This window comes from Finegoldia magna, from assembly GCF_002243175.1.
Taxonomy (GTDB): Bacteria; Bacillota; Clostridia; order Tissierellales; family Peptoniphilaceae; genus Finegoldia; species Finegoldia magna_J.
This window is the reverse complement of sequence record NZ_NDYF01000010.1, coordinates 230,687-288,357: the sequence shown is the minus strand read 5'-3', so window position 1 is coordinate 288,357 and position 57,671 is coordinate 230,687. Positions and strand designations below refer to the sequence as shown.

Genomic DNA, 57,671 nt, shown 5'->3' with positions numbered 1-57,671 from the left:
GACAATGTCCGCTAGGTCTTTTTTTGTGCGTTCTTTTAACTATACTAAGATAGAAAATGGTTTATAGAATTCGCTATACAACAGTTGTAAGACACATGTAGGTCAAAAATCTGAGCAAACATCTCGCACGAATATCTAGACTACGAAAATAAATAAATTCAAAGCTTGTGAACCTAAAATTGTGAACTCGTGCTAAGCACTCAGACAGCACAATTTTTTAACGGTTCCCTTCGCTTGAATTTATGATTATTTTCTCCGTATGATATTCTTTGCTTCGATTGTTTGCTTGAAGGTTTCGCAGTGTTGGGGATTGCAGAGAGAGGATAGAAAATGATAAAAAATTTTTCACAAGACAACAGTTGCAGGACACACAGAGGTCATAAATCAGAGCAAACATCTTGCACGAATATCTAGACTACGAAAATAAATAAATTCAAAGCTTGTGAACCTAAAATTGTGAACTCGTGCTACGCACTCAAACAGCACAATTTTTTAACGGTTCACTTCACTTGAATTTAGGGTTATTTTCTCCGTATGATATTCTTTGCTTCGATTGTTTGCTTTAAAGTTTCGCTAGATTGGGGAATGCAAAACAAGGATAAAAATCTTCCAGGGATTTTTTATACAAGGGGTAGGATACGGAAAGATCAAATTAACAATAAATATCTATTGCCAATATTTGATATTTATGGATAAAATTGCAAGTGTGATTACTAAGGTGTAAATAAAAGTACAAGTTTGATATAATAATATAGCAAATCAATAGTAATTTGAATATGTAATAGGTTAAAAGTAAAGAAAGGAAATGATTATGAAGAGTAATAAATCAAAATCTATTTTAGTTATTGCATTTATTGCGGTAGCTGTTTTGATTATGTTTTTTATAAAGAATAAACCAGTTATGCCAATTAATAATGATAATAGTGCTAAGCAAACTGAGACTGATGGAAATGTTAAAGAAGATAGTAGTTCTAGTAGTGAGAATAAAAGTTCATCAGATTTGAATAATTTCAAGGAAGCTTACAAGGAAGTAGACAAGGAAGATGTTTTATTTGCTGGAAAGGATGCTGGTTTTGAGAAGTTTTTTTCATATGATAAGCCTGTTTTTGTAAACTTTACTTGGATTGAATGTGCTCCTTGTAAGGAAATGGCTCCATATATAGACAATACTTTCAATAAGTTCAAGGGGAAAGCTGTTGTTAAGGATGTTGAAGTTAATGTAAACAATGATTTTGCATCACAAGCTGGTATTAGAGTTACTCCTACACAAATTTTTATTCCTTTAAAAGAAGATTTTAAATTTTCTGAAAAAGGTCAAAGCGTGATGGATGAGTATTTCCAAGAGGTTACTGTTAATGGTAAAAAGGGATATATTCACGAAGGTTTGTTGAAGGAAAATGAATTAGAAATATTGATTTCGGATATGATCAATGGATAGTTTATTAGAATTTTTGTCAAAATTAGTCAAGGATTATGTTTATTTGGCTCCTATTATTTCTTTGGTTGCGGGGATTTTGACTAGTTTTCTCCCCTGCTCATTGCCGATGATTCCAATTATAATTGGGTATTTGTCAGGGAATAATTACGATAAGAAAAAATCGTTCAAAGTGGCTTTTGTTTTTAGTTTAGGTAGTATTTTAGTTTTTACAATTTTCGGATTGACGGCTGCCTTAGTAGGAAAAATTTTAAATCAATTTAGTAGAGTTTTTTATATTGTTATTGGAATACTTTTAATTCTTATGGCGTTTCAAAATTGGCATGTTATTAAGATTATTAGCTTAAATAAGTCTAGCAAAATTACAAAAACTGGACTTTTGGGAGCTTTTCTAGCTGGCGTTATTCAAGCGGTGTTTGCATCTCCATGTTCAACACCTGTTTTGGTTTCATTGATGGCTATAGCGGCTAATACTAGAAATATTTTATTTTCTATTATTTTGTTCGTATTTTATGGTATTGGGAATTGCTTTTTGGTATTTATGTCTGCTTTATTGATGGGTAAAGTCGAAGAGATTATTCAAAATGATTCATATACTAAGATTTCTAAAATTATAGAAATAGTTCTTGGTGCAGTATTGATGTTATTTGGATTGTATTTCTTGTACCAAGGTATTTAGGAGGAAATTTATTGGAAAAAGACATATTAGAATCAAAAAAATTACAAGATTTGAAGATTATTGCTAAGGCTGTAGGTGTTGCAGGTATTAGCAAATACAATAAACAAGATTTGATAAAAGAGATTATAAGTCAGGTTAATATTAACGAGAGAAATAATTCTGAGGAAGATTACGATGATACTTCTAATGATGAAAAAGATGTGAAGGATCCATTGAAAGTGGAAGGAATCTTAGATTTGCACGAAAATGGATATGGATTTTTGCGATCGGAAGGATATGATTCAGGAGATGATGATATTTATGTTCCACCTGTTCAAGTTAGAAGATTTAAACTAAAGACAGGAGATTTCGTAGAAGGATTATGTCGTGAAAAAAAAGATAAAGAAAAATTCAATGCATTGATTTATGTGAATCGTGTAAATGGAGATACGGTTGAAAATCTGAGAAATAGACCTGATTTTGAAAATTTGACACCTATTTATCCAAGAGAAAGATTGACTTTAGAAAGAGATTCTAAGAATGTTTCAATGAGAATTATGGATTTAATAAGTCCTGTTGGAAAGGGACAAAGAGGATTGATAGTGGCATCTCCTAAAACTGGTAAGACGACTTTGCTTAAAAATATTGCAAATTCAATAAGAAAAAATTATCCGGAAATTCATGTTATTGTTTTGTTGATTGACGAAAGACCGGAAGAAGTTACAGATATGAAGCGTTCTGTTTTAGGAGCGGATGTAGTAGCATCTACTTTTGATGAGATGCCTCAGAATCATATTAGGGTTGCTGAAATCGTGATTGAAAGAGCCAAGAGGCTTGTAGAACACAAAAAGGATGTTGTAATATTGGTTGATTCAATTACTAGATTATCTCGTGCATATAATGTTACTAGTCCTTATTCGGGTAAGACATTGTCTGGAGGACTTGATCCTCTAGCATTGAATGGTCCTAAAAGATTTTTCGGTGCTGCAAGAAATATTGAAGAAGGCGGTTCATTGACTATATTGGCGACAGCTTTGATTGAAACGGGTTCCAGAATGGATGATGTTATTTTCGAAGAATTCAAGGGAACTGGAAATATGGAAATCAAATTGGATAGGAATTTGTCGGAACAAAGAGTATTCCCTGCGATTGATTTGAACAAATCTGGAACTAGAAAAGATGAATTGCTTCTTACAAAAGAAGAATTATCTGCAATTAATAAAATCAGAAAACAATTGAATTCACAGGAAAATAAAGATATTGCGAATCAAATTATCAAAATGATTAAAAACACAAAATCAAACCAAGAATTTGTAAAATCAATAAATAATTTGCAAAGTTTGTAAAGAAAATTATAATGAAATATTCAAATTTTGTAGACAAGTTCATACTCATGTGTTATAATAGGTAAGTCGAAAATAATTTTGAGAAAAACGAGGTGATAATATGAAAAAAGATTTACATCCAGAATACCACGAAGCTACAGTAACTTGCGCTTCTTGTGGCAATACTTTTAAAGTAGGATCTACTAAAGAAAACATAAACGTCGAAGTTTGTAGTCAATGTCACCCATTTTATACAGGACGTCAAAGATTTGTAGAACATGGTGGTAGAGTAGAAAAATTCAAGAAAAAATACAACATGGATTAGCATTTTTGCCAGTACCTTTTTGGTGCTGGTATTTTTGTGTTAAAAAATAGATAATGAACAATGAAAAGGTAAATTGAAATGAAGAAAACGACAATAGGAGGACAAGCTTTAATCGAGGGAATTTTGATGAGAGGTCCTTCGAAGTATTCAATAGCGGTCAGAAAACCTGATCAAGAAATTGATTTGGTTGTAAAAGACTTAGAAAACAATATAATAAATTTGATGAAGATTCCTTTCATAAGAGGAATTGTTAGTTTGTTTGATTCGATGAAGTTGGGAATGGATGCTTTGATGTATTCTGCAAGTTTTTATGAAGATGATAGCGAAAACTTCTTCGACAAACATTTAAAAAACAATGCCAGAAAAGTAGAAAATGTGTTTTCAATAATTGCATCAGTGGCATTGGCACTATTGTTTTTCTTCTTCATTCCAACATTTCTTACATCATTTGTTAAGCTTAATGATTCATCTTTTAGTTTCAATTTAATCGAAGGATTGATACGAATTATAATATTTTTCACATATCTTTTTATAGTTTCACATTCAAAAGATATGAAAAGAGTGTTTGAATATCATGGTGCTGAACACAAAAGTATTTATTGTTATGAACAAGGGCTGGATTTGACGGTTGAAAATGTTAGAAAACAAAGCAGACTTCATCCAAGATGTGGTACTAGTTTTTTGTTTACGGTTATGATAATTTCCATTTTGGTGTTGAGCTTAGTTGGATGGCCAAATCCACTGATGAGAATGATGTATCGTATCATATTACTTCCTGTGATTGTGTCAATCTCTTATGAAATTAATAGATTAATCGGAAAATATGACAATACAATAACGGCACTACTTGTGAAGCCAGGATTATGGGTTCAAAAGTTTTTTACAGTGAGAGAACCTGATGACAAGATGATAGAAGTTGCTATATTGGCACTTAAAAGTGTAATTCCAGAAAAAGAAGATGAAGATTTATGGTAATAAATGATATTTATAATTTGTTCGACAAATCTGATTGTCTGATGATTTTGGAAAAATTATACAACTATAGTTTCTCTGATTCTATTATTCATTCGAATGATGAGATAAGTGAGGATGATGAGAAAACAATATTAGAATATAAAAAACTTTACGATGAAGATATTCCGATTGAATATATACTTGGATTCAAGTACTTTTACAATAGAAAGTTTTATACGGATCCTAATGTTTTGATTCCTAGATTTGATACTGAAATTTTAGTAGATGAAATAATCAAGACTAATCGTAAGTTTGACAATATACTTGAAATCGGAATTGGCTCGGGGATAATATCAATCACTTTGAATTTGGAATTGGATTCAAAAGTTTTAGGAGTGGATATAAACGAAAAAGCTATTGAACTTTCCAAGAAAAATGCAGAGAGTTTGAATGCAACTGACGTTGAATTTATTTATTCTGATTTGTATGAGAATGTGAATTCTAAGTATGATTTGATAGTTTCCAATCCGCCTTATATAGACAAAAAAGATTTCAATTTACTTGAAACAAAGATTTTAAAAGAACCACGCTCTGCACTTTTTGGTGGAGATGATGGACTTTATTTTTATAGAAAGATAATAAATAAAGCTAGTGATTATTTAAATGAAGATGGTATGATTGCTTTTGAAATAGGATATAATCAAAGAGAGAGTATATTTCAAATTTTAGATGAAAATGGATTCAAAAATCACTACTGCATAAAAGACTTTAACGGTTTTGATAGAGTAATAATTGCGAGGAGGTAATTATGTTTGAAAATTTAGATAGTGTTGTAGATAAATTCAAAGACTTAGAAGTAAAAGTCGCAGATCCTGAAGTTATCGCTGACATGGAAAATTGGACGAAATTAATGAAAGAACACGCTGATTTAGAACCAGTTGTTAATAAATATTTGTCTTACAAAGACAATTTGAAAAATTTGGAAGAAGACAAGGAGATGTTGGGAACTACTGGAGATAGTGAAATGGAAGAACTATTGAAAGACGAAATCTCAACATTGGAAGAACAAATCGAAAATGATCAAGAAGAGTTGAAGATTTTGTTGTTGCCAAAAGATCCTAACGACGAAAAGAACGTGTTTATTGAAATAAGAGCAGGTGCCGGTGGAGATGAGGCAGGATTATTTGCTGGTGAACTTTTGAGAATGTACCAAATGTATTCAGACAAGAAACGCTGGACAACAGAAGTTATGGATATTCAACAACAAGGTGTTGGTGGAATCAAAGAAGTTGTAATGATGGTAAAAGGAAAAGGCGCTTATTCTAGATTAAAATACGAATCTGGAGTTCACAGGGTACAAAGAGTTCCTCAAACTGAAAGTTCAGGAAGAATTCACACTTCTACTGCAACTGTTGCGGTATTGCCAGAAGCAGAAGATGTCGATGTTAAAATCGAACAAAAAGATTTGAGAATTGACGTGTTCAGAGCAAGTGGTAATGGTGGTCAATGCGTAAACACTACTGACTCTGCTGTTAGAATCACACACATTCCAACAGGGCTTGTAGTAACATGTCAAGATGAAAAATCACAAATCAAGAACAAAGACAAAGCTATGAAAGTTTTGAAATCTAGATTGTACGATTTGATGGAAGAAGAAAAGAATAAAGACAGAGCAGATGCGCGTAAATCCCAAGTAGGTACAGGAGATCGTTCTGAAAGAATTAGAACTTACAACTTCCCACAAGGAAGAATAACTGATCACAGAATCAACAAAACAATATTCCAATTACAAAATTTCTTAGATGGAGATATCGAAGAAATGATTGACGATTTGACAAGCTATGATCAAGCTGAAAAATTAAAAATGATGAATTAAAAATTAACTCGAGTTTAAACGCTCGAGTTTTTTATATTATAGCAAGTAATGATATAATTAGATATATATTTAAATTTAGGAGAAAAAAATGAATAGCGAATTAATTTATGAATATTTGGACAAAATCGGAAGAGATGGTTACAAGTTGGGACTTGACAGAATGCAAAAAACTTTGAAAATTCTAGGCAATCCCGAAAAAAGTTTTAAAATAATTCACGTTGCAGGAACCAACGGTAAAGGTTCCACATCAACTTTTATATACCAAACACTTAAAGAACACGGATATAAAACTGGACTTTTTACATCACCTCACATAATTAATTTTTACGATAGAATAAAAATCGACAAAGAAATTTCAGAAGAAGATTTCATGAGAATTTTCGAAATTATCAAGGACACTATTGAAGAAAATGATATAAAAGTGTCTACATTCGAATTTATAACTTTGTGTGCGATTTACTATTTTGCAGAACAAAAATGTGAATATGTTGTTCTTGAAGTTGGAATGGGTGGAAGATTGGATGCTACTAACGCTACAGATGAAACTTTGTTATCTGTAATTACAAAAATTGGATTGGATCATCAAGAGTATTTGGGAAATACTTTAGAAGAAATCGCATACGAAAAAGCTTGTATTATGAAACAAAATGGAAGATGTGTTGTTTATGATCAACAAGAAAGTGTATTAGATGTATTCAGAGAAGTTGCAGAAGAAAGAAACAACAAGCTATACATTTGCGATTTTGACGAAGCAAAAAACATCGAAATCAACGCAACCCATAACTCTTTTGATTGGAAAAATTTGCACATCGAAACTAGATTAGTTGGAAGATATCAATTATACAACGCCCAATTGGCATTGAGTGCTATTGATGTTTTAAGAGATGAACTTGATTTGTCGGATGAAGATATAATAAAAGGTTTCAAAAACGCATACATTCCGGCAAGATTTGATGTAATTAGACACAATCCTACAGTGATTTACGATGGTGGACACAATGCAGATGGTGTAAAAGCTTTGAAATCATCAATAGAATCTGTGTTTGGCGATAAAAAAATCGTGTTTGTTTACGGAGTTTTGAAGGACAAGGACTACAACGACGAAATCAAACTAATTCACGAAAATGCCAAGGCATTTGTGACATTTACGCCAGACTCACCAAGAGCATTAAAAGCAGAAGATTTGAAGAAGCAAATCGAAGCCTACAGTGATAATGTTGTTGCAAAATCAAATGTAAATGACGCTGTGGATTATGCTATTGAACATTTCAAAGATGATGTAATTATAATTTTCGGAACATTGTACAGTGCGGAGCAAGCTTATGAACATTTATAAACAAGTTTTTGATGGGAAAAACATCGGAGAAATTTTGTACGATGAACCAATGAAAAATCACACTACCTTCAAAATTGGAGGTAGTTGTGATGTTATGATATTTCCTCAAACCGAAGAACAAATAATAAATGCCATTCAATTAATAAAGCAAAACGACTTTGCTTACAGAATTATAGGTAACGGATCAAATTTGTTAGTTAGCGATGAAGGTTTGAGGGAAGTTGTAATTAAACTACACGATAATTTCAATGACATGAAAATTGATGGGGACACTTTAACGGCAAGATCAGGGGCATTATTGAGCGCTGTCAGTAAATTAGCTATTAACAACTCATACGCTGGTTTTGAAGCTGTTAGCGGCATACCTGGAGACATTGGAGGGGCTATTACAATGAATGCAGGTGCCTATGGAACAGAAATGAAAGATATTGTTCACAGAGTTAAGGTGATTGATTCAAATTTGAATGTAAAATATTATAGCTGTGATGAGATGGATTTTTCATACAGACATTCAAGAGTTCAAGATGAAAAATTAGTCGTTTTGGAAGTTGAATTTTTGCTAAAAAAAGGTGACCAACAAGAAATCCTCAATAATTTTCACGATTACACAGAAAGACGAACATCAAAGCAACCATTGGAACTTCCTTCTTGCGGCTCAGTTTTCAAAAGACCAGAAGGACACTTTGCGGGACAATTGATTGATCAAGCAGGTCTTAGAGGCTACAGATACAATGATGCGATGGTTAGCGAAAAACATTGCGGTTTCATAGTAAATGTTGGAGATGCAAAATGCTCTGATGTTGTAGCGGTTATAGAACATGTGCAAGAAGTCGTGTTTGAAAAATTCAATGTAAAGTTAGAACCAGAAGTGAGAATTATCGGTGGAAAATAAGATAAAATTAACCAGAGAATATCACGTGCATTCGGTTTACAGTCGTAACAATCACGGCAAAAGTACAATCGAAGAAATAGTGCAAGAAGCCAGATCAAAAAAGTTGAAGACTATAAGCATAACTGATCACGGTCCAGGACACATAATGTATGGGATAAAAAGAAAATTAATTCCTGTGCAACGTGAAGAAATTGATAGGCTCAAAGAAAAATACGATGATATCGAAATTTTGATGGGAGTTGAAGCTAACGTAATTGGCTACGACGGAGAGATAGATATTAGAGAAGAAGAAAAAAAGTATTTTGATTTTATCAATCTTGGATTTCACGATGGAGTTAGATTTGTAGACAAAAAATCTTTTTATAATTATCATGTTTTAAAAAGAATGAGCTGGATGGGACAATCCGTCAGAGAAAAAATGATTGAATTGAATACAAATACAATGGTAAAAGCATTGGAGAACAACGATATTTTTATAATAACGCATCCTGGGGATAAAATAGATGTGGATATAGACAGAATCGCACAAACATGCGAAAAAACAAACACGGTTATGGAGATTAATAATCATCATCCACATTTATCAGTAGAAGAAATCAAAATTTCTTCACATTATAATGTTAAATTTAGTTTAGGGAGTGATGCTCATCACAGAAAAAATATTGCAAATGTGAATGATAGCATCAAAAGAGTAATTGAATCAGGGTTGGATATTAGTAGAATTATAAACATCGATTAGGAGAATTCATGGAAGTTGTAATTATCACAGGAATGAGTGGAGCTGGTAAAAGTGCCAGCAGCGATATTTTTGAAGATTTGGGATATTATACATTGGATAATATGCCGCCATCTCTTTTATTGAGTTTTATCGATTTGACTACAAAAAGCAAGAAAAAAATCAACAAAATCGCATGCGTAGTAGATATTAGAGGTGGGGAATTCTTCGCTGATTTGATGAAATCCATAACACTTTTGAAAAATCAAAGTATTGATGTCAAAATTTTGTATTTGGATGCATCAGATGAAATTCTAATCAGAAGATACAAAGAACATAGAAGACCACATCCATTGGCAGTCAATGGAAATATTTCAGAAGGTATAGCTAATGAAAGAGAACTTCTAACTGAAGTCAGAAATTCAGCAGATTCAATCATCAACACTTCTAATTTGACACTGGGAGAATTGAGAAGAAAAATATTATCTGCATTTTCACTTAAAGATGTAGACACAAAACTAGCGATATCTGTAGTATCATTTGGATTTAAGCATGGAATTTTGCTGGATGCAGATTTGATATTTGATGTCAGGTTTCTTCCGAATCCCTACTATATAGAAAAATTAAAAAAATCTTCTGGACTAAATACAGATATAAAAGAGTATGTATTTGGATTTGAAGAAGCAAATGAATTCATGGATAAATTGGTGGATATGTTGGAATTTTTGATTCCTAAATATTCAAAAGAAGGAAAGACAAACTTGGTTATAGGAATAGGATGCACCGGCGGAAAGCACAGGTCCGTTGCAATAGCACAAGCTTTGACAGCAAGGCTTGAAGGAAATGGAGAAAAAGTTTATGTATCCCACAGAGACCAAAAATTTTGGTAAAAAGATAGTAACTATCGGTGGAGGAACAGGCAATTCTATATTGTTAAGAGGCGTCAAGAATTTCACATCAAACATAACTACGATTGTAACGGTAGCTGATGATGGTGGAGGAAGTGGAGTTCTTAGAGAAGATTTGGGAATGTTACCTCCTGGTGACATTAGAAATTGTCTTGTGGCACTTGCTAATACTGAACCGATAATGGAAAAATTAATTAATTATAGATTTTCAAATGGTCAATTAAAAGGGCAGAGCTTAGGCAATTTATTGATAGCTGCGATGAATGATATTTGTGGTGATTTCAACGAAGCTATAAGAGAAATAAGCAATGTTTTGGCGATTACGGGAAAAGTGTTGCCAATGACTTTGGATAATGTCAAATTATTTGCAGAATTGGAAGATGGTTCGACTATTGAAGGTGAATCGAACATCACGTTTTTGAATAGAAAAAACGGAGGTAAAATAAAAAGAGTATACACATCACCTAAACTTCTTTTGCCATTAAAAGAATCCATAGATAGTATAATGGATGCTGACATTGTACTTTTAGGTCCAGGGTCTTTGTACACATCAATAATTCCCAATCTTTTAGTAACAGACATATCACAAGCGCTAAAAGAAACAAAGGCAGAAGTTGTGTACATATTGAACATAATGACTCAACCTGGTGAAACTAATGGTTACAGTGTTACAGATCATGTAGTTGCCATTATTGATCACGCAAATTCAAACATTATCGACAAAATCGTCGTTAATTCCAAAGAAGTAGACAAATACGCGAAGTACAGATACAAATCAATTGAGAATTCTACGCCGATTTATATTACAGATGAAGATCGTGAAAATATGGAAAAATTAGGCATAGAAATCATAGAAGCCGATATATGTGATATCAGCTATGATTACATCGTGCATGATTCGAATAAATTGATGAAAACTATATTAGAAAGATATTAGTATGAATACGATTATTGAAAAATTAGACGGACAAAACAAAATACACGCACTTGAAAAAGCTGCAGATTTAATAAAAAATGGAAGTGTAGTTGCATTTCCAACAGAAACAGTATACGGATTAGGTGCAAATGGATTAGACGAAGATGCTTGTAAGAAGATATTCGATGTCAAGAGAAGAAAAAGAGACAATCCACTAATTCTACACGTAACTAACGAGGAAATGGTCAGAAATTTATCGTCAGAAATCACTGAAGATCAGAAAAAATTGATGGATAATTTGTGGCCAGGTCCATTGACTATAATTTTCAAAAAAAGTGACAAAGTTAATGACGTTGTAAGTTGTGGAGGGAATACCGTAGCAATTAGAAACCCGTCAGATGAAATCGCAAGATTTTTGATAGATAAATCTAATTGTCCGATAGCAGCACCCTCTGCGAACAAATCAGGAAGACCATCACCAACTAACGCACAAGATGTGTACAGTGATATGCAAGGTGAGATTGAAATGATTTTGGATGGAGGAAGTTGCAACATCGGAATAGAATCCACGGTTGTCGATTTGACAGAAAAACCATACACCATACTTAGACCGGGGTTTTACACAAAAGAAGATTTGGAAGAGTATTTGGATGAGGTTGTATACGATAAATCATTAATCGATTCTAAGACTATTCCGAAATCACCAGGACAAAAATACAAGCACTACGCACCTAAAACAAAACTCATAGTAATCAAAGGAAACATGGATAACATACAAAATTATGTTGATAGCTTAGAAATAAATACCGATGAAATTGGATTTATACTCACAGAAGAAACAGCGCAGAATGTAAACTTCAAAAATGTAAAAATTATTTCAAAACGAAATGATTATTTGAACTTTGCGCATAATATCTTCGCTTACCTCAGAGAATTAGACAAATTAAATTACAAATTATTAATTTGTGAAGGGGTAAATGAACAAAAAATGGGTATAAGTATAATGAACAGGCTTAAAAAATCTTGTGCTAATAACATAAAAATAATTTAGTATGTTATAATAAAGAGTATAAAGATTATTTTATAGGAGGAATTATGAGTAAAGTAACTGTATTTGATCATCCGTTGATTAAACACAAATTAACAATTTTACGTGATAAAAACACAGGAAGCAATCAATTTAGACAGTTAGTTTCTGAAATAGCAACTTTAATGTGCTATGAAGTTACTAGAGACTTTAAATTAGAAGATTGCGAAGTAGAAACTCCGATAGGAACAACTACCGGCCAAACTCTTAGTGGGAAAAAGTTGGGAGTAGTTCCAATTTTAAGAGCAGGTTTGGGAATGGTTGAAGGATTCTTAAGTGTATTACCAGCAGCAAAGGTGGGACACATTGGATTGTACAGAGATCCTGAAACATTAAAACCTGTTGAATATTATTGTAAATTGCCAAAAGATGTCGAAGAAAGAGATATTATCGTTGTGGACCCAATGCTTGCAACAGGTGGTTCTGCAGAAGCAGCGATTACTTTCTTAAAAGAACATGGATGTAAAAACATCAAATTGGTTAATATTATAGCAGCTCCAGAAGGAATCAAAATGGTTCAAGAAAAGCATCCAGATGTAGATATATACGTGGCAGGTCTTGATGAAAAATTAAACGAACACGGTTATATTGTACCTGGTTTAGGGGATGCAGGAGATAGATTATTTGGTACTAAATAGCTTTAAAGCTTTTAGTTATATACTTATGGTTTTAGAGTATTTTTCATATTCTAAAACCATCTCTAATTAGGAGGTGAAACAATGTCAGATACTGCTATATCAAAAATTAAAGAAGCTGAAGAGAAGGCTAAGCTTATTGTCGATGAAGCTAATGAAAAAAGAAAAAGCATTTTAGAAGATGCAAAATCAGAAGCTGCGCAAAAATACGATGAAATTATCAACGAAGCACAAAAAGTTCGAAATGAAAAACTAGAATCTTCAAAGAATAAAGCAATTGAAGAATCAAAAGATTTGGAACAAAAAGCCAAGATGAATAATGAAAGTATTAAAAACATCGACACTGATACAGTTGAAGGACTTGTAGACAAAATCGTTGAAAGGATAGTGAGTTAATGGCTATTGTAAAAATGAGCAAATTTGATTTGTATTCATTTGATTATGATAGGGAAAAATTACTCGAAGATCTTCAAAAGTTTAATTATGTTCATATTGATGAAAAGAAAGTAGAAGACGAAAATCAAGGTGTAAGGAATTTAGATAATTCTGAACAAATTGTTAGCACTAGTGAAAAGCTTACCAAAGTAAAATGGTCTATAGATTTGCTTGAAAAGTATTCAGAAAAGCACAATAAGATAGACGAATTAAAGCAAGGTAAGAAAACATTTAGACTAGATGAGCTTACTAAAAAAGCACTTGATTTTGACTTTGATGAACACTACAAAGAACTTTCATCTTTGGATAAACAACTAACTGAACTTGATCAGAACAATCAAACTTTGAACCAAAAAAAATCTGAATTAACTCCATGGGAGGAGTTAGATTTGGATATTTCAAAGATTGATGATTTTGAAAGAGTTAAGGTGGTTACTGGAACTGTAAGTGATAAATTCATCGATCAGTTGAAATTAAACACAAAAGACATTGAAGATATTTATATCGAAGAAATTTCTCGTAATTCAGGCTTTGTTTACTTGCTTGTTATCGCTAAGGATTATGAAAAGGCGCAAGATATCCTAAGAGACAATGGATTTGTCAACATTAATATTAAAGCACATGGACTTGTAAAAGATGAAATTAAGAATATTGACGAACAAATCATTGCAAACAAAAAGCATTACAAAGAAATTGAAGATCAAATTAAATCAAAAACAGATTTGACTGAACAATTTAAGATTTATCATGATTATCTTGAAAACAACAGCTTAAAAGAAGAAGCTACAAGTAAAATTAAGAAGACGGATAAGATTGATATAATCGAAGGATATATTCCTACAGATAAGGAAAAAGATTTTGAAAATCTACTACAAAACTCATTGAATAATAAGTATTATTTGGAAATGAATCCAGCAGATAAAAACGATCCAAATGTACCGATTATTTTGAAAAACAGAGGATTTGCAAAAGCTTTTGAAAGTATAACGGGAATGTATTCATTGCCAAAATACAACGAAGTTGATCCAACACCATTATTGGCACCTTTCTATTGTTTCTTCTCAGGAATGATGATTGGTGATTTGGGATACGGATTGATTGTATTTTTAGCAATAATAGTAGCTCTCAAGGTTTTTAATCTTGATGAAAAGAAAAAGCAATTCTTGAAATTCTTTATGTTCATATCAATTGCCTCAATGTTCTGGGGATACATTTATGGATCATTCTTTGGTGGAATAATACCGATGACACCTATAATTGACACAAGCAAAAACGCAATGACTTTAATAGTTTTATGCTTAATCTTTGGTTTTATACATTTATTCTTTGCATTGGGAATCAAGGCTTACATGTTGATTAGAGATCACAAGCCTTTAGATGCATTTTATGATGTTGGACTATGGTATTTAATTATTATTAGTATATTAGTTTTACTAATTGGTAAGACTTTAGCATTGCCAGCTGTGGCATTGACAATTGCAAAATGGATTGCTATAGCATCAGCTGTTGGAATTATTCTTACAGCAGGAAGAGATGCAAAAAGCATCGGTGGTAAGCTTGGTTCAGGATTGTATTCATTGTACGGAATATCTGGCTGGATTGGAGATTTCGTATCTTATATGAGACTTATGGCATTGGGCTTATCAGGAGCATATATTGCAGTAGCAATTAATATGATTGTAAAAATGATGGCTGAATCAAGTATCATAGGATTTATATTTGGACTTATCGTATTCGTGGTATTCCAAGCATTCAACGCATTCTTATCTTACTTGTCAGCATACGTTCACTCTGCAAGATTGATTTTCGTAGAAATGTTTAACAAATTCTACGAAGGTGGCGGAGTACCATTCAAGAAACTTATAACAGAATCAGAATATTTTAATATAACAAACAAATAGGAGGATATTATGGAAAAATTCTTTTTAGAAAACGGTGGATTAGTTTTAGGAGTATTATCAGTAGTAATAGCAGTTTTGTTCTCAGGTATGGGATCTGCTAAAGGTGTAGGTAGAGCAGGGGAAGCTGCAGCTGGAGTAGTTATTGAAGAACCAGAAAAATTTGGTAAATCATTAGTACTTCAATTATTACCAGGTACACAAGGTTTGTACGGTTTCGTAATTGGTATCTTAATTCTATTCAAACTTGTAGGTGGAAATATTTCTCTAGCACAAGGATATGTTTACATTGCAGCAGCATTACCAGTAGGTGTTGTAGGATATTTCTCAGCAATTGCTCAAAGTAAAGTAGCAGTTAGTGGTATCAATATCTTAGCAAAGAATGAACCTCAACAAGCAAAAGGTATTATCTATGCCGTAATGGTTGAGTTATATGCCATCTTAGCATTCGCTATTTCATTCTTATTAATGAACCAAATCCAAGCTTAATGGTGATTTAGATGTCTAATTTAGATAATATAATTAATGAAATTCTTGAAGATGCAAAAAAAGAATCTGAACAAATTCTGAATAATGCAAACCAAGAAAAAGAAAAAATCATTGAAACTAAAATAGACCAGGCTAATCAAGAAAAAGATACAATATTAAAAAAAGCAGAATCTGAGGCAAAAGGCGTATATGATAGACATTTATCTCAAGTTGTTTTAAAGTCAAGAGATAATGCACTTTTTGCAAAGCAAGAAGTAATCGATAGTGTTTTACAAAAAATTAAAGATAAATTAAAGAATATGTCACTTGAAGATTATAAAAAATACTTAACAAACAGTTTATCAAAAATGGATTTGAATAGTGATGATTTGTTAGTATTACAATCTGATAAGTACGACAGTTTGAAGAATGAAAACTTTAATGTAAAAGTATCAGATGAAACAGTTGAAAGCGGATTTTGTATTAAAAGAGGTAATGTATTAATCAATAATAATTTTTCTTCACTGGTCGATTCAATGAAAGATGAATTGGAAGTAGAAATTGCAAAAACTCTTTTTAAGAAGTAGGTGATAATATGAAAAAAGAAGATTTCATACATCAATCTGCTATAACTCGTGTCAAAGAAAAGGAATTGTTGAGTAAGAATGATTATGAAAGACTGATAGATGCAAGTAATTTAGAAGAAACTGTAAGATTACTTTCGGATTCAGTGTATCAATCAGAATTTGCAAAGCTTGATAATTATAAGAATTACGATGTTGCTTTGAAAAATGAGTTAAAAAAGACTTATAAATACATGTATGATATGAGTAGTTTCCAATTTCCTGTCGATTTAATGGCATTAAAATACGATTATCATAATTTAAAAGTTTTGATTAAAGAATATCTAAAAAATGAAGATTTTTCTTCAATGTTAAGCGATATAACTAGAATTGAATTCAAGAGCATGAGAGATTCAATTAGAGAAAATACTGAAATTGAAATGGAACATTTTGATAAAGTTATTAAAGAATCAATCGCTGACTATGAAGAGAACAAAGATCCTCAAATGGTAGATATTTATGCTGACAGAGAATATTTTGTGGAAACTTCAGAAATTGCAAAACAAATTGACTCAGATTTGATAAATGAATACGTTGAAGATTTGATAGATTTTACTAATATTAAAACTTTACTTAGAGTTCAAAATCAAAAGAAAAGCTTAGAATTTTTGAAAAAAGTCATTATTCCTAATGGAAGTATTGAATCTGAAAAGTTTGAAAGTGAATTGCATTCTGAAATTACTGAAGATAGTCCATTATTCAAACAAGCTAGAATTTACTACTATGTAAAGGAAGCTATCAGCGAGTATAAGAAATCAAATAGTTTATCTGTCTTTGAAAAGGCAATGGATGATTATTTGATGGAAAAAATCAAAGAAATCAAAAAGGTTACTTATGGACCTGAGGTTTTATTTGGATATTTATTTGCAAAAGAAACTGAAATTAAGAATTTGAGGATTATTTTTGTAGGAAAGATTAACTCATTGAAACCTGATTATATCAGGAGTAAGTTGAGGTTAAGTTATGCGTAAAAAAGTAGCTGTAGTAGGTGATAGAGATTCTGTGTTGGTCTTCAAAGCTTTGGGAGTAGATGTTTTTGAATCTATTGAAAGCACTGATGCTAGAAAAACAGTTGATAGATTAGCAAAAGAAGACTACGGAGTGATTTTTATTACTGAACAAATAGCAGAAAAAATCAAAGAAACAATAGATAGATATAATGATAAAGTTTCACCAGCTATTATCTTGATACCTTCTAATCAAGGTAGCTTGAACATTGGAATGAACAGAATCAATACCAATGTCGAAAAAGCTGTTGGAGCGAACATTTTGTAAAGGAGAGCTTATATTGAAAGAAGGTAAAGTATTAAAAGTATCCGGACCTTTAGTAGTTGCTGAAGGAATGGAAAACGCAAGCGTATATGACGTTGTTGAGGTTTCAGACGATAAGCTCATTGGAGAGATTATTGAAATGAGAGGCGATAAAGCCTCAATTCAAGTATATGAAGAAACAACAGGAATCGGCCCTGGAGATAAAGTCGTATCTACAGGACACCCACTTTCAATTGAATTGGGACCTGGTATATTAGAGCAAATGTTTGATGGTATTCAAAGACCATTAAAATCATTGCAAGAAAAAGCTGGAGACTTCTTGTTAAGAGGAGTTAGCGCTCCATCATTAAACAGAGAAAAGAAATGGGAATTCAAACCTGTTAAATCTGTTGGTGATGAAGTAGAAGCAGGAGATATTATAGGTGAAGTTCAAGAAACTGAAGTAATTGTTCACAAGATAATGGTTCCAGCTAATGTATCTGGTAAAATCAAATCAATTGAATCTGGAGAATTCACTGTTGATCAAACAGTTTGCGTTGTAGAACAAGATTCTAAAGATATTGAAATAAATATGATTCAAAGATGGCCTGTAAGAAATGGTAGACCTTACAAAGAAAAGGAAGATCCAATCAGACCATTGATCACTGGTCAAAGAGTTATCGATACATTCTTCCCAGTTGCAAAAGGTGGTACTGCAGCAATTCCAGGACCTTTCGGTAGTGGTAAAACAGTAGTTCAACACCAATTAGCTAAATGGGCAGATGCTGAAATAGTTGTGTACGTAGGTTGTGGAGAACGTGGTAATGAAATGACTGACGTTCTTAATGAATTCCCTGAATTGATTGACCCTAAGACTGGACAATCATTGATGAAGAGAACTGTTTTGATAGCGAATACTTCAAACATGCCAGTAGCAGCCAGAGAAGCAAGTATCTACACTGGAATTACAATCGCTGAATACTACAGAGATATGGGTTATTCAGTGGCGATGATGGCCGACTCAACATCAAGATGGGCAGAAGCTCTTCGTGAAATGAGTGGTAGACTTGAAGAAATGCCTGGTGATGAAGGTTATCCTGCATATTTGGCATCAAGAATTGCTGATTTCTACGAACGTGCAGGAAAAGTAAAATGTTTAGGTAGTGATGGAAGAGACGGATCATTGACAGTTATCGGTGCGGTATCTCCTCCAGGTGGAGATATTTCAGAACCAGTTACACAATCTACGCTTAGAATTGTAAAAGTATTCTGGGGATTGGATTACGCATTAAGTTATATGAGACACTTCCCAGCTATAAACTGGATTAACTCTTATTCATTGTATCAAGATAAAATCGACGAATATTTGGATGGTAACGTAGATAGTAATTTCTCAGATTACAGAAAACAAGCTATGAAATTATTACAAGAAGAATCATCTTTACTAGAAATCGTAAGATTGGTTGGACGTGATTCATTAAGTGATGAAGACCAAATCAAACTTGAAACTTCAAAATCATTAAGAGAAGATTTCTTACAACAAAACGCATTCCATGAAACAGATACATTCTGTTCATTGGACAAACAAGCAAAAATGTTGGATTTAATCTTAACATTCCACAAGGAATCTTTGAAAGCTTTGGAAGAAGGAGCTTATGTATCTGAAATTTCAAAACTTGCTGTAAGAGAAAAAATCACACGTGCTAAAAATATTCCAGAAGATGAATTACAAAGATTTGAAGAAATTAAACAAGAAATTAAATCACAAATTACCGATTTAGTTAATGGAGGTGAACGTTAATGATTAAAGATTATAATTCAGTAACAGAAGTAGTCGGACCATTAATGGCGGTAGAAGGTGTAGAAGGCGTAAAATTCGACGAACTTGTTGAAATAGAATTACAAGATGGAGAAAAAAGACGTGGTCGTGTTGTAGAAATTGACCACGATGTAGCGATGGTTCAAGTATTCGAAGGTACATCAGGAATTAACTTACAAGAAACTACAGTAAGATTTTTGGGAAGACCTTTGGAACTTGGAGTATCCGAAGATATGATCGGTAGAGTATTCGATGGTTTAGGTAGACCAATAGATAATGGTCCTAAAATTATTCCAGAAGATAAAGTGGACATCAATGGTTCGTCTATCAATCCAGTATCTAGAGACTATCCATCAGAATTTATCGAAACAGGCGTATCTACAATAGATGGTTTGAACACTCTTGTTAGAGGACAAAAACTTCCTATATTCTCAGGATCAGGTCTTCCTCACAACAAATTGGCAGCTCAAATAGCAAGACAAGCAAAAGTTTTGGGTAAAGATGATAAATTCGCCGTAGTATTCGCTGCGATGGGAATAACATTTGAAGAAGCTCAATATTTCATCGGAGACTTCAATAAAACAGGCGCTATCGACAGAGCAGTATTGTTCATGAACTTAGCTGATGACCCAGCAATTGAACGTCTTTCAACACCAAAAATGGCGCTTACTTGTGCAGAATTCTTGGCTTTTGAAAAGGGAATGCACGTATTAGTAATCATGACAGACATGACAAACTACGCAGAAGCACTTCGTGAAGTATCTGCTGCCAGAAAAGAAGTTCCAGGTCGTAGAGGATATCCAGGATATTTGTACACTGACCTTGCAACTTTATATGAAAGAGCTGGAAGAATCGTTGGAAGAGAAGGATCTATTACACAAATTCCTATCTTGACAATGCCAGAAGATGATATTACTCACCCAATACCAGACTTGACAGGATACATTACAGAAGGTCAAATCATACTTTCGCGTGAATTATACAAGAAAGGATATGAACCTCCTATTAATGCTATTCCATCATTATCAAGACTTAAAGATAAAGGTATTGGTAAAGGCAAAACAAGAGAAGACCACGCAGATACAATGAACCAAATCTACGCAGGATATGCGTCTGGACTTGATGCAAAACAATTATCTGCAATCCTCGGTGAATCTGCGTTGAGTGATGCTGACAAAGCATTTGCAAAATTCGCTGAAAGATTCGAAAGCGAATATGTAGATCAAGGTTATTATACTGATAGGTCGATCGAAGAAACTCTTAATATCGGCTGGGATTTATTAAAAGAAATACCACGTACAGAATTGAAGAGAATTAAAGACGAATTGATAGATAAATATATTGGAAATGGTGAAGGGACTGATGAGTAATGGCAAGACTCAACGTCAATCCTACAAGAATGGCTCTATCGGAGCTGAAAGCTAGACTCAAAACATCTTCCAGAGGTCATAAGTTATTAAAAGACAAACAAGACGAACTTATGAGACAATTCATTGAAATGATTAAAGAAAACAAAGCTCTAAGAGAAAAAGTTGAAGCGAAACTTCAAAACTCATTCAGTGATTTTCTAATGGCAAGTGCAATAATGAGTCCAGAGTTTTTAGATGAAGCAGTATCATTTCCTAAAACAAAGGTAAATGTAGATATTGAAACTAAAAACGTAATGAGTGTAATTATTCCACAAATGAAATTCTCTCGTGAAGGTGAAGCTGATTCTAGTGAAATATATCCTTATGGATATGCTCAAACATCACAAGATTTGGACTTGGCAATTGACTCATTGAATTCAGTTATGGATGATATGTTGGAATTAGCTCAAATCGAAAAAGCCACACAATTAATGGCGGATGAAATTGAGCAAACTAGAAGAAGAGTAAACGCTTTGGAATATAGAACAATTCCTGATTTGGAAGAAACAATTAAATATATCAGAGCAAAGCTTGATGAAAACGAACGTGCTAATATTACAAGACTTATGAAAGTCAAAGATATTATCGCAAAGCAAGAAAACGAAGCATAAAAATAGGACTGGGTAAAATAATCTTGGAATTAGATTACTCAGTCTTTTTTTATGGTAATATAATTAGTAGAATGAAAAATATGTAGAGGACAGTATGAAGATTATAATTTCACCCGCAAAAACATTTAAAATTAGAAAATTAAAAAACAAGAGTTCTAGTTGTCTATATGAAAACAAGAAAAATAAGCTAGTTTCTATAATAAAAGAAAAATCCGTTGAAGAACTCAAAAAGTAGAATGGTAAATTATATGGCAAGAAATAATGTTGATGATATTGAACAATTGAAGAAATTTTCTTGTGATGGATATAATTATTCTGAAGGTTACAGTGATATAAATAAGCTTGTTTTCGTGAAAACAAAAGCGTCAGTTTAACTAAAAATAGACTTTGTTTGTAACATGTTAATGTTAAACAAAGTCTATTTTTTGATTTTTTTGATTTTCGTTTTGTATTTATTTCTATAATCATTTGGTGTAACTTTTACTACTCTACGAAATGCCTGATCAAAATAAGATTGCGAATTAAATCCACAGAGTTTTGCTATATCGTTGATTGGCTTGTTAGATGTTTTCAATAACAACATTGCAGACTCCATTCTTCTGTTAAGCAAAAATTGCATCGGAGTTTTCCCGTAATCATTTTTGAATTCGTGGATTAAATGTGATTTGGAAACCATGAATTTTTCTGAAATGGAATCTAATGTGATTTCTTGATTAAAATTTTCATAAATATAATCTTCGACATGTTTAGTAAATGAATCCTGTGATGGATCATCCATTGTGAACTTCAAATCGCCACGTCTTTGGATTTCTGTAATCAAAATACTTATCAAACAAGAGCACACTCTTTGGTATCTAAATCTCTTATACTTGGCTTCTTCCAAAATTTTGTTGATATAGTACAAAATTACCATATCACGGTCGTTGATGTGATTGTGTTTGATACTAAGCACTGCCTTATCTTTTTGTTCTGTATCAAATGATACTTCAGAAATAGCCAGTGTATAGAACTCAAAACTTTCCGATTTAGAAATTTCTGTAATTCTGGAACCCTGATTTACGATTAACACATCAAAAGGGAGAATTTCTATCTTTTTGTCATTTACAATAAAAGTTCCATTTCCTTTAAGACAATAATACATTTGATAGAATGGGAGAATCCCTCGTTTTATTTCTTCCTTCATTTTAAGTTCGGTTTTAGAAATAAACAATAACTTGATGTACAAATCATCTCTAGGTTCAATCTTGTAAAACTCACTATTCATTTTCTTTATCCAAGCAATCCTTGCATATTCCGTTAATCAAAATATTTGTTGAATTGATTTTGAAACCTTTTAAATCAGAGCTTTCCACATTATTATCCATATTAAAATTGTAAATCTTGCCACATTTATCACATTTAAAATGTCCGTGAGTCTCTGTTGTAATGTCATATCTTAGCTCTGAATTATCGATGTTAAGTTCAGATACAATACCAGCTTTTGCGAAGACTTTAACTGTATTATAGATAGTTGTTCTAGATAATGTATTTAATTTTGGAGCTAAATTTCTGTAAATATCATCTACAGTTGGATGAATATGATGATTTTCCAAATAATCTAAAATTACAATTCTTTGATATGTAGGTTTAATACCATTGTCCAGTAATTTTGTTCTTAAATAATTTCCGTTGTTTTCCATAATAATTTCCTTTCAAATAACGCTTTTTATTATATCAGCTAGAAGATATACAAGTCAAACCACTTGAAATATATTTGACTTCAATGTAGAATATATAAGATAAAAAATCAAAGGAGTGTTTTATGAAAAGAATTATTGGAGTAGACGAAAGAGTATCTCCAAAGATGCTAATACCTCTTAGTATTCAACATACTTTCGCAATGTTTGGAGCGAGTGTATTGGTGCCTATAGTTTTGGGGATTAATCCTAGTATTGTTTTATTGATGAACGGTATAGGAACACTGTTATTTATTTTGATTACAAAAAGAAAAGCACCAGCGTATTTGGGAAGTAGTTTCGCTTTCTTGGGACCTGCAACCATAATAATTGGTCAATCGGGATTTCGCTATGCACAAGGAGCTTTTGTTGCGATAGGACTTATTGGATGTATTCTTGCATACATAATTTATAAATTTGGAACGGATTGGATTGACGTCGTTCTGCCTCCTGCTGCTATGGGAAGTGTTGTAAGTTTGATAGGGTTTGAACTTGCACAAGCAACAGTTTCTGGTGGTAAGATTGGGGCAAATATTATGACAGATACAAGAACTACAAATGATGTTATAGTTTTCTTGGTTACATTGTCAGTAGCAATCTTAGGTTCTGTTTTGTTCAAAAAATTCTTAGCTACAATACCAATTTTAATCGCAATTATAACGGGATATATTGTAAGTGTAGCATTAAACATGGTTGATTTTACACCGGTAATGCAAGCATCACTATTTACAATACCTAAATTTCAACTTCCAATATTTGACCTAAAATCAATAATCACAATGTTGCCTGTAATTTTGGTAATAACAAGTGAGCACATTTCACACCAAGTAGTTACAAGTAATATCATAGGAAGAGATTTATTAAAAGAACCTGGTCTTCATAGATCGATTTTTGCAGACAACTTTTCAACAGCATTATCTGGATTTATAGGAGGAGTTCCAACTACAACTTACGGTGAAAACATCGGTGTAATGGCAATTACAAAAGTTTATTCAGTGTATGTAATAGCAGGAGCTGCTTGTATATCAATTTTAATGGCATTTATTGGACCATTATCAGCACTTATTTCATCAATACCAGGAAATGTAATCGGCGGAGTAACATTCTTACTTTACGGAATGATTGGTACAAGTGGTATCAGATTATTAGTAGACCAAAAAGTAGATTACTCACAATCCAAAAACTTAATATTAACTTCTGTAATATTTGTAACAGGACTTTCAGGATTGAAAATAAACTTCTTGGGAGTATCATTATCAGGAATGGTACTAGCATCAGTTGTTGCAGTAGTGTTGAGCTTATTATTCTATGTGTTTGATAGAATGGGAATAATGAACGATTAGGAAATAAAATTAGTGGACTTTTATTAGTTCACTAATTTTTTATTGCAAAAATAGCATAAGTATCATTTTTACTTTAGTTTATGTATAATTTTAGTATGAAGGTTTTAATTATTGAAGACGATAAAATAATTTTAAATTCGCTTAAAAAATATTTAGAAAATTGGGAATACGAAGTGTTCACAAATACTGGAATAAATATTATGGAGGATATCAAAAACATAAAGCCAGATATAATTTTGATGGACATTATTCTTCCTAGTTTTAACGGATATTTTTGGTGCGAAAAAATACGAAATACAACTGACATTCCAATAATTTTCATATCTTCAAAATCAGAGGATTTGGATATAATAATGGGAATGCAGATGGGCGCTGATGATTACATTACCAAGCCATTTAATTTTGATGTACTTATGGTAAAAATCAACGCCGTTATGAAACGATATTATGGCAATAACATCATCAAGAGCGTTTTGGAGTTTAATGATGTCATGCTTTTTTTGAATGAATTCAGATTGGAATTCAATGAGAATAAAACTAACCTCACAAAAACAGAAATGCTAATTTTAAAGTCGTTATTCGAAGCTAAAGGTGAAATAGTAACAAGAGAAAAATTGATGGATCAGTGTTGGCAAAATGATTTTTTCATAGATGATAATACATTGGCTGTGAATATCAATAGAATAAGAAAAAAATTAAACAAACTTGGCTTAGAAGATTTCTTGTTGACGAAAAAATATTCTGGATACTATTTAAATGGCAGAAGTAATCAAAATGAATAAATTAATGTACTTTTTGAAGAAAAACCTCAAGTCTATTTTATTTTTTATATCAATAAATGCTATTTATTTTATGGTCTGTTATTTGAACAATGTGGATATAAAAGTGTTTGTACAAGGCTTTGAAATATGTTTGATAGTATTTTTAATTTATTTGGTAATTAAATACTTAGATTTTCAAAAGGAATTGTCAAAAGATGAGAAAATTGAAGAATTGGAAATGCAAATTGAGAATATTAGAAATCAGTATATCTCATGGCAAAAAGATATCCAAGAATATTTTTCTATGTGGGTACATCAGATTAAAACTCCGATAACCTGCTTGGAAATTTTGACAGAAGATAATACAGAAATGAAAATGCAACTTAAATCAATCGACAATTACACGAATATGGCTATAAATTATTTGAAGCTAAATTTGCACGAAAAAGACATGGATATAAGCGTTGTCGATGTGGATAATTTGCTGAATATTTTGGTCAAAAAATACTCACTTTTGTTCATCAACTCACATATAAGTTTGGATTTTAGAAAAAATGGCTTAAAATGCATTACTGATAGCAAGTGGCTTAGTGTTTTATTGGAACAAATCCTATCTAACGCGATTAAATATTCTGAAAATTCACAGATTATCATAGATTCATTCAAAAAAGATAATGCTGTCGTGATTTTAATAGAAGATCACGGAATAGGGATTCCAGAAGAAGATATCAATAGAATTTTTGATAAAGGATATTCTGGATTTAATGGAAGATTAAAACAAAAATCGAGTGGTTTGGGATTGTATTTGGCAAAATCGATCGCAGATAAACTGGAAATAAATTTGAAAGTCGACTCTGTTGTAGGTCAAGGTAGTAAATTTTATATAATTGTGAATAACTAATCTTACAAATTTGTAAGATTGAATGATTTTTGTTAGTTTAGATAAATGCTACTTTTTCTAAATTCATTTAACATATAGTTATGGAGGGTGTTATGAATATTTTAGAATTAAACAACGTAAGAAAAGTATACAAAACGAAAAATGTTGAAACAGTAGCATTAAAAGACGTGAATTTTTCTGTAGAAAAGAATGAATTTATAGCAATAATGGGAGAATCAGGTTCAGGTAAAACAACTTTACTTAATGTAATATCAACATTAGATAAGCAAACTAATGGCAAGGTTGTTTTAAATGGCAAAGATATATCCACTTTAAAAGAATCGGAAGTTGCAAAGTTCAGAAGGGAAAAGCTTGGATTTGTATTTCAAGATTTTAATTTATTGGATATTTTCTCAAATAAAGACAATATATTTTTGCCAATGGTACTTTCAGATTATAAGCCAAAAGAAATGGAGCAAAGATTGTCTGAAATCCAAGGATTATTGGGAATTGAATCATTTGTCAACAAATATCCTTATGAGATTAGTGGTGGACAAAGACAAAGAATTGCGATTGCAAGAGCTTTGATTACAAAACCGGATTTGATATTGGCAGATGAACCTACAGGGGCATTGGATTCAAAATCATCAGATATGATACTTGATTTATTCACAAAAATCAATAAATTAGGACAAACTATATTGATGGTAACTCATTCTGTGAAGGCAGCTTCGTTTTCTAACAGAGTAATTTTCATAAAAGATGGTGTTGTGTTCCATGAAATTTACAAGGGAAATAGCGACAACAATGAATTTATGCAAAGAATTAATGAGTCATTATCTGTGATAAATAATAGAGGTGTAGATAATGAATTCTAAATTATCTACAAAATTTGCTCTCAAAAACTTAAAAGCAAACAAAATCGTAAATATTCCATATATCTTGTCAACAAGTATTATGGTGGCGATTTTATTTATTATGATATCTCTATTAGATAATAAATACGTTATGCAAAAAGACCAATTTGGAACGATAATAGTTTTCGGATCGATTATTATTGCGATATTTACATTTGCGATTATTATGTATGCGAATAGGTTTTTGGTAAAAAGAAGATTTCAAGAATTTGGATTGTATCGTGTTTTTGGATTGGAGAACAAACACATAAATAGAATTTTGCTAAAAGAAAAGTCGATATTTTTTGTGATTATTTCAATCCTAACAATTGTTTTTGGGATTACATTAGGAAAAGTATTGTTCTTGGCAGTTGGAAAATTGATGCAAGAAAATTTCAGTATAATGCAGTTTGGAATTTCAACCAAAGCAGTTATATTATCACTGGCATTTAATCTTGTAATTAGCGTGTTAACATTTATCTTCGATATATTGAATATAAAATCTGCTACAACTAGGGATTTATTTGCAAAAGGACAAAAATCGGAATCTGAACCAAAAGTCAAAGTAGTATTTTTCATTCTAGCAATAATTCTAACAGCAATTGGTTATTACATCGCATTGACAATCGAAGGAAGCTTGGAAAGCTTGTTGATGTTTTTCGTGGCGAGTCTACTTGTATTGTTTGGAACTTACTGTGGCTTTGTTGCAATAACCATTTTTGTACTAAAATTGATGAAGAAAAACAAGAATTTCTTCTATAAATCGAAAAATTTTATTACAGTTTCTGGAATGCTTTACAGAATGAAATCAAATGCTGTTGGTTTAGCCAGTATTGCAATTTTATGTACAGGAGTTGTAGTATCATTGTCGACTACAATGGCGATCTACAACAGTGCAGAAAAAGTTGTCGATTCAACTGTAAACAGAGATTACAAATTAACTGGAACGATCACACCAGATAAGAATTTTTCTAAAAATATCGAAAAAGAAAAAACTAGATTAAAAAATTTAGTCACAGAAAAAACAAATCCTAAAAATGATTATTATCAAGTTAGTACAATGATGTTTGCAAACCTTGAAGGCAATAAATTCACAAGAATTGGAAAGAATAATGATAAGTCAATCTATATTATGATTCAAACTTTGGATTCATTTAACAATAAGTTTTCAAAAAATTATTCATTGAACGATGGAGAAATTTTATTGAATTCAAATTACATGAAATATATAACATCAGATCAGATAACTTTAGGAAGTGCTGATTATAAATTCAAAAAAATTGATGAGCTTGAAGGAAGAAATATCGCAGTGGATATGTTCTACGTCGTAGTGAAAACTGATGAGGATTTGGTAAGATTTTGCAATGATTTCAAAATGCCAATGGAAAATGATGCAGGATACAAACCTCTAGAAGTAAATGTAACTTACTTTTTGGATTCAGACAAAAAACTTGATGGAAAAGAATTTATCTCCAAAGATAATTCTCTTCAATTTGTATCTAGGCAAGAAACAAAAACTGGAGTCTACAGTTTGTTTGGAGCGTTCTTGTACATTGGTTTCATAATAAGTTTTGTTTTATTAATTGGAACTTCTATAATTGCGTATTACAAGCATTTGTCAGAAGGAATTGAAGATAGAAAAAACATTCAAACTATGAAAAAAGTTGGACTGTCAAACAAAATGATAAAAAAGACATCATCACAACAAATTTATTGGATGTTCTTCCTTCCACTTTTTGTGGCAGTAATTCACTCTGCAGTTGCATCAAAAATGTTGTATCAATTGTGCGGAGTTTTCGGACTCAGAAATATATCTGAGTTTGCAATTCCATTTGCAATATCTGTAGCGATAATAATTGCAGTGTATTTCATAATATTTAAAATAACAAGTAATGTCTACTATAATTTGGTAAGCGAAGAAGAATAAACTGGAGGAAACTCCAGTTTTTTCGTTGTGTGTTTTAAAAAATAAAGATTTCGTGATAAAATAGGAATATCAATTAAGAGGGGTTTTTAAATGAAAGTAGTTAGAGCTGAGGATGCGGTAGGTCACATTTTACCGCACGATATGACTAGAATTGTAAAAGACGTGGTCAAGGAGAGAGCTTTTAAGAAAGGGCATGTTATTACAGAAGAAGATATTCCTGTTTTGTTGAGCATGGGCAAGGAACACATTTACGTTATGGAATTAGAAGATGATGATTTGCACGAAAATGATTGTGCAATTATTTTGAAAGACATCTGCACCAACGAACACATGCATTCATCTGATATAAAAGAAGGTAAGATTGAAATAATTTCTGATGTGGATGGGTTTTTGAAAGTCGACAGGGATAGATTATTTAGGTTGAATTCAATAGATGACATTTCCATTGCAACTGTTCTTGGAAATCAACCTGTCAAAAAAGGACAAAAAATTGCTGGAATGAGAATTATTCCGCTTTTCACAAAAGAAAAAATTATGGATGAAGCGAAGAAAATCATGAATGGTGTTCCTATTTTGGAAATCATTCCATTTGATACGACAAAAAAATGCTCCATCATTACGACAGGATCTGAAGTGTACAAAGGTCTTATAAAGGACCAATTTGGACCTGTGTTAAAACAAAAAATGAAGGATTACAATTGTGAAGTAATAAATCACGTCATAGTTGACGATAATAGTGAAAACATAACTAAAGAAATCAACAAAGCATTAGAAAACAAATCCGATATTATTTTGGTTTCAGGTGGCATGAGCGTAGATCCAGATGATATGACACCAAAAGCCATAAAAGATTCCAAAGCAGAAGTGATAACTTACGGTTCACCTGTACTTCCTGGTGCGATGTTTATGTTAGCTTACAAAAACGACACAGCAATAATGGGACTTCCAGGTTGTGTTATGTTCAACAAATCTACAGTTTTCGATATAATCTTGCCATATATTTTTGCGAATATTAAAGTTACAAAAGATATGATAAATAGTTTGGGTTACGGTGGATTTTGTATGCAATGTTCAGAGTGTCACTTCCCAAATTGTGAATATGGTAAAGGATTATGATAGGAAAAGTAATAAACAAGAAAAAAATATACTTGTCAGCGACAATTCTTGTAGCTTCGTTGATTTTTGGTTTTTTTATTAGAAAACAATCTGGTCTATCATTTGAACCTAAAATAATGAATTTTGCACAAAGTATTACTGATAATTTTACTTTTTATATTTTCAAAGCATTCACAATACTCGGAAATTTCAGCACATATTTTTTAATATTGGCAGTTAGCTTATATTATTCAAAACGTATTGGCAAGAATTCATTTTTTTCGATAACATTAATGTCTTGTTTAATAGGTCTTGTAGTTATGAATGTGTACAAATATAGTTTTGTGAGAGTAAGACCGTTAGATTTTTTCAAAATAGAACAAGGTGGTTACAGTTATGTCAGTGGTCATAGTTTGGTAAGTACAAGCTTTTATTTTACTCTGAGTTATTTGTTATGCAGTTTGAAAAATTACAAATTCATTTATTTGCGAATAATTCCATTTGTAATTGCTTTTAGTAGGCTTGTTGTGGGAGTGCATTGGCCAACTGATGTGTTTTTTGGAATGTTAGTGGGATATGTGTGTTATTTGGCTACGATTTTCGTGGCAGAAAAATATATAATAAAATCAAATAAAAATTTAGATGAACTATAAATTTATTTTTATGGTTCATTTTTTATTGGGGGTCTTCCTACTATACATTTGAACTTGGTTGGTATAAAATTTAATATGAAGTATTAAAGGAAGGATTTAAAATGGATAAATACGATTGGTTTGTAATAATATGTAGTATTGTTCTATTATCAATTACTTTTTTTCTTGGATTTGTTGTATTAAAAGACAATGAAACAAATTTGGATAGAAGATTAAAGGAACATTTTACTAAAATGGGACACAATTCCCTAATTGCGATGATGGCAAAAATCACAAAATTTGGTAACGTTGAAACACTTATGATTATAAGTATACCTATTGTGTTTTTTACTGTGAGTCAACACAATTATGTATCAGCATCAGCTATAATAATGAGCGTTATGCTTAGCGTTATTGCAGTTCACACTTTGAAATTTGTATTTAGAAGAAAAAGACCAAAAGTAACTAGCGGGATCAATTATATGGGATATTCTTTTCCAAGTGGTCATTCTTGCGTTAGTATGAGCTTTTATTTGACGATTGCTTATGTGCTAAGTTATGGGTACAAATTTTTCTTCGTGACGATGCTAATTGCCATTGTATTTGCGTTTATGATTGCGATTTCCAGAATTATTTTGGGAGTACATTGGTTTACGGATGTCGTAATAGGTAGTTTTATTGGGCTAATATGCGCATATTGGTCGATATATATGTTCAGAATGAATTATTATTTTACATTTATTTTTGGTTAGGAGTGAAAATATGAGTACAATTGAAAAATTAAGAAAAGACAAAATGTTAGCTATGAAGAACAAGGATAAAGTTAAGTCGGGAGTTATTTCTTTGATTATGAGCAACATTTTATTGGAACAAAAAGAAAAGAAAAGAGATTTGACAGACGAAGAACAATTAGCTTTTGTAAAAAAAGAATTGAAGCAAACAATGGATACATTGGAACAAACTCCAGAAGACAGAGTTGAAGCGATTGAAGAAACAAAACAAAAAATAGAAATTATCAAATCATATCTTCCAGAGCAATTATCTGAAGATAAACTAAAAGAAATCATAGAAAAATTTATGGAAGAAAACTCCCTTGAAAAATCAAATAAATCAAGAGGACAAATAATGAAATACATTATGGGAGAATATGGTAAATACACTGACGGTAAGACTGTTAACAAAGTAGTTGAAGAAATTATAGGTGCATAGTGGATAAGAATACAGTATTAAATTATTTTAGAGGTTTTTCTAAAATCAATAGATGTTCAAAGCATGAACAAGAAATCGCAGATTACTTGGAAAAGTTTGCTCATGACAATGATTTGGAATGCAAAAGAGATAAGTTCAACAATATCTACATTAAAAGAGAATCAGACAAAAGTTTGGAAGATAAACCAGGAATAATTCTTCAAGCGCACATGGACATGGTTTGCGTTTCCGATGAAGAGTATGATTTTGACAATGGAATTAAAATCATAGAAAAAGATGGATTCATGTTTGCTGACAAGACAAGCCTTGGAGCAGACAATGGAATTGGACTTGCCATAGCTATGGCTACATTGACATCCAATCACAAACTTCCTCAAATAGAAGCTGTGGTGACTACAAGTGAAGAAGTTGATATGAGTGGTGCGATGAATTTCGATTTTGATTTGTCTGGAAAATATTTCATTAACATAGATTCAGAAGATGAAAATGAATTGATTGTAGGCAGCAGTGGTGGAGAAAATGTAAATGTTGAAATAGGCAAGAATTACGTTTCAGATAGTTTGTCCAATTTTTACAAAATTTCTGTAAAGGGACTTAAAGGTGGACACTCTGGAATGGAAATTGATAAGAACCACCAAAATGCAATCAAGGTTGTGTTTGAATTTTTGAAATCACTGGATAATTATTATATCTGTGATTTTAAAGGTGGTACAAAGGACAATGCAATTCCTACAAATGCAGAATTAATTTTATCTACAGATGAATCTATTGATTCACTTCGTAGAAAATCGGAAGAATTTATCTCTAAGATTGATTTGGAAGATTTTGATAAGGAATTGAAGCTTGTAATTGAACAAGTAAATGCACAAAAATGTTTAGATAAAAGAACAACAGAAAATTTATCTGATATAATTGGAGAATTAAACTCTGGTGTAATTTCTTACATCGATGGACTTGATGAAACAGTCGAAACATCTTGTAACTTGGCGATTGTGAATTCATTTGATGATAAATTCGAAATCATATTGTCTACGCGATCTTCAAATTATGACAAATTAGTAGCGCTACGAGAAGATATAGTTTCAAAAGCGACCAAACACGATGCAACGGCCTTCGATTATAATTATTATCCTACTTGGGAATTCAATGAAAAATCAGAGCTAATGGAAGTAGCAAAGAAAGCTTTCTTAAAAGTAAACGACAAAGAAGTAGATGTTAAAGTAATCCACGCTGGACTTGAATGTGGCGTGTTTGCAGAGAAATATAAAAAAATTGACTGCATTTCAATTGGACCTACAATGTACGATGTACACACAACAAAAGAAAGATTAGATATTGAATCTTTAGAGAGATTTATTAAATTCTACAATGAAATTTTGAATATGTTGACTAATTAGTTACGCTGTATTATAATAGTATTACAGAGATACAATTAGGAGGTCGTATGAAAAATAATAAAAAGTTTGCAATTATTTTAGCCATAATTGCTTTAGCCTGTGTTGGAGGATTGGTCTTTAAATTAGTTAAAGCTAATAAGAAAAACGAAACCAAGTATAGCTTGTATACGGTATTTGCAGGAAGTGATTTGGTGTTTAGCGCAATATCAAAAACGGGAGACGCACAACAAGTTTACAACAATCAAGCTTATGGTGAGATAGAGAAAGTTCATGTGAAAACTGGTCAATCTGTTAAAAAAGGAGATTCACTGATTACTTTTGTGAACAAGGAAGTTGAAAAACAAATTGATCAAATGGAAATGCAAATAGAGCAGGCCAAAAGTCAAGCAAATTATGCACTTGAGGATAGAAATAGCGCATACAAATCCTACAATAAATTAGTAGAAAAATATAACGAAACTTTTTCTCCAGAATTGGAAATGCAAATTGATCAAATGGAGCCTACACTTAATCAATCAAATAGAGCTTACAAACAAGCTCTTGACCAAGTAGAATTACAAAGAAAACAACTTAATGATTTAAAAGAAAGTTCAAGAAAAACAATCAAGGCTACAATTGCTGGAAATTGTAAAGTTAATGACAAAAATATTGATAATCCAATGAGTCAAGGAGCATTGATTGAAGTCACTAGCGATGAAAATATTATTGAAGGAAATATTTCTGAATACGACTACAAGAAATTAAAAGAAAATGATGAGGTTGAAGTAATTCCTATTAACGGGGATGAAAAAACAAAAGGCATTGTAGTAGAGATTTCCAATACTCCAGAAAGTCAAGCTGGATCATTTGAAGCTAATCAAATGCAAAACATGACAGAACAATCTGGGAGTAATTCTTCAAATTTTGTATTTAAAATAAAAACACAAAAACCTATACACATTGGATTTAATGTTCAAGTTAGGAAAAAATCAGACAAGATTGAACTTGGCAAGGAAATGGTAAAAGAAGAAGATTCTAAATACTATGTGTTTGAATACAAGGATTCAAAAGCTGTGAAAAAAGAAGTTCAACTTGAAAAGAATTCTAATTCTTATACAGTGATTTCTGGATTAAAATCTGGTGACAAAATTATTTCTAAAGTAAAAGATTTGAAAGATAATCAAGAAATAAAGGTTGAAGATTAGTCATGATAGATTTAATTAAAATCAATAAGTTTTACAATTCAGGAGAGAACAAACTTCACGTATTAAAAGATGTTAGCTTGAACATTAATAGCGGTGATTTTGTCGCAATAATGGGTGAGTCTGGTTCAGGAAAGTCTACGTTGATTAATATTCTTGGTTTTTTGGATAAGAATTTTACAGGAATATATAAGTTTGAAAATGTTGAGATAAGTAAATTTTCAGATAATAAATTGTCCGATCTTCGCAACAAATCTGTAGGATTTATCTTCCAACAATTTCAACTTATTCAAAATTATACTATAGCTGAAAATGTAGAACTACCTCTGTTGTATCAAGGCAAATCCTACAAATACGCAAGAGAAAAAGCATTGGAAGCTTTGGACTTGGTAGGAATTAAAAATCAAGCAGATAAAAGACCTAAACAACTTTCAGGAGGACAGCAACAAAGGGCTGCAATTGCTCGTGCTATCGTTCACAATCCAAAATTTATCATAGCTGATGAGCCAACAGGTGCGCTTGACTCAGAAACTAGCAAGGAGATAATGGCGCTGTTCAATGAATTGAATCAGAAACTCAAAATCACGATAATAATGGTTACTCACGATAAAAATATTACACATAATTGCAACCGAAAATATTTTATGCTAGATGGTGTTTTAAAAGAGAGGGATAGTTATGAAGTTTAATGTTTTATTAAATACTGCCTTCAAAGATATCATCAAGAACAAAAAACGATCATTATTGACTATGCTTGGTATAATTATAGGTATTGCAGCGGTAATAACTATAATCGCAATTGGTAGGGGTTTCCAAGATTATGTTGTTGACAGTTTAATGGGTGGAGAAGGCAAGGAACTTAGCGTTGCGTTTTATTTCCAACCAGAAAATCCATCAAATTCAGTCGGAAGCAACACATCAGTTTTTACTGAGAAAAATATTAGAGATATTTCACAAATTACGGATGTCGTAAAAGTTGAATCTGATCCAGAACAATTTCAAAATGATTTGCTTAATGTTTCGATACAAAAAAATGACGGGAAAATGGAAAGTGCATTTGCAAAACCTGTCGAAGAAACTGAAAGTAAAATCGTAAAGGGAAGAGCTGTGACTAAACTGGACGGAGATACAAACCAGAAAGTCGCCGTAATATCGCAAAAATTAGCAGATGAAATGTTTGAAAATGAAGATCCAATCAACAAAACTGTTCTCGTGAAAAATGATTATTATGTTATCGTAGGAATAAAAGAAAACAACACTGCGTCAAATTTGTTTACTTTTGGAAATGATGTGGATTTGCCAAAAGAGACATTAAAATCGCGTCGACCTAAAAACAATAATTCCATATCTATGATTAATGTAATTCTGAAAAATGGTACAAAAGTTCAAGACAAGGCAAAAGAAATTCAAGAATATCTTGAAAAAAATGGCCCAATGAAAGCTGCAGGATCTTATAGCTTCGTCGACATTGCAAAACAAATCGAAGGCATCAGTAGTGTATTGGGGTCTGTGACTATATTTATATCTTTAATTGCAGCTATTTCCCTTCTAATTGCAGGAATTGGAATGATGAATATGATGTACATTTCAGTAGCGGAAAGAATCAAAGAAATAGGAATTAGAAGAGCAATCGGAGCAAAGAAAAAAGAAATTTTGCATCAGTTTATGCTAGAGGGAATTATTGTAACTGTTATTGGTGGAATAATTGGATACATCATTGGAATGATAGCTGCATTTATTGCATCGAAATTTTTGCCGTTTCCAATTAAACTAGAACTAATGCCGGTTTTGATATCCTTAGGAATATCTTTGGGAATAGGAATTGTGTTTACTTATTCTCCAGCAAATACGGCAGCAAACAAAAATGTAATAGATATTATTTAAGATTTGAAAATGAGTTTATTATTTGATAAGCTCATTTTTTATTTGATTTTTAGCATAAAATCCTATATATTTTTATTGGGTGATTAAATGATATTAATGATAGATAATTACGATTCGTTTACATATAACATTGTTTCTTATTTGAGAATTTTAAAAGAAGAAGTTATCGTGAAGAAGAATGATGAGATAAATTTGGAAGAAATCAAAAAAATGAATCCGGAAATTATAGTGATTTCTCCAGGACCTAAAACACCAAAAGAATCCAAAATTTCTCTTGAAATATTTGAACAATTGAATGGCGAATATCCAATTCTTGGAATTTGTTTGGGGCATCAAGCATTGGCTTATTCAATGGGACTTGATATTGTAAAAGGGCCACGACCAATGCACGGTAAAATGACATATATTAATCATGACGGCAAAGGAATATTTACTGATATTCCGAATCCTGTTAAAGTGATGAGATATCATTCATTAGTCGTTGATGATAGCAAATTCGAAAATGGAATGTATGAAGATATGGTGATAACATCAAAGACTTCTGATGGAATAATTATGGGATTTAGAGACTCAAAAAATAAGATAGAAACTGTTCAATTTCATCCTGAAAGCGTGGGAACTGATTTTGGGTTGAAAATGATTGAAAACTTCTTAAAGGAGGTAAGAAATGATTCATTCTAAAAAAATAAAATCAGACGTAACAATTCTAGATATTTTATATAACATCAAAGACAAGAATTTACCTTTTTTATTAGATAGTGCAAAGGGAAGTTACAATCAAGGTAACAAATCATATATCGGATTTGATCCGGAAATTGTTTTGAAATCAAAGAATAACAACGTAGAAATAAGTGGACTTGTGAACAAAAAAGTTTGTGACAATCCGCTTAATCAACTCAAACTATTGATGGATGATTATTTGCAAGAAGATGATAATCAATTTATCGGTGGAGCTGTTGGACTTTTGTCTTATGTTTTTACAGGTTCTAATTGCAATGTAGTTTTAAATTCTGAAAAAAATACTGATGTATACGATGCTTATTTTGGAATATATTTAAAAATAATAGAATTTGACAATAATACACAAGAATACACGATTTATTACTTGAATGATACAGATATTAGAGATGTTGAAGCAGTATTTGTAAAACCAGATTATGTAGATAAGGAATATAAAACATCTGAACTTATAAAAACAGTAACAAAAGAAGAATATACGAAAAGTTTTGATGACATAAAAACCATGATTGAAAATGGTGATGTGTACGAAGTTAACTTAACGCAACAGTTCATTGTAGATACGACTAAGGATAAGTTCGATATTTATAAGAAACTTCGCGAAGTTAACAAAGCAGATTTTATGGCTTATATGGATTTTGGTGAATATTGTGTTTTATCTTCATCTCCAGAGAGGTTTTTTGATTGTCAAAATGGACTTGTTCAAGCTAGGCCGATTAAAGGAACCATTCGAAGATCTGATGATAAATTTGAAGATGAAAGATTGAAAAAAGAATTATTAAATAGCGACAAAGATATTTCAGAATTATTAATGATAGTTGATTTGATGAGAAATGATTTTGGAATGAGTTGTGATGCTGAAACAATAAAAGCTATTAGCAATTATTCATTGGAAACTTATGAAAATGTTCATCATTTGGTGGCTACTATCGTTGGTAAATTGAGAGAAGATGAAGATGTATTCAGCTTAATCAAAAATATTTTTCCAGGAGGATCAATCACTGGAGCTCCGAAGCTTGCTTCAATTGAAGCGATTGATGAAGTTGAAAAATATAACAGAAATATATACACAGGATCCATTGGATACATTTCATTTAACCAAAATTGTGACTTCAATATTTTAATCAGGACGATTTTAAAAATAAATGACCGTTGTTATTTCTCAGGTGGAGGAGCTATAACATGGGATTCTGAAATGAATAGCGAATACGATGAAACTATTCAAAAATCGAAAAAAGTATATGAGGCTTTGATATGAACGATGGAATAAAATACGGTAAGGGACTTTTTGAAACTATAAAAGTAGTAGAGCGTAAGCCTGTTTATTTGGAAGATCATATTGAAAGACTTGAAAATTCTATGAGTTTTCTGGGGATGAATACGAAAAATATAAGAGAAAACATCAAAGCAGAAATAGAAAATATTGATTTGGATACAGATTGTTTGAGAGTAATGGTATTGGATAATAATGGAGATTATGATTTATTTGTTACTACAAGAAGCACCGATTATTCCAATACAAAATACACAGAAGGATTGAAATTAAAAGTTCTCGACCAATTAAGAGACAAGAACAACCCTTTAATTTATCATAAAACAAATAATTATTTGCTAAATGACTTCTTGCACAAAAAATTATTGAAAGAAGGATTTGATGAAGGGGTTTTTCTAAATCAAGACGGAAATGTAACAGAAGGAACGTACACAAATTTATTTTTTATTCAGGAAAACACATTTATCACGCCACCTGTAGCTGATGGTATGTTACCGGGGATTTTTCGAAAAAAACTTATAGAATTTTTGAAAATTAATGGTTATAATATAATTGAAAAGTCAATTAAGTTAAGCGATTTACAAAGTATGGATTGTTGTTTTGCAACGAATTCTTTAATGGAAATGAGATTTGTAAGACAAATTGATGAGATAATGTTTTCAAAAAGCAATCTGTTTTGTGAAATATCGGAAAAACTTATGAACGAATATTAATTTACAATTTTAAAATGACGTATTTTTGAAATCGGAGGAGTTTATGGATCAAGATTACAAAACCTATATGAAGTTGGAAAATCAACTTTGTTTTAAACTTTATGCAGCTTCTAGAATGGTGACAAGTACATACACACAATTTTTGAAACCTTTAGGGTTGACTTACACTCAGTACATTGTGTTCTTAGTTCTCTGGGAAAAAGATGGAATTACTGTGGGACAATTGTGTGAAAAGTTATATTTGGATAACGGTACTATCACACCAATTATCAAAAAGATGCAATCGCAAGGTTATCTTGAAAGAGTTCGTAGCTCAAATGACGATAGAATTGTAATAATTTATCTAACAGATGAAGGAAAAAAATTACAAGAAAAAGTAAAAGATATTCCTAAACTTATGAATGGTTGTTTAGAATTATCGGATGAGAAAAAAGTTCAATTATATGATTTGCTACAAGATTTTTTGAATAATAACAAGACAAAATAAAGACTAAAAAACGATCCAATATTGATATTGACATTAATATTAGATCGTTTATTTTAATTAACTCTAGACAATAATAATTTTACGATTTCGCTGTTATCATCTAATTTTATAGCTGGTATAGTTCCAACTTCTTCATTAGTTGTGCCATCTTCATTAAGACCTTGTCCAAGAGGGTACTCCACGATTAATCCTGTGTTAGGAAGTGATTTGTAAGTGTGAACTATATTCAGACCATTTCCAGAAGTTGTTTCTCCTACTGTAGTTGCAAACTTGGTTCTGTTGGCTATTTGACACACGAAATCAGCACTGTTTCTGGTATTTTTGTTTTGCAATATATACACATCGCATTTTTGGTCTTCTGATTTTTTTATTGCTAGTTTAAAATTAGTAATGTATTTTATACTTTTTTGATTATCGTTTATTTTGATGTTCGCCACATTTTCTATAGTTTTAAAGCTGATATCATTTCTATCTAGAATATTTTTTGATATAATAGGTTGAGTTTTATTTGCGATATTAAACTCAAATTTAATGTCTGATTTTAGTAGAGGTTTGATTATCACATTAATAGCGTAATCTAAATTATCGGAATCATTATCTCTCAAATCTATTATGATTTTATTTTTATTTTTATTAGTTTTCAAAATATTGCTGAAAATTTGAGCCTCTTGTTGAATGTTTACAGAATCAAAGTCTGATACTTTTACATACAATGCATCTTTGTAATTGTCGATAGAATATGCTCTGAAAGTTTTTTCAGGAATTTCTTCAGTCAAATTAGAATATCTCTTCATTGATAAATTATTTAATATTTGATTGTGATTATCTTGTTGTAGAATTTCACTAAAAGTGTGTTTATCCGCTATTCTAACATTTGAATCATAGAGCTTTTTCAAAATATCATTGTACAAATCAACTACTTCTTGTGTCGACATTTCGTCTTTCTTCTTGCCTGATTCCAATTTTATTTTAGACTTAAAGTTGGGTTTTAAAGATAAAAAGTCGATATCTTTGTATTTTTTTGTTTGTGGTAAATTCATATATGAACTTTCAATTTGATTACATAACTCATCAAAATCTCTGAGTATGTATTTTTTGGGAATCATTTGACTGTATTCAGCTGGTCTAGAATTTATGTATTTGTAACCGAAAAAGCCAAAGATAAGTAATAAAACCAATAAAAATATTTTATTCGCAATTTTATTTCTTTTTCTTTGTTTATTCGCTCTATTATGTGATGTTTTCATTTCTCACCTCTTTTTAATCAGTATAATATAAAAAAAAGAAAGGGTCAATTGAATAAAATAGTAGAAATTGGGTATATAAATATAGAAAGAGAAAAAGAGGTTAGTTATGAATAATGTTTTACTGATAAATAGAATAATTCCTACAATTGATGACGATAGAATTTGCAACATTACTTTTGTAATTGCAGACATGCATTTACAAGAAGTTCACGATAAAATAATTAAGGTTATTGACTCATCAGAATATATGGATTTAAATAACACCGAAATAAATTACAATGGGTTTACTACCAAACAAAAGGCAAAATTGATTCCTGAAATCATGAAGCTATTGGTAGAAAATAATCTTAAAGTTTACGGTGTTTATGATTTGTATTCTTAAATTTTAAGTAAAATGATTAACTAACAGTCACATAAATTAAATTATAAGGAGTATGATAAAATGAACAGAGAAGAATTATTAAAAAAAATTGACGAACAATTAGTTTTTGAATTACAATCAGGCTATGAATACAAACAAATGGCTTCTGAATTCAATGATATGGATTGGGATGGATTTGAACACTTCATGGAAAAGCAAGCTCATGAAGAATATGAACACGCTGAATACTTCAGACATTGGTTACAAGAAGTTGGATATAAGATTGAATATAAAACAATTGAAGCTCCAAAAGCTGACTACGACAAAGATGTATTAAGCATTTTCAAAGCTGCTTTAGAACACGAAAAAGAGGTTACAAGAAGAATCAGAGAATTATTTGATGCAGCTCATGAAATCAAATTCTATGAAGTATACACTCTTCTACAAAAATTCATTGACGAACAAATCGAAGAAGAAGCTACTTTTGATAATATCATAGCAAAACTTGAAAGAACTGAAAACAGTAATGCTGGTCTTGCAATATTAGACAAAGAATTAGGACAAAGACAATAATTCTAGCAAATTAGTATAAAAGTCCCCGTAGGTTAATATTTTTTAACTTATGGGGACTTTGTTTTTTATTGAATCAAATATTTCTATTGTATTACTGCTCAATGTTCTATGGAGTCCATTGCTAATGCAACTTCGTTTAACATAGCTAAAAGAAGAGATTTATCTCTTAAAGAAATATTTTTTTTACTATATGACATGTCGATTCCGACTACACCATATACGTAATTTCCTTTTCTAATAGCAAAGTAGAGCCCTTTAGCACTAGAGAGCGTATTTGTAGTAGCTCCTGCACTTTCGTTGTTCAAATAAACCCACTGAGCTACAGTTTTTTCTGCTTCTGAAACATATGTGTTATTTGCGCTTTCATTATTTTCGGGATTATAAATTTTGGGAGCTTTAAGTTCATTATCCTTTATAGGATAAAAAACTATAACTCTATTCAATAATTTATAAAGATGATAACAAGTTTGATACATTATTTTATCGTAATTATTTGCTGACTGTAAACTTTGACTAATTTTAAATAAAATCTCAAAGTTATGAGACTGTTCAATAGCTAATAAATTTTCTTTTTTTAATTTGTTTTGCATTAAGCATATTATAAATGACACAATGCTCATAATTAAAAATATCATAAAATATTCTTTAGAGTTAATTATAAAGGAAAAGTAAGGCTCTAAAAAGAAATAATCAATTATCAGGATATTAATTATTGACGAAATTACATTATAAATTGGATGTTTCGTTGTAAATCCAACAATACATGTTGATAAAATGTAAACCAATACAATATTTGTTGTACTAAAATCAAGTTCAAAGAAGAAAAAAGACAACAGTGTTGATACTAGAATAATAGAAAAAGTAGTCAAAAAGTCTTCTATATCAAATTGAAACGGATTTTCAAGGTTTAGCTTTACTTTCTTAGATTCTTGATTTGCATCTGGGATTATAAATATATCAAGTGTTGGATTTGTTTTTGTAATTGAATCAATGATTGTTGATTTTCTCAATAAAGATACTTTTTGAAGGGATCTTCCTAAAACTAATTTTGAAATACCGCTGACTTTTGCGTATTGACTTATCTGAAAAGCTACGTCATCTCCATATGTTGAAACTAGATTTGCTTTTAAATGTTTTGCAAGATTTATGTTAGCTTGTAAATCGTATTTTTCTTTTTGAGATAAAAACTTCGAATTTGATGTTTCAACAAATAATGCACTAAATTCTGCATGAAAAGACTTAGCCATTCTATAAGCAGTTCTAATTACTTTTTGATTTGTGGGTGAAGGGCTAATGCAGACTAAAATGTGTTCTTTTAAAAAAGGTCTATTTTTTTCATCAGTGTATAAATTTATACGATCAGCACATCTTCTCAGAGTTATTTCTCTCAACGAAACCAGGTTACCCTTTGTAAAAAAGTTAGCAAGTGCTTTTTGTGATTGCATCGTATTGTATATTTTCCCGCTTTTTAATCGTTGGAGCAACTGTTCAACTTCAATATCGATAATTTTTATATTATCAGCATTATCAAAAATATAATCAGGAATACGTTCATTTATCTTTATTCTCGTTATTGATTCGATGATATCATGAAGACTTTCTAAATGCTGAACATTTAATGTAGTATATACGTCGATGCCTGCTTTCAGCAACTCTTCTATATCTTGGTATCTTTTTTTATGCCTAGAAGTTGGAGCATTAGTGTGTGCTAATTCATCAACCAATACAATTTGAGGCTTTCTTTTAATAATAGAATCTAAATCTAATTCATAAAAAACATGATTTTTGTATGTGATTTTTTTGTTTTCTACTCTCTGCAAACCATTTATTAAATCAAGCGTATCTTTTCTGTCGTGAGGTTCGATATATCCAATTACAACATCTGCCCCATCCAAGTCTTTTTCATGTGCATATTTTAGCATACTGTAAGTTTTTCCTACGCCAGCACAATAGCCAAAGAATATGGTTAATTTTCCTTTTTTATCCATAAAATCATCTCCTAGAAAACTCTATCAGATATAGTTTACTATAAATACAATCGAATTTTTGCTTTAGCTTAAATTTTAATGCGATTTTAATATTGCAGTGGCTTTTTTTAAAACCATTTTAAGGTCTATGATGATATACTCATTTTACAGTTTAATAAATAGGAGGAGCTATATATGAAAGATATCATTATGATAGTAATTTTACTTTTATCATTTTTGATGTTGAAATATTTTGTATATATGATAGATCGTATTATAAATAAGAAATAAAATAGGGAGGATTTTATGATATTTATATCAATATTAATATTAGGAATTATTTGTTATCTTTTTTATGCTTTAATTAATCCTGAAAAATTTTAGGGTTTTAAATTGGAGGTAAATTATGGAAGGAATAAAAAATGAAAAAGATTGTATGTATGAATTTAGTTTAATAATAAAACACAAAGTTGATTTAGGAAAATACGATGAATGCTTAGAGTTAATTTATAAAAAAATGGCTGAGTTTCCTCATGATCCCGTACCACATAATTTATTGGGAATATTGATGGAGATTAAAGGCAATCATCTTTTAGCAATGAAACACTTAAGAGCTGCTTGGGCTCTAGATCCTAGTTACACACCTGCTAGTATTAATTTAGATAATATGGGTTCAAATGGATCGAGAAAATTATATGTGTTTTCATAAGATTTTTAATTTAAGAAGGAGAAATTATGTTTCAAATATTGATAACATTACTTATATTTTTAATTATTATATTTCCGATTGGAAATTATTTGTATAAGATAACTGTTAATAAACAAACTTGTTTGGATTCTATCTTTGACAGATTTGATTCATTAATTTTTAAAGTATTAAAAATAGATAAAAATGATATGGATTGGAAACAATATGCAAAAACTTTATTGTTAGTTAATGCATGTTTGGTATTTGTTGGATACCTAGTACTAAGAGTTCAATCATTTAATTTATTTAATCCAAATAAAATACAGGCAATGGAAGAATCATTAAGTTTTAATACTATTATATCTTTTATGACTAATACTAATTTACAACATTATTCTGGGGAATCTGGTTTATCCTATTTTTCTCAAATGTTTGTAATTACAATGATGATGTTTACTTCAGCAGCTACAGGATATGCTGCATGTGTTGCAATGATAAGAGGTATTTTAGGTAAAAAAATGGGTAATTTTTATGTTGACTTTATTAAAATAATAACTAGATTTTTATTACCAGCCTCGATTATAGTAGGAATAATATTAGTATCACAAGGAGTTCCTCAAAATTTAAATAGTAATATGATAGTAAGTACAATTGAAGGGAAAAACCAACAAATTGCATCTGGACCAGTGGCGGCATTGGAATCAATTAAACATTTGGGGACAAACGGAGGAGGTTTTTTTGGAGCGAACTCTTCAACACCTTTTGAAAATCCAAATATCATTTCAAATATAATCGAATTACTATCTATGATGATATTGCCAGCATCGTGTATCTTTATTTTTGGTAAAATGGCTTATGATAATTCAAAAGAGAAAGCCACAAACAATGATGATCACAAAAGTATAAAATCAATTAATAGAAAGCATATATTAATTGGTACAGAAGGAAGAACTGTATTTGTAGCGATGTCGATATTGTTTTTAATAGGATTGGGAATTTGTTATTTCACTGAAAGTCACGGAATTAATGGAGCCACACTTTCAGGAATTTCACAAAATCTTGGAAATATGGAAGGAAAAGAAATGCGTTTTGGTATCTCTCAATCTACTTTATTTACCACCGTAACAACTTCTTTTACAACAGGTACAGTAAATAATATGCATGATACACTTACACCTCTAGGGGGAATGGTTCCTCTTATTAATATGATGATGAATGTAGTATTCGGAGGTGCTGGAGTCGGACTAATGAATATGTTAATATATGCCATTTTGGCGGTTTTCATTTGTGGACTAATGATAGGAAAAACTCCGGAATACTTGGGTAAAAAAATAGAAGGAAACGAGATGAAATTAGCTGCTTTATCAATAATAATACATCCTTTATTAATTTTAGGGTTTTCAGCTTTAGCTGTTAGTGTTAATGGAGGAGTACAAGGAATAACTAATCCTGGATTTCATGGGTTGAGCCAAGTTCTTTATGAATTTTCTTCCTCAGCGGCAAATAATGGTTCAGGGTTTGAAGGCTTATCAGATAATAATCTTTTTTGGAACATAACTTGCGGATTAGTAATGTTTTTGGGGAGATATTTATCCATAATAATTCAGCTAGCTATAGCTGGTAGTTTATCTAAAAAAGTTAATGTTAACGAAACTATAGGAACATTAAAAACTGATAATCTTACTTTCTCAATAATTATAGTCATTGTTGTTTATATATTTTCTGCATTAACTTTCTTGCCGGTTCTTGCATTAGGACCAATAGCAGAGTGGTTGACCTTATAGGAGGAGTTATGAGTAAAAATAAAAAAACAAAATTTGTGACAAACGATATATTAAAATCATCCATAAAAGGAGCTTTTTTAAAACTAAATCCAAAATATATGGTAAAAAATCCGGTAATGTTCGTCGTTGAAATAGGATTTTTCATATGTTTATTACTTGCTTTCTTTCCGGGACTATTTGATGATGGAAGTAGAAATTCTAACATTTATAATGGCTTAGTGTCTGTTATTTTATTTATAACATTAGTTTTTGCTAATTTTGCAGAATCTGTTGCAGAAGGTAGAGGTAAAGCTCAAGCAGAAAGCCTTAAGAAAACAAAAAAAGATACGAAAGCAAGATGTATATTGGAAAATGGCGAAGAAATAGAAAAATCAAGTAATGAGTTAAAAAAAGGAGATATTGTTTTAGTAAAGTCAGGCGAAATAATTCCTAATGACGGCGAAATAATAGAAGGAATTGCAAGCATAGATGAATCCGCTATTACTGGTGAATCTGCTCCTGTTACAAAGGAAAGTGGGGGAGATTTCTGTTCAGTTACAGGTGGAACTTTGGTAGTTTCTGACTGGATAAAAGTGAAAATTATTTCTGAACCAGGAGAGTCTTTCTTGGATAAGATGATATCTCTTGTAGAAGGAGCATCAAGACAAAAAACTCCTAATGAAATAGCACTTAACACTCTGCTAGTTTCTCTAACTATAATTTTTATTATTGTAATAATAACTCTATATCCAATAGCTGTTTATGCTAATGTTAAAGTATCAGTATCAACTTTAATTGCTTTATTAGTCTGCTTGATACCTACAACTATAGGGGCACTATTGAGCGCTATAGGAATTGCTGGAATGGATCGTGTAACTAGATTCAATGTAATAGCAATGTCAGGAAAAGCTGTTGAATCATGCGGAGATGTTGACACAATGATTTTGGATAAAACAGGAACTATAACTTTTGGAAATAGGCTGGCTAGTGATTTTATAAATTTAGATGGCATCCATAAGTCAGATCTTATTGATTACTCTTGTATTGCATCTCTAAAAGATGATACACCTGAAGGTAAATCAACAGTAGAATTGGCAAGAAAATTAGGATCAAAAGTTATTTTTGATGACTACAATGATGCATCATTTGTGGAATTTACAGCGTCAAGTAAGATGAGTGGTGTAGATCTAAAAAATGGAACTTCAATTCGAAAAGGTTCAGGAGATGCCATAATTAAATTAATAAGAGATAAGGGGGGAGAAATTCCAGGGGATTTAGAAACAAAAATTAGTGGCATATCTAAATTGGGTGGAACCCCATTGGTTGTTTGTGTTGATAATGTAATCTACGGCATTATCTATTTAAAAGACACTGTAAAACCAGGTTTAAGGGAAAGATTTGAACGATTAAGAAAAATAGGTATTAAAACTATAATGTGCACTGGAGACAATCCATTAACAGCTGCGACAATAGCGGCAGAAGCTGGCGTCGAGGGGTATATTGCAGAATGTAAACCTGAAGATAAGATAGAAGCTATAAAAAAAGAACAATCGCTAGGTAAGATTGTAGCAATGACGGGAGATGGCACAAATGATGCTCCAGCATTGGCTCAAGCAGATGTTGGGATAGCAATGAATAGTGGAACAACTTCTGCAAAAGAAGCTGCTAATATGGTAGATTTGGATTCAAATCCAACAAAAATTTTGGAAGTTATAGAAATAGGAAAGCAATTACTGATAACTAGAGGATCATTAACGACATTTTCTATTTCAAATGATATAGCCAAATATTTTGCAATAATACCAGCAATTTTTACAGTAGCAATTCCAAAAATGAAAGTATTAAATATTATGTCATTGAGTACACCATCAAGTGCAATTATATCAGCATTGATATTTAATGCCATAATTATTCCTTGTTTAATACCTTTAGCCATGAGAGGGGTAAAATATGAACCTATGTCAGCATCAAAAATGTTAGGTAAGAATATGCTTATATATGGTTTAGGAGGAATAATTTGTCCGTTCATTGGAATAAAAATAATAGATATTTTGGTTAGCCCATTGTTAACTATACTTGGGGTTTAAAAGGAGAAATTAATGAAGTTTTTGAAAAAAATTAAAAAAGCTTTTATTGTATCGTTATTTATGTTTGTTTTGTGTGGAGTTATTTATCCTTTCTTTCTTACAGGAATAAGTCAACTCATTTTTTCCAAACAAGCTAATGGAAGTTTAGTAAGTTACAATAATAAAGTTGTAGGCTCAAAGTTAATAGGTCAAGAATTTACAGATCCTAGGTTATTTCATTGCAGACCATCTGCAGTTAATTATAATGTATTTACAGGAAATAAACATGAAGCAATATCTTCTGGTAGTGAAAATTTAGCTGTAAGTAACCCAGAATTAAAGCAAAGAATTAGCCAAGATATTAATAAATTATTAATTGAAAATCCATCAATAAAAAAATCTGATATTCCAGAAGATATAATAACACAATCAGCATCTGGTCTAGATCCACATATATCTATAAAAGCTGCAAATATTCAAGTTGACAGAATAGAAAAAAACACTGGATTATCTAAAAAAGTTATTGAAGAATTAATTAAAAATAATACTAACTATAAACTATTTGGTATTTTTGGAGAAAACACTGTGAATGTACTTGAACTAAATATTGACTTGATTAAAGAGTTGAAAAAATAATTATAGGTATATGATATAAAACTAGGTCCCACATATAGAAAATTTTGTCAGAGACCTAGTTTTTTTAATTCTATTTTAAATAGATATTGTATAATATAGAGGGGTGAAAAATGAATGACAACACAAGAATATTAATAATAGAAGATGACAGAGCAGTTAGAAATCTAATTTCTAATACTTTAAAAATAAATAGATTTAATTATGATTTAGCTGTAAATGGTAGTGAAGCACTATTGTTATTTACTACGAACAAATACGATATAGTTTTTGTAGATTTAGGGTTACCTGATATTGACGGAATTGATCTTATTAAAAAATTCAGAGAGTTTTCAACTACTCCGATTATTGTAATAAGTGCGAGGAGTAACGACGAAGATAAAATAGAAGCATTAGATGCAGGAGCTGATGATTTTTTAACTAAACCATTTAATGTTGAGGAATTATTGGCTAGAGTTCGCTCTACGATAAGGCGTTTAAATTATTCTGAAAATAAAAGAATAGATAATAATGTAACATTTGAGAATGGTGATATAAAAATTGATTATCCTTCAAGAAGTGTGTTTGTTAAAGGAGAAGAAATCCATTTAATGCCAATTGAATACAGTTTATTATGTTTACTATCCAAAAATATAGGTAAAGTTCTTACTCATCAATATATTTTAAAAACTATTTGGGTGAATTATTTAGATTCTGATTTATCTTCATTAAGAGTTTATATGACTTCTCTTAGGAAAAAAATAGAAAAAGTATCTTGTGAGAAGTATATTCAAACTCATATAGGCGTAGGATATAAAATGATAAGGGTTAATAAGTCAGATTCGGAGAAATAATATGATTGAAAAAGCTAAAGATTCAATATTAGTTTGTATATCTGATGCAAAGTCAAATAGCTTGGTAATAAAGAAAGCCAACGAAATAGCTAGTAAAGAAAACGCAAGGCTTATTGCATTATATGTTTGCGATAGAAATGATTACCAAAAAAAACAAGAAAAAGGATTTTTACAACAAAACTTAGATTTAGCTGAAAGTATCGGAGCCATGATTGAAATAATTTATGATGATGATATTGCGGCTCAAATAGTTAATTTTGCAAAGTTATACAGAGTAAAAAAAATTGTTCTGGGGAGAAACAACAACCAGAGGAATTTTTTTATATTAAATAAAAGCATCTGTGATGAAGTGATTGAAAAGATTGAGGATATAGACATTCATATCGTTCCTTTTTACGAGGATTTTTCAATTAAACGATTTGAAACTAATAAAAACATCATTCGAGATGTATTTATTAGTTTATTTATATTGATTTTATGCACATTAGCTGGTTATGTATTTTATTTTTATAAATTTGGTGAATCAAATATTATAATGATATATATATTAGGAGTGTTTTTTATAGCGCTTATAACGTATAATGAAATTTTAAGTATGACGGCATCGATAATTTGTGTTTTAGCTTTTAATTTTTGTTTTACTGAGCCAACTTTGAGTTTTTCTTTTTATAATAAAAATTATATAATAACATTTTTAGTTTTATTGATAGTCTCATTTTTGACGAGTAAATTAGCTAGTCGTATAAAAAAAAGTGCAGAAAATTCATCTAATATGATATACATTACTAAGTTATTATTAGAGACAAATCAGATGTTACAATCTAAAATAACGAAATCTGAAATAATTGAAACAGGATGTAATCAGTTATCGAATCTATTAAAAAGAAATATTAAATATTATGATATATTAGATAATGAAATTCAAAAGCCATTAAAATTTTGTTATAATTCTGTAAAGGATAATGAAATTTCGGATCCGGAAGAAGAAAAGGAAATAGTAGAATGGGCTTATTTACACAATAGTAATGCTGGGGCTACTACCAGATATTTACCAGAGGCTAAATATCTGTATTATACTATAAGAAATAATACAAATGTTTATGGAATAATTGGTATATATTTATATAAGGACAGGTTAGATTCGGTTGAAAACAAAATCTTATTAGCTATTCTAGGAGATATGTCACTAGCGCTTGAGAAGGAAAAAGTGATTGAGGATAAGAATAGAGCAAACTTGAAAATAAAAGATGAGCAATTTAAGACCAATCTATTACGATCTATATCACATGATTTGAGAACACCTTTAACCACTATTTGTGGGGATTCGGATATATTGCTAAATAATTATAAAAGCTTGACTGAATCAATGAAATTAGAACTATTTCAAGATATTTATGATGATTCTCAATGGCTGTTAAATCTGATAGAAAACATACTATCTATTACTAGAGTAGAAGAAGGAAGGATGAAGCTAAAAATTGAACCACAAATTGTTGAAGAAGTAATTGATGAAGCTTTAAAGCATATAAATAGAGATAAAAGAAAACACAATATAAATGTTGATATTGAAGATGAATATTTGATGGCAAACATGGACGTAAGGCTAATTATTCAAGTAATCATAAACTTGGTAGATAATGCTATAAAATATACAGATGAAGGATCAAATATTCTGATTAAAGCTTTTAAAAAGGACGAAAATACAATAATACAAATTTGTGATGATGGAAATGGTATAAGAGATAATGATAAGGAAAAAATATTTCGAAAATTTTATACATCCAATGATAAAATATCTGACAATAAAAGAAGTATAGGTTTAGGGTTATATCTATGTAAGATCATAGTAGAAGCACATGGCGGGTCAATAAAAGTTGAAGACAATAAGCCCAAAGGAGCAATATTTACTTTTAATCTCAAAGCATTATAAAATAATAAATTAATACCGTTATATAAGGATTTATGAAAATTTTTAAAGTTTTGATATAATCAATTATACACTATATGGAGGTGAACATGAGAATAATTAATTCTGATTTAGAGAAAATCGCGTTTTTAAAAGAACAATATCCAGATGAATCTTTGCCAGAAATTGCTTTTTGTGGAAGAAGTAACGTTGGCAAATCATCTTTTATTAATTCTATTTTGGATAGAAAAAATCTAGCTAGGACTTCTTCTAAACCAGGGAAAACGCGTACGGTAAATTTTTACAATGCAAATAATGAGTTTAGATTAGTGGATTTGCCCGGATATGGGTATGCCCAAACATCAAAATCCGAAAAGAAAAAGTGGGCTCAAGTTATAGAAACTTATTTAAATAATAGAAGAAATTTGTACGAAGTGTTTTTGATTGTGGATATTAGACACAAACCAACCGTTCAAGACAAGGAAATGTACAACTGGATTATCCAAAGTGGATTTTGTGGTTTTGTAATAGCTACAAAATTAGACAAAATCGGCAAAACCATGATTAAGAAGAATTTGAATATAATAAAAAAAGAACTCAACATAGATGATGATAACCTCATCTACGAATACAGTTCAACTTCCAAGACGAATAAAAAAGCTGTTATGGAACAGCTTGAAATGATTCTAAAATATGGTAGTGGAATTGAAGAATAAAAGTAAGTAAACCCCAAGTAATTGGGGTTTTGTTTTTTAATATTTTGTGTGTGACAATAATTTTATGTCATGTATGAATTATTATTGCCAATCATATAGTTTTGTTGGATTATTCAACAACAGAGAAGTCGTCTTTTCCAGCGCCACAAATTGGGCAAACCCAATCTTCAGCTAAATCTTCGAAAGCTGTTTGTGGTTGAACACCTGCGTCTGGATCTCCTTCAGCTGGATCATAAATATATCCACATACGTCACATACATATTTTTTCATGTTTAATTTCCCCCTTTAAGATAATTACCTGTTATCAGGTACAAACTATATATACCCACTGTAAAAATTTCTAATCATTTTTCTGATTTTATTGATAAATTAAATATTTAATGATAAGTTGTTAAATTTATTGAACATATGGGTATATAAATATTGGGTGATAATATGTATATGTTTAAGAGGCAATTTGTCAGCGATAGGACAATTGCTACTAAAAATATTCATACTATGCTCAGACTATTAAGAAAAGTTGTACCAGATGAAGAACTACTTTATGATATACGATTAATAACTAATGAATTGATCTTTAATGGACTAGAACATGGTAACCAGTTTGATATAAATAAGAAAATAACTTTCAAAATAAAATTGAATGATGATTCGATAAAAATATGTGTACAGGACGAAGGTACAGGGATTGATTATTGTTCGAACAGTTATTTTAATAATGATATTTATGTCAGAGGTAGAGGATTATTTATAGTAAGTAAATTGGCTGACGAATTAAAAATTAAAGAGAATTGTGTTGAAGCAAAGCTATTAGTGAGACCTAATTAATTAGTGATCTAATAGCTTGTTTTATTGCAAAAAATTATTAAATGTGATTTTACACAAATTTTTCTTTTATTTTTTTCAATTTATGATATAATGAAGTGTCACAAATTAGAGGGAAGTGGAATTTTGAAAAGAGAAGATGTAAGAAACGTAGCAATTATTGCCCATGTTGACCATGGTAAGACAACTTTGGTAGATGGGTTATTGAAAACAAGTGGTATTTTTAGAGAAAACCAAGATGTACAAGAACGTGTAATGGATAGTAATGATATAGAACGTGAAAGAGGAATTACTATACTTTCTAAAAACACTGCAATTGACTACAAAAATCATAAAATTAATATTATAGATACTCCAGGTCACGCTGACTTTGGAGGAGAAGTAGAACGTGTATTGAAAATGACAAGTGGAGTTGTGTTGGTAGTAGATGCGTTTGAAGGCCCTATGCCACAAACAAAATTTGTATTGAAAAAAGCTTTTGAATTAAATTTACCTACAATTATTTGTATCAATAAGATTGACAGAAAAGAAGCTAGGGTAGATGAAGTAGTAGATGAAATTTTGGATTTATTTATACAATTAGATGCGGATGAATCTTATTTGGATTCTCCATTTGTATTTGCTTCTGCAAGGGAAGGATTTGCAACTGACGATTTGGAAGAAAGACCAGAAGATATGACTGCCTTATTGGACAAAATTATAGATTATATTCCAGCTCCAGAAGGGGAAGAAGATGCACCGTTCAAGCTTTTGATTTCTACAACTGACTTTAACGATTACGTTGGTAGAATTGGTATTGGTAAGATTGAACAAGGTAAAGTAAAAGTCAATGATAGTTGTTATATAGTAAATTACAATAATCCAGACAAGAAAAAGAAGATTAAAGTAACTAAGATTTACGAATTCGATGGATTAAATAGGGTTGAAGTTAATGAATCTAAATTCGGTTCTATCGTAGCATTGACTGGTGTAGAAGGAATAGAAATCGGAGATACATTAGCAAATGAAGAAGACTGTGAGCCTATTGAATTTGTAAGTATTTCAAGTCCTACATTGGCAATGAATTTCTCAGTTAACAATTCTCCATTCGCTGGAAGAGACGGAAAATTTGTAACAAGTAGACAAGTTCGTGCTAGATTGTACAAAGAACTAGAAACAGATGTAAGTTTAAAAGTTGAAGATACTGATTCTACAGATACTTTTAGAGTTAGTGGTAGAGGAGAACTTCACTTATCTGTTTTGATTGAAAATATGAGACGTGAAGGATTTGAATTCCAAGTTTCAAAACCAGAAGTTTTGTTCAAAAAAGATGAAAATGGAAAAGTTCTTGAACCAATTGAAATAGTTACAATTGATGTCGAAGAAGGATTTGTCGGTACTGTAATTGAAAAATTGGGAACAAGAAAAGGTGAGTTGCAAGATATTTCAAACACTTCTAGCGGGTACACAAGACTTACTTTTGAAATACCTTCTAGAGGCCTTATTGGATATCGTCAAGAGTTTTTAAGCGATACAAAGGGTAATGGAGTTATAAACACAGAACTTAAAGGATATGAGCCATATAAAGGCGAAATTCCAAAACGTCAATTAGGTTCATTGATTTCATTTGATACAGGAGTTGCTACAGCTTATGGATTAAATGCAGCACAAGACAGGGGAATTTTATTCGTACAACCTCAAGATGAAGTTTATGAAGGAATGGTTGTCGGATCTAATGCTAAAGGATTAGATATTGAAGTAAATATTTGTAAGAAAAAAGCTCAAACAAATATTAGATCTTCTGCAGCAGATGAAGCATTAAAACTATCTCCTCCAAAAATCATGAGTTTGGAAGAAATGATGGAATTTGTTGAAGAAGACGAATTAATTGAAATTACTCCTCATCATTTGAGATTGAGAAAGAAAATTTTGGATACTCAATTAAGATACAAATCAAAAAAATATACTAAATAATTTTAGCGGGAATTTATCAGTTGATAAGTTCCCTTTTTGATTTAAAAATTTAAAATAAAATTAACAATAAAATCAATTTATCGAGAATAAACACTAACATTAATGGGTATACAATGTATATAAAAATATAAAGTATCATATTTTTTTGATTTAATTAGTCTAAGGATATGTATTAAAAATTTAATTAAAAAAAACATTTGCTTTAGTAGAAAAAAGCGTGTATACTTAAATTATCAAATGCATTATATTATATTTTATTGCTGGGTAAAGGTTACCCAAAAAAATTTAAGGAGTAAGATTATGGCAGAAATTAATATCAAAGATAAGACATTAAATGAGTTTTTCGATGCAATTATGATGTTGAAGGGTAGAGATGAATTGCAACGTTTTTTTGAAGACGTTTGCACAATGAGAGAACTTAATTCAATTTCTCAAAGATTAGAAGTAGCAAAATTACTTAAAATAAGAAAAACATATAGCGAAATTGAAAAGGATACTGGTGCATCTACTGCCACCATTAGTAGAGTTAATAGGTCTTTACAAAATGGAGCTCAGGGCTACGAATTAGTTTTAGATAATTTGATAGCAAAAAATTTGGAAGAAAAAAGGAAAAGAAAACAAAAATAATTTATTATCCGCAAACTTTAATTTGCGGATATTTTACTATCACATAACATTTTGGGTATATAGTAAACAAGGGGTGATTTAATGAAAATTACATTTTTAGGAGCAGCACAAGAGGTAACAGGTTCTTGTTATCTTGTGGAAACTGAAAAACATAAATTTATGGTTGACTGTGGATTATTCCAAGGTAGCAAAGAGTTGGAACAAAAAAACCATGATGAAATAGATTTTAATGAAGTAGAATTTATGCTTTTGACTCATGCACATATTGATCATACTGGAAGAATTCCTCTTTTATATAAAAATGGATTCAGAAAACCAATTTATTGTACAAAAGCTACAAAAGATTTGGCAGAAATAATGTTGATGGATAGTGCGAAGATTCAAGAGAGTGATGTAGAATGGGAAAATAGAAAAAGACAAAGATCTGGCAAAACACTTCTGACTCCTCTATACACTACGATTGATGCCATGAGTTGTATTTCATTATTCAAAGGGCGTTTCTATGATGAGGTTGTAAAAATAAACGAAGACATAAGAGTTGTGTTCAGAGATGCCGGTCACATGCTTGGATCATCAAGTCTTGAAATATTTATCACTGAAAATGGAAAAACTACTAAAATTATATTCTCTGGAGATATAGGAACTTCAAATAATCCGATTTTAAACAATCCAGAAGTTTTATCTGGCTGCGATTATTTAGTTATGGAATCTACTTATGGTAATAGAATTCACGAACCTTACAAAGAAAGTGTACATTCTTTAATAGAGATAATTGAAAAAGTTTCATCAAGAGGTGGAACTGTAATCATTCCTAGCTTTGCGGTTGGAAGAACTCAGGAAATTATTTATGAACTAAACAGTTATTATGATTATCAAATAAAAGATCATTATGAAAAGAAAGTCCCAGTATATGTAGACAGTCCGATGGCACTTGAAGCGACAAAAGCATTTATGAAAAATACTGATTTGTTTAATCAAAAAGCAAAGGACTATATTTCGAGTGGAGATAATGTATTCGAATTCGAAAACTTGCATTATGTAAAAAATATCGACGAATCAAAAATGCTTAATAATGTAAAATTCCCAAGAGTAATCATTTCTTCTAGTGGGATGGCGACAGCTGGGCGTGTTCGCCACCATTTGAAGCACAACTTGTGGGATGAAAAAAATGCCGTTGTTTTTGTTGGATACCAAGCAGAAGGCTCACTTGGAAGAATCTTGTTGGATGGTATAGATGAAGTTAAACTTTTTGGTGAAACAATAAAAGTGAACGCTGAAATATATAATTTGGGCGGATTTTCCGGTCATGCCGATCAAAACAATCTTATGGATTTTGTAGACAATATGAAAGTAAAGCCTAAGAAAATTTTCATAACTCATGGTGAAAATGAAGGAGCAGAAACTTTATCTAATTTGTTAAAAGAAAAGTATAATGTTGAGGCTGTTATCCCAGAAATTTATTCAACAGAAGAATTTGAAGCAGGAAATTACAATATCGAACAAGAAATATCTACAAACCGTGAAAACAATGATTTGTATGATGAATTAGAAAAAATAAAGAAAAAAATCGACCGATTGTATGAAAACAAAGAATTATTCGACCATAAAAATATGGACTCTGAGGAATACAACCAACTTAACAATCAAATTTTAGATTTGAAGAATAAAATCATGACAATAAACATGATAACTGGAGAATAAGTCTGTATATAAGGCTATTTAAATAACTGGGAGAAAATATGGAAAAGTATTTTTATCAGGGAAATAATGAAACAGATGTTTACTTGTTTCATGAAGGAAACAAT

Annotated in this window: 62 protein-coding genes (1 of these 62 cut by a window edge); 57 read left to right on the top strand and 5 right to left on the bottom strand. The window is 30.9% G+C overall.

Features of this window, described 5'->3' with window-relative positions; genetic code table 11:
* The first annotated feature begins 811 nt into the window (after positions 1-811).
* From B9N53_RS04575 to B9N53_RS09495, 25 genes are all read left to right on the top strand, one after another.
* Positions 812-1,438, top strand: a complete 627-nt coding sequence (locus tag B9N53_RS04575) for a thioredoxin family protein (protein WP_094203885.1) — start codon at positions 812-814, stop codon at positions 1,436-1,438.
* A complete protein-coding gene (locus tag B9N53_RS04570; RefSeq protein ID WP_094203884.1) occupies positions 1,431-2,114 on the top strand; it encodes a cytochrome c biogenesis CcdA family protein in 684 nt (227 codons plus the stop codon). The genes B9N53_RS04575 and B9N53_RS04570 overlap by 8 nt, the downstream gene beginning before the upstream one ends.
* Positions 2,115-2,125: 11 nt before the next feature.
* The gene (rho, locus tag B9N53_RS04565; RefSeq protein WP_094203883.1) at positions 2,126-3,439 is read left to right on the top strand and encodes a transcription termination factor Rho; all 1,314 of its coding nucleotides are present in this window, start codon (positions 2,126-2,128) and stop codon (positions 3,437-3,439) included.
* Positions 3,440-3,539: 100 nt separating this feature from the next.
* Positions 3,540-3,743, top strand: a complete 204-nt coding sequence (rpmE, locus tag B9N53_RS04560) for a 50S ribosomal protein L31 (protein ID WP_002836835.1) — start codon at positions 3,540-3,542, stop codon at positions 3,741-3,743.
* Positions 3,744-3,821: 78 nt separating this feature from the next.
* A complete protein-coding gene (locus B9N53_RS04555) occupies positions 3,822-4,718 on the top strand; it encodes a DUF1385 domain-containing protein (protein ID WP_094203882.1) in 897 nt (298 codons plus the stop codon).
* The gene (gene prmC, locus B9N53_RS04550) at positions 4,712-5,503 is read left to right on the top strand and encodes a peptide chain release factor N(5)-glutamine methyltransferase (RefSeq protein ID WP_094203881.1); all 792 of its coding nucleotides are present in this window, start codon (positions 4,712-4,714) and stop codon (positions 5,501-5,503) included. Before B9N53_RS04555 ends, prmC begins: the two co-directional genes overlap by 7 nt.
* A gap of 2 nt (positions 5,504-5,505) precedes the next feature.
* Complete coding sequence (gene prfA, locus B9N53_RS04545; RefSeq protein WP_094203880.1) at positions 5,506-6,573, top strand: peptide chain release factor 1; 1,068 nt, start codon at positions 5,506-5,508, stop codon at positions 6,571-6,573.
* An 88-nt stretch (positions 6,574-6,661) separates the two neighbouring features.
* Positions 6,662-7,909 carry a bifunctional folylpolyglutamate synthase/dihydrofolate synthase gene (locus B9N53_RS04540; RefSeq protein ID WP_094203879.1) on the top strand — a complete coding sequence of 416 codons (1,248 nt, stop codon included), beginning with the start codon at positions 6,662-6,664 and terminating at the stop codon, positions 7,907-7,909.
* Positions 7,896-8,801, top strand: coding sequence for a UDP-N-acetylmuramate dehydrogenase (gene murB, locus B9N53_RS04535; RefSeq protein ID WP_094203878.1), 906 nt, complete (start codon positions 7,896-7,898; stop codon positions 8,799-8,801). The genes B9N53_RS04540 and murB overlap by 14 nt, the downstream gene beginning before the upstream one ends.
* The gene (locus B9N53_RS04530; protein WP_094203877.1) at positions 8,791-9,540 is read left to right on the top strand and encodes a PHP domain-containing protein; all 750 of its coding nucleotides are present in this window, start codon (positions 8,791-8,793) and stop codon (positions 9,538-9,540) included. The genes murB and B9N53_RS04530 overlap by 11 nt, the downstream gene beginning before the upstream one ends.
* A gap of 8 nt (positions 9,541-9,548) precedes the next feature.
* Complete coding sequence (gene rapZ, locus B9N53_RS04525; RefSeq protein WP_094203876.1) at positions 9,549-10,406, top strand: RNase adapter RapZ; 858 nt, start codon at positions 9,549-9,551, stop codon at positions 10,404-10,406.
* The gene (locus B9N53_RS04520) at positions 10,375-11,361 is read left to right on the top strand and encodes a gluconeogenesis factor YvcK family protein (RefSeq protein WP_094203875.1); all 987 of its coding nucleotides are present in this window, start codon (positions 10,375-10,377) and stop codon (positions 11,359-11,361) included. The genes rapZ and B9N53_RS04520 overlap by 32 nt, the downstream gene beginning before the upstream one ends.
* A 1-nt stretch (position 11,362) precedes the next feature.
* Positions 11,363-12,391, top strand: coding sequence for an L-threonylcarbamoyladenylate synthase (locus B9N53_RS04515; protein WP_094203874.1), 1,029 nt, complete (start codon positions 11,363-11,365; stop codon positions 12,389-12,391).
* A gap of 44 nt (positions 12,392-12,435) precedes the next feature.
* Positions 12,436-13,065: a uracil phosphoribosyltransferase gene (gene upp, locus B9N53_RS04510; protein ID WP_094203873.1), complete on the top strand. Its 630-nt coding sequence runs from the start codon at positions 12,436-12,438 to the stop codon at positions 13,063-13,065.
* A gap of 81 nt (positions 13,066-13,146) precedes the next feature.
* Positions 13,147-13,458: a hypothetical protein gene (locus B9N53_RS04505; protein ID WP_094203872.1), complete on the top strand. Its 312-nt coding sequence runs from the start codon at positions 13,147-13,149 to the stop codon at positions 13,456-13,458.
* Positions 13,458-15,398 (top strand): V-type ATP synthase subunit I, encoded by a 1,941-nt coding sequence (locus B9N53_RS04500; RefSeq protein ID WP_094203871.1) that lies wholly within the window; start codon positions 13,458-13,460, stop codon positions 15,396-15,398. Before B9N53_RS04505 ends, B9N53_RS04500 begins: the two co-directional genes overlap by 1 nt.
* Before the next feature lie 9 nt (positions 15,399-15,407).
* Positions 15,408-15,884 carry a V-type ATP synthase subunit K gene (locus B9N53_RS04495; RefSeq protein ID WP_094203870.1) on the top strand — a complete coding sequence of 159 codons (477 nt, stop codon included), beginning with the start codon at positions 15,408-15,410 and terminating at the stop codon, positions 15,882-15,884.
* A gap of 11 nt (positions 15,885-15,895) precedes the next feature.
* Entirely contained in the window at positions 15,896-16,450 is a 555-nt protein-coding gene (locus tag B9N53_RS04490) for a V-type ATP synthase subunit E (RefSeq protein ID WP_094203869.1), read from the top strand.
* An 8-nt stretch (positions 16,451-16,458) separates the two neighbouring features.
* The gene (locus B9N53_RS04485; protein ID WP_094203868.1) at positions 16,459-17,457 is read left to right on the top strand and encodes a V-type ATP synthase subunit C; all 999 of its coding nucleotides are present in this window, start codon (positions 16,459-16,461) and stop codon (positions 17,455-17,457) included.
* Positions 17,450-17,761, top strand: coding sequence for a V-type ATP synthase subunit F (locus B9N53_RS04480; protein WP_002836812.1), 312 nt, complete (start codon positions 17,450-17,452; stop codon positions 17,759-17,761). Before B9N53_RS04485 ends, B9N53_RS04480 begins: the two co-directional genes overlap by 8 nt.
* Positions 17,762-17,774: 13 nt before the next feature.
* Positions 17,775-19,538, top strand: coding sequence for a V-type ATP synthase subunit A (locus B9N53_RS04475; protein ID WP_094203867.1), 1,764 nt, complete (start codon positions 17,775-17,777; stop codon positions 19,536-19,538).
* On the top strand, positions 19,538-20,926 hold the full coding sequence (locus B9N53_RS04470; RefSeq protein WP_094203866.1) for a V-type ATP synthase subunit B: 1,389 nt from the start codon (positions 19,538-19,540) through the stop codon (positions 20,924-20,926). The genes B9N53_RS04475 and B9N53_RS04470 overlap by 1 nt, the downstream gene beginning before the upstream one ends.
* A complete protein-coding gene (locus B9N53_RS04465; RefSeq protein ID WP_094203865.1) occupies positions 20,926-21,576 on the top strand; it encodes a V-type ATP synthase subunit D in 651 nt (216 codons plus the stop codon). The genes B9N53_RS04470 and B9N53_RS04465 overlap by 1 nt, the downstream gene beginning before the upstream one ends.
* Positions 21,577-21,670: 94 nt before the next feature.
* The gene (locus B9N53_RS09305; RefSeq protein WP_242432401.1) at positions 21,671-21,811 is read left to right on the top strand and encodes a YaaA family protein; all 141 of its coding nucleotides are present in this window, start codon (positions 21,671-21,673) and stop codon (positions 21,809-21,811) included.
* A 13-nt stretch (positions 21,812-21,824) separates the two neighbouring features.
* Positions 21,825-21,950 carry a hypothetical protein gene (locus B9N53_RS09495; protein WP_275542208.1) on the top strand — a complete coding sequence of 42 codons (126 nt, stop codon included), beginning with the start codon at positions 21,825-21,827 and terminating at the stop codon, positions 21,948-21,950.
* Positions 21,951-21,994: 44 nt separating this feature from the next.
* Here B9N53_RS09495 and B9N53_RS04455 read toward each other — a convergent pair whose 3' ends face one another.
* Together B9N53_RS04455 and B9N53_RS04450 are read right to left on the bottom strand one after the other, a co-directional pair.
* Positions 21,995-22,840, bottom strand: coding sequence for an AraC family transcriptional regulator (locus B9N53_RS04455; protein ID WP_094203864.1), 846 nt, complete (start codon positions 22,838-22,840; stop codon positions 21,995-21,997).
* Positions 22,833-23,255, bottom strand: a complete 423-nt coding sequence (locus B9N53_RS04450) for a Fur family transcriptional regulator (RefSeq protein ID WP_094203863.1) — start codon at positions 23,253-23,255, stop codon at positions 22,833-22,835. The genes B9N53_RS04455 and B9N53_RS04450 overlap by 8 nt, the downstream gene beginning before the upstream one ends.
* A 122-nt stretch (positions 23,256-23,377) precedes the next feature.
* Between B9N53_RS04450 and uraA the strand changes: the two genes are divergently transcribed.
* The 17 genes from uraA to B9N53_RS04365 all read left to right on the top strand — a co-directional run bounded on the left by uraA (position 23,378) and on the right by B9N53_RS04365 (position 39,707).
* On the top strand, positions 23,378-24,634 hold the full coding sequence (gene uraA, locus B9N53_RS04445; RefSeq protein WP_094203862.1) for a uracil permease: 1,257 nt from the start codon (positions 23,378-23,380) through the stop codon (positions 24,632-24,634).
* A 95-nt stretch (positions 24,635-24,729) separates the two neighbouring features.
* Positions 24,730-25,416: a response regulator transcription factor gene (locus B9N53_RS04440; RefSeq protein ID WP_242432400.1), complete on the top strand. Its 687-nt coding sequence runs from the start codon at positions 24,730-24,732 to the stop codon at positions 25,414-25,416.
* The gene (locus B9N53_RS04435) at positions 25,391-26,296 is read left to right on the top strand and encodes a sensor histidine kinase (RefSeq protein WP_094203860.1); all 906 of its coding nucleotides are present in this window, start codon (positions 25,391-25,393) and stop codon (positions 26,294-26,296) included. Before B9N53_RS04440 ends, B9N53_RS04435 begins: the two co-directional genes overlap by 26 nt.
* 92 nt (positions 26,297-26,388) lie before the next feature.
* Complete coding sequence (locus B9N53_RS04430; RefSeq protein WP_094203859.1) at positions 26,389-27,153, top strand: ABC transporter ATP-binding protein; 765 nt, start codon at positions 26,389-26,391, stop codon at positions 27,151-27,153.
* The gene (locus tag B9N53_RS04425; protein WP_094203858.1) at positions 27,143-29,098 is read left to right on the top strand and encodes an FtsX-like permease family protein; all 1,956 of its coding nucleotides are present in this window, start codon (positions 27,143-27,145) and stop codon (positions 29,096-29,098) included. The genes B9N53_RS04430 and B9N53_RS04425 overlap by 11 nt, the downstream gene beginning before the upstream one ends.
* A 90-nt stretch (positions 29,099-29,188) precedes the next feature.
* On the top strand, positions 29,189-30,214 hold the full coding sequence (locus B9N53_RS04420; protein WP_094203857.1) for a molybdopterin-binding protein: 1,026 nt from the start codon (positions 29,189-29,191) through the stop codon (positions 30,212-30,214).
* Positions 30,211-30,846 (top strand): phosphatase PAP2 family protein, encoded by a 636-nt coding sequence (locus tag B9N53_RS04415; protein ID WP_094203856.1) that lies wholly within the window; start codon positions 30,211-30,213, stop codon positions 30,844-30,846. The genes B9N53_RS04420 and B9N53_RS04415 overlap by 4 nt, the downstream gene beginning before the upstream one ends.
* A gap of 101 nt (positions 30,847-30,947) precedes the next feature.
* The gene (locus B9N53_RS04410; protein ID WP_002836795.1) at positions 30,948-31,577 is read left to right on the top strand and encodes a phosphatase PAP2 family protein; all 630 of its coding nucleotides are present in this window, start codon (positions 30,948-30,950) and stop codon (positions 31,575-31,577) included.
* Positions 31,578-31,587: 10 nt separating this feature from the next.
* The gene (locus tag B9N53_RS04405; RefSeq protein ID WP_094203855.1) at positions 31,588-32,034 is read left to right on the top strand and encodes a GatB/YqeY domain-containing protein; all 447 of its coding nucleotides are present in this window, start codon (positions 31,588-31,590) and stop codon (positions 32,032-32,034) included.
* Complete coding sequence (gene pepD, locus B9N53_RS04400; protein ID WP_094203854.1) at positions 32,034-33,431, top strand: beta-Ala-His dipeptidase; 1,398 nt, start codon at positions 32,034-32,036, stop codon at positions 33,429-33,431. Before B9N53_RS04405 ends, pepD begins: the two co-directional genes overlap by 1 nt.
* A 47-nt stretch (positions 33,432-33,478) precedes the next feature.
* Positions 33,479-34,615, top strand: a complete 1,137-nt coding sequence (locus B9N53_RS04395) for an efflux RND transporter periplasmic adaptor subunit (RefSeq protein ID WP_094203853.1) — start codon at positions 33,479-33,481, stop codon at positions 34,613-34,615.
* A 2-nt stretch (positions 34,616-34,617) separates the two neighbouring features.
* Positions 34,618-35,301: an ABC transporter ATP-binding protein gene (locus B9N53_RS04390; protein ID WP_094203852.1), complete on the top strand. Its 684-nt coding sequence runs from the start codon at positions 34,618-34,620 to the stop codon at positions 35,299-35,301.
* Positions 35,291-36,496 carry an ABC transporter permease gene (locus tag B9N53_RS04385; RefSeq protein ID WP_094203851.1) on the top strand — a complete coding sequence of 402 codons (1,206 nt, stop codon included), beginning with the start codon at positions 35,291-35,293 and terminating at the stop codon, positions 36,494-36,496. The genes B9N53_RS04390 and B9N53_RS04385 overlap by 11 nt, the downstream gene beginning before the upstream one ends.
* A gap of 87 nt (positions 36,497-36,583) precedes the next feature.
* On the top strand, positions 36,584-37,177 hold the full coding sequence (locus B9N53_RS04380) for an anthranilate synthase component II (RefSeq protein ID WP_094203850.1): 594 nt from the start codon (positions 36,584-36,586) through the stop codon (positions 37,175-37,177).
* Positions 37,164-38,492 carry an anthranilate synthase component I family protein gene (locus tag B9N53_RS04375; RefSeq protein WP_094203849.1) on the top strand — a complete coding sequence of 443 codons (1,329 nt, stop codon included), beginning with the start codon at positions 37,164-37,166 and terminating at the stop codon, positions 38,490-38,492. Before B9N53_RS04380 ends, B9N53_RS04375 begins: the two co-directional genes overlap by 14 nt.
* Positions 38,489-39,220: an aminotransferase class IV gene (locus tag B9N53_RS04370; protein WP_094203848.1), complete on the top strand. Its 732-nt coding sequence runs from the start codon at positions 38,489-38,491 to the stop codon at positions 39,218-39,220. The genes B9N53_RS04375 and B9N53_RS04370 overlap by 4 nt, the downstream gene beginning before the upstream one ends.
* A gap of 43 nt (positions 39,221-39,263) precedes the next feature.
* Positions 39,264-39,707: a MarR family winged helix-turn-helix transcriptional regulator gene (locus B9N53_RS04365; protein ID WP_094203847.1), complete on the top strand. Its 444-nt coding sequence runs from the start codon at positions 39,264-39,266 to the stop codon at positions 39,705-39,707.
* 53 nt (positions 39,708-39,760) lie between these two features.
* On the opposite strand, the gene B9N53_RS04360 is transcribed toward B9N53_RS04365, so the two are convergent.
* On the bottom strand, positions 39,761-40,954 hold the full coding sequence (locus tag B9N53_RS04360) for a S41 family peptidase (protein ID WP_094203846.1): 1,194 nt from the start codon (positions 40,952-40,954) through the stop codon (positions 39,761-39,763).
* Between the two features lie 106 nt (positions 40,955-41,060).
* Here B9N53_RS04360 and B9N53_RS04355 point away from each other — a divergent pair, with 106 nt between their 5' ends.
* Together B9N53_RS04355 and B9N53_RS04350 are read left to right on the top strand one after the other, a co-directional pair.
* Positions 41,061-41,336, top strand: coding sequence for a hypothetical protein (locus tag B9N53_RS04355; RefSeq protein WP_094203845.1), 276 nt, complete (start codon positions 41,061-41,063; stop codon positions 41,334-41,336).
* Between the two features lie 60 nt (positions 41,337-41,396).
* Positions 41,397-41,888, top strand: coding sequence for a ferritin (locus tag B9N53_RS04350; protein ID WP_094203844.1), 492 nt, complete (start codon positions 41,397-41,399; stop codon positions 41,886-41,888).
* 98 nt (positions 41,889-41,986) lie between these two features.
* Here the strand turns inward: B9N53_RS04350 and B9N53_RS04345 are convergent, their stop codons facing one another.
* Positions 41,987-43,876, bottom strand: a complete 1,890-nt coding sequence (locus B9N53_RS04345) for a sensor histidine kinase (protein WP_094203843.1) — start codon at positions 43,874-43,876, stop codon at positions 41,987-41,989.
* A gap of 285 nt (positions 43,877-44,161) precedes the next feature.
* On the opposite strand from B9N53_RS04345, the gene kdpF reads away from it, so the two are divergent.
* The 8 genes from kdpF to yihA all read left to right on the top strand — a co-directional run bounded on the left by kdpF (position 44,162) and on the right by yihA (position 52,460).
* Entirely contained in the window at positions 44,162-44,239 is a 78-nt protein-coding gene (gene kdpF, locus B9N53_RS09570) for a K(+)-transporting ATPase subunit F (RefSeq protein WP_080545264.1), read from the top strand.
* Between the two features lie 22 nt (positions 44,240-44,261).
* Positions 44,262-44,564 carry a tetratricopeptide repeat protein gene (locus B9N53_RS04335; RefSeq protein WP_002836773.1) on the top strand — a complete coding sequence of 101 codons (303 nt, stop codon included), beginning with the start codon at positions 44,262-44,264 and terminating at the stop codon, positions 44,562-44,564.
* 26 nt (positions 44,565-44,590) lie between these two features.
* A complete protein-coding gene (locus B9N53_RS04330; RefSeq protein WP_094203842.1) occupies positions 44,591-46,327 on the top strand; it encodes a potassium-transporting ATPase subunit KdpA in 1,737 nt (578 codons plus the stop codon).
* An 8-nt stretch (positions 46,328-46,335) separates the two neighbouring features.
* Positions 46,336-48,393, top strand: a complete 2,058-nt coding sequence (gene kdpB / locus B9N53_RS04325; protein WP_094203841.1) for a potassium-transporting ATPase subunit KdpB — start codon at positions 46,336-46,338, stop codon at positions 48,391-48,393.
* A gap of 12 nt (positions 48,394-48,405) precedes the next feature.
* Positions 48,406-49,008, top strand: a complete 603-nt coding sequence (kdpC, locus tag B9N53_RS04320) for a potassium-transporting ATPase subunit KdpC (protein ID WP_094203840.1) — start codon at positions 48,406-48,408, stop codon at positions 49,006-49,008.
* A 110-nt stretch (positions 49,009-49,118) separates the two neighbouring features.
* Positions 49,119-49,838: a response regulator transcription factor gene (locus B9N53_RS04315; protein WP_094203839.1), complete on the top strand. Its 720-nt coding sequence runs from the start codon at positions 49,119-49,121 to the stop codon at positions 49,836-49,838.
* Between the two features lies 1 nt (position 49,839).
* On the top strand, positions 49,840-51,768 hold the full coding sequence (locus B9N53_RS04310) for a DUF4118 domain-containing protein (protein ID WP_094203838.1): 1,929 nt from the start codon (positions 49,840-49,842) through the stop codon (positions 51,766-51,768).
* Between the two features lie 86 nt (positions 51,769-51,854).
* A complete protein-coding gene (yihA, locus tag B9N53_RS04305) occupies positions 51,855-52,460 on the top strand; it encodes a ribosome biogenesis GTP-binding protein YihA/YsxC (protein WP_094203837.1) in 606 nt (201 codons plus the stop codon).
* Positions 52,461-52,569: 109 nt separating this feature from the next.
* Here the strand turns inward: yihA and rd are convergent, their stop codons facing one another.
* Positions 52,570-52,731, bottom strand: coding sequence for a rubredoxin (rd, locus tag B9N53_RS04300; RefSeq protein ID WP_002836766.1), 162 nt, complete (start codon positions 52,729-52,731; stop codon positions 52,570-52,572).
* Positions 52,732-52,902: 171 nt separating this feature from the next.
* Between rd and B9N53_RS04295 the strand changes: the two genes are divergently transcribed.
* The 5 genes from B9N53_RS04295 to glgB all read left to right on the top strand — a co-directional run.
* Positions 52,903-53,289, top strand: coding sequence for an ATP-binding protein (locus B9N53_RS04295; RefSeq protein WP_225559831.1), 387 nt, complete (start codon positions 52,903-52,905; stop codon positions 53,287-53,289).
* 90 nt (positions 53,290-53,379) lie between these two features.
* A complete protein-coding gene (typA, locus tag B9N53_RS04290) occupies positions 53,380-55,239 on the top strand; it encodes a translational GTPase TypA (RefSeq protein ID WP_002836764.1) in 1,860 nt (619 codons plus the stop codon).
* Between the two features lie 300 nt (positions 55,240-55,539).
* Positions 55,540-55,866, top strand: a complete 327-nt coding sequence (locus B9N53_RS04285) for a YerC/YecD family TrpR-related protein (protein WP_035109607.1) — start codon at positions 55,540-55,542, stop codon at positions 55,864-55,866.
* Between the two features lie 81 nt (positions 55,867-55,947).
* A complete protein-coding gene (locus B9N53_RS04280) occupies positions 55,948-57,567 on the top strand; it encodes an MBL fold metallo-hydrolase RNA specificity domain-containing protein (protein WP_094203836.1) in 1,620 nt (539 codons plus the stop codon).
* A 38-nt stretch (positions 57,568-57,605) separates the two neighbouring features.
* Positions 57,606-57,671 carry the 5' end (the start) of a 1,4-alpha-glucan branching protein GlgB gene (gene glgB, locus B9N53_RS04275; RefSeq protein ID WP_094203835.1) on the top strand. The gene runs 1,839 nt beyond the window's last position, so only the first 66 of its 1,905 coding nucleotides appear in the window; its start codon is at positions 57,606-57,608; the stop codon falls past the right edge of the window.

Bases quoted from the DNA above. Each gene is read 5' to 3' on its own strand.
- B9N53_RS04575 (WP_094203885.1), top strand. From the start codon at position 812: ATGAAGAGTAATAAATCAAAATCTATTTTAGTTATTGCATTTATTGCG.
- B9N53_RS04570 (WP_094203884.1), top strand. From the start codon at position 1,431: ATGGATAGTTTATTAGAATTTTTGTCAAAATTAGTCAAGGATTATGTT.
- rpmE (WP_002836835.1), top strand. From the start codon at position 3,540: ATGAAAAAAGATTTACATCCAGAATACCACGAAGCTACAGTAACTTGC.
- B9N53_RS04555 (WP_094203882.1), top strand. From the start codon at position 3,822: ATGAAGAAAACGACAATAGGAGGACAAGCTTTAATCGAGGGAATTTTG.
- prmC (WP_094203881.1), top strand. From the start codon at position 4,712: ATGGTAATAAATGATATTTATAATTTGTTCGACAAATCTGATTGTCTG.
- prfA (WP_094203880.1), top strand. From the start codon at position 5,506: ATGTTTGAAAATTTAGATAGTGTTGTAGATAAATTCAAAGACTTAGAA.
- B9N53_RS04540 (WP_094203879.1), top strand. From the start codon at position 6,662: ATGAATAGCGAATTAATTTATGAATATTTGGACAAAATCGGAAGAGAT.
- murB (WP_094203878.1), top strand. From the start codon at position 7,896: ATGAACATTTATAAACAAGTTTTTGATGGGAAAAACATCGGAGAAATT.
- rapZ (WP_094203876.1), top strand. From the start codon at position 9,549: ATGGAAGTTGTAATTATCACAGGAATGAGTGGAGCTGGTAAAAGTGCC.
- B9N53_RS04520 (WP_094203875.1), top strand. From the start codon at position 10,375: ATGTATCCCACAGAGACCAAAAATTTTGGTAAAAAGATAGTAACTATC.
- B9N53_RS04515 (WP_094203874.1), top strand. From the start codon at position 11,363: ATGAATACGATTATTGAAAAATTAGACGGACAAAACAAAATACACGCA.
- upp (WP_094203873.1), top strand. From the start codon at position 12,436: ATGAGTAAAGTAACTGTATTTGATCATCCGTTGATTAAACACAAATTA.
- B9N53_RS04505 (WP_094203872.1), top strand. From the start codon at position 13,147: ATGTCAGATACTGCTATATCAAAAATTAAAGAAGCTGAAGAGAAGGCT.
- B9N53_RS04500 (WP_094203871.1), top strand. From the start codon at position 13,458: ATGGCTATTGTAAAAATGAGCAAATTTGATTTGTATTCATTTGATTAT.
- B9N53_RS04495 (WP_094203870.1), top strand. From the start codon at position 15,408: ATGGAAAAATTCTTTTTAGAAAACGGTGGATTAGTTTTAGGAGTATTA.
- B9N53_RS04490 (WP_094203869.1), top strand. From the start codon at position 15,896: ATGTCTAATTTAGATAATATAATTAATGAAATTCTTGAAGATGCAAAA.
- B9N53_RS04485 (WP_094203868.1), top strand. From the start codon at position 16,459: ATGAAAAAAGAAGATTTCATACATCAATCTGCTATAACTCGTGTCAAA.
- B9N53_RS04480 (WP_002836812.1), top strand. From the start codon at position 17,450: ATGCGTAAAAAAGTAGCTGTAGTAGGTGATAGAGATTCTGTGTTGGTC.
- B9N53_RS04470 (WP_094203866.1), top strand. From the start codon at position 19,538: ATGATTAAAGATTATAATTCAGTAACAGAAGTAGTCGGACCATTAATG.
- B9N53_RS04465 (WP_094203865.1), top strand. From the start codon at position 20,926: ATGGCAAGACTCAACGTCAATCCTACAAGAATGGCTCTATCGGAGCTG.
- B9N53_RS09305 (WP_242432401.1), top strand. From the start codon at position 21,671: ATGAAGATTATAATTTCACCCGCAAAAACATTTAAAATTAGAAAATTA.
- B9N53_RS09495 (WP_275542208.1), top strand. From the start codon at position 21,825: ATGGCAAGAAATAATGTTGATGATATTGAACAATTGAAGAAATTTTCT.
- B9N53_RS04455 (WP_094203864.1), bottom strand. From the start codon at position 22,840: ATGAATAGTGAGTTTTACAAGATTGAACCTAGAGATGATTTGTACATC.
- B9N53_RS04450 (WP_094203863.1), bottom strand. From the start codon at position 23,255: ATGGAAAACAACGGAAATTATTTAAGAACAAAATTACTGGACAATGGT.
- uraA (WP_094203862.1), top strand. From the start codon at position 23,378: ATGAAAAGAATTATTGGAGTAGACGAAAGAGTATCTCCAAAGATGCTA.
- B9N53_RS04440 (WP_242432400.1), top strand. From the start codon at position 24,730: ATGAAGGTTTTAATTATTGAAGACGATAAAATAATTTTAAATTCGCTT.
- B9N53_RS04435 (WP_094203860.1), top strand. From the start codon at position 25,391: ATGGCAGAAGTAATCAAAATGAATAAATTAATGTACTTTTTGAAGAAA.
- B9N53_RS04430 (WP_094203859.1), top strand. From the start codon at position 26,389: ATGAATATTTTAGAATTAAACAACGTAAGAAAAGTATACAAAACGAAA.
- B9N53_RS04425 (WP_094203858.1), top strand. From the start codon at position 27,143: ATGAATTCTAAATTATCTACAAAATTTGCTCTCAAAAACTTAAAAGCA.
- B9N53_RS04420 (WP_094203857.1), top strand. From the start codon at position 29,189: ATGAAAGTAGTTAGAGCTGAGGATGCGGTAGGTCACATTTTACCGCAC.
- B9N53_RS04415 (WP_094203856.1), top strand. From the start codon at position 30,211: ATGATAGGAAAAGTAATAAACAAGAAAAAAATATACTTGTCAGCGACA.
- B9N53_RS04410 (WP_002836795.1), top strand. From the start codon at position 30,948: ATGGATAAATACGATTGGTTTGTAATAATATGTAGTATTGTTCTATTA.
- B9N53_RS04405 (WP_094203855.1), top strand. From the start codon at position 31,588: ATGAGTACAATTGAAAAATTAAGAAAAGACAAAATGTTAGCTATGAAG.
- B9N53_RS04395 (WP_094203853.1), top strand. From the start codon at position 33,479: ATGAAAAATAATAAAAAGTTTGCAATTATTTTAGCCATAATTGCTTTA.
- B9N53_RS04390 (WP_094203852.1), top strand. From the start codon at position 34,618: ATGATAGATTTAATTAAAATCAATAAGTTTTACAATTCAGGAGAGAAC.
- B9N53_RS04385 (WP_094203851.1), top strand. From the start codon at position 35,291: ATGAAGTTTAATGTTTTATTAAATACTGCCTTCAAAGATATCATCAAG.
- B9N53_RS04380 (WP_094203850.1), top strand. From the start codon at position 36,584: ATGATATTAATGATAGATAATTACGATTCGTTTACATATAACATTGTT.
- B9N53_RS04375 (WP_094203849.1), top strand. From the start codon at position 37,164: ATGATTCATTCTAAAAAAATAAAATCAGACGTAACAATTCTAGATATT.
- B9N53_RS04370 (WP_094203848.1), top strand. From the start codon at position 38,489: ATGAACGATGGAATAAAATACGGTAAGGGACTTTTTGAAACTATAAAA.
- B9N53_RS04365 (WP_094203847.1), top strand. From the start codon at position 39,264: ATGGATCAAGATTACAAAACCTATATGAAGTTGGAAAATCAACTTTGT.
- B9N53_RS04360 (WP_094203846.1), bottom strand. From the start codon at position 40,954: ATGAAAACATCACATAATAGAGCGAATAAACAAAGAAAAAGAAATAAA.
- B9N53_RS04355 (WP_094203845.1), top strand. From the start codon at position 41,061: ATGAATAATGTTTTACTGATAAATAGAATAATTCCTACAATTGATGAC.
- B9N53_RS04350 (WP_094203844.1), top strand. From the start codon at position 41,397: ATGAACAGAGAAGAATTATTAAAAAAAATTGACGAACAATTAGTTTTT.
- B9N53_RS04345 (WP_094203843.1), bottom strand. From the start codon at position 43,876: ATGGATAAAAAAGGAAAATTAACCATATTCTTTGGCTATTGTGCTGGC.
- kdpF (WP_080545264.1), top strand. From the start codon at position 44,162: ATGATATTTATATCAATATTAATATTAGGAATTATTTGTTATCTTTTT.
- B9N53_RS04335 (WP_002836773.1), top strand. From the start codon at position 44,262: ATGGAAGGAATAAAAAATGAAAAAGATTGTATGTATGAATTTAGTTTA.
- B9N53_RS04330 (WP_094203842.1), top strand. From the start codon at position 44,591: ATGTTTCAAATATTGATAACATTACTTATATTTTTAATTATTATATTT.
- kdpB (WP_094203841.1), top strand. From the start codon at position 46,336: ATGAGTAAAAATAAAAAAACAAAATTTGTGACAAACGATATATTAAAA.
- kdpC (WP_094203840.1), top strand. From the start codon at position 48,406: ATGAAGTTTTTGAAAAAAATTAAAAAAGCTTTTATTGTATCGTTATTT.
- B9N53_RS04315 (WP_094203839.1), top strand. From the start codon at position 49,119: ATGAATGACAACACAAGAATATTAATAATAGAAGATGACAGAGCAGTT.
- B9N53_RS04310 (WP_094203838.1), top strand. From the start codon at position 49,840: ATGATTGAAAAAGCTAAAGATTCAATATTAGTTTGTATATCTGATGCA.
- yihA (WP_094203837.1), top strand. From the start codon at position 51,855: ATGAGAATAATTAATTCTGATTTAGAGAAAATCGCGTTTTTAAAAGAA.
- rd (WP_002836766.1), bottom strand. From the start codon at position 52,731: ATGAAAAAATATGTATGTGACGTATGTGGATATATTTATGATCCAGCT.
- B9N53_RS04295 (WP_225559831.1), top strand. From the start codon at position 52,903: ATGTTTAAGAGGCAATTTGTCAGCGATAGGACAATTGCTACTAAAAAT.
- typA (WP_002836764.1), top strand. From the start codon at position 53,380: ATGAAGTGTCACAAATTAGAGGGAAGTGGAATTTTGAAAAGAGAAGAT.
- B9N53_RS04285 (WP_035109607.1), top strand. From the start codon at position 55,540: ATGGCAGAAATTAATATCAAAGATAAGACATTAAATGAGTTTTTCGAT.
- B9N53_RS04280 (WP_094203836.1), top strand. From the start codon at position 55,948: ATGAAAATTACATTTTTAGGAGCAGCACAAGAGGTAACAGGTTCTTGT.